Genomic DNA, 57,671 nt, shown 5'->3' with positions numbered 1-57,671 from the left:
TGTCATGGCTAATAATGGTAATGTTTTAGGTATTTCACCACGTAATTTGGCAGAAGATGCTATTGATGCTGATAAAATCACGAAGTTCATTGAAGTAGCATCGATGACTGAGCGAAAACAGCTACTGATTGATAATTCAGATGTTTTTGTTGCTTTACCAGGGGGACTTGGTACGTTGGAAGAAATTGCACAAGTCATTAGCTGGGCCAAGCTGGGGTTGCACCATAAATCACTGATTTTATACAACATCAATGGTTTTTATGATTATTTTGAAAATTGGTTGAATCAAATGGTTAACGATCATTTTGTGAACATTGATGACATGAAATGGGTACATGTTGTTAATAATCTTGATGAAGTGATGACCATGATTGACAGCATGTGAGGGATAAAATGAAAAATTCAGATCTATTGAGTGAATTTGTAAGTGTGTATATGTCAGCACTTAAAAATCTAGAAAAATTAATTTCACAACCAGCTAATCCGTATGGCGCTTCATTTGAACAATGGTTAATCATGGCGGCTGTTTCCCAAAGCGAGGAACCTTTGACTATGACTGAGATTGCTAAAGATCGTGGTGTAACAAAGGGAGCAATTGCCCGGCAACTAAAACCGTTATTTGACCGTGGGTATTTAGCACAAGAAAAAGACCCAGATGACAGGCGACGTGTGTTGCTAGTCCTAACACCTAAAGGCGCTGAGGTTGAAGCAATTATTGCACAAAGTGTTCGCCAACGTTTCAATAAGTGGCTAGATATTTTTGGTATATCTGAAGGAAAAGAATTCTTAAAAACGTTACGTCGCTTGGATGCATTGATTGTGCAACCGGAGCTCAATAACAAAAAAGATTGAAAATAGCCTGAAAATGTGGTAAAATTTTTACTTGTTTGAAGTCTGTACTATTAAGAGTGGATTTCTGTTATAATAATTATATTACTGAATAAAGAGGATACTAATCATGGCAATCGGCATGAATGACTTAAAGACGGGTTTGACAATCGAATATTCAAACTCAATTTGGCGCGTTTTGGACTTTCAACACGTTAAGCCTGGAAAGGGTGGTGCCTTTGTGCGTTCAAAGTTGAAGAACTTGCGTACAGGTGCGGTTAACGAAGTTACATTCCGACCAGGGGATAAGTTTGAACAAGCAGACATCACAACACGTCCAATGTCATATTTATACGCTGAAAATGACGGTCGTGTGTTTATGGATGTTGAATCTTACGAACAGGTTAATATTCCTGATGAACATTTGACTAATGCTTTGAAGTTTTTGCTTGAAGGTATGGAAGTTAAGATTACAATGTACGGCAACGAAATTTTGGGTGCTGAATTGCCATCTACTGTTCAATTGAAGGTTACTGAAACACAACCGGGCATCAAGGGTGCAACCGCTACTGGTTCAGGTAAACCTGCAACAGTTGAGACTGGCGCTACAATCACGGTGCCTGACTTCGTTAACGAAGGTGAAACAATTATTGTTAATACTGAAGACGGTTCATATAAGGGCCGCGCGTGATTACAGTTTGGCATGAATGAGTTGGCTTTTGACAACATTGAATTTTTAAATCAAAAAGCAGTCATTACGATCAAGTGCCACTGTACACGGTAACCCTGAAAGTTCCCTTGTGGAACTTTTTATTTTAAAAAGATTGTCGAGGAGTCACTATGGCCAGAGAAATCAAGCAAGGTAAAACGGCAAACAAAAATTTATTGTTAGCAACAAAAAGTGAAGTGTTCGGTACGACACAAGTAACACCCGAAGTTGTTGAAATTATTGCGCAAATTGCGGCTCAGGAAGTGAGTGGCGTTTATTCGATGCGTGGTAAATTATCTGATCGCTTTACAAGCGTTTTTGGTTCTAATGCGCGTGGTAAAGGTGTTGAATTACAACAAACAACTGATGGATTAGTGATTGATGCTTATGTATTCGTACAATATGGTGTGGCGGTGCCTAAAGTTGCTCTAAATATTCAGAACGCCATCAAATCACAAATTGCATCTATGACGGATTTGCATGTTGAAAAAATCAACGTTCATGTCAGTGGTATTGTACCTGAAAAGGCTGACAGTACAATTGATCCTAATAACTTATTTGGTGACGAGGTAACAAATTAATGGCAAGTTTAACGCGACATGAGTCTCGCCAAGCCGCATTTCAAATTCTTTTTGCACTTGAAAAAGATCCGCAAGACAGCAAAATTGATGATTTATATGACATTGTTTTGAATGGTAAAACATTTGATGATTATTTGCCAAGATTAATTAATGGTGTGTTGGGATCAAAAAATGACTTAGATGAGCAAATTTCGGCTCATTTAGCTGATGGTTGGGCAATTAACCGAATCAACAAAGCTGATCTCGTCATACTACGTTTAGCTATTTATGAGCTCGTTTCAATCAAAGCAACACCCTATAAGGTTGCCATCGATGAGGCAGTGGAATTAACTAAAACATTCGCAGATGATGATGATCGTAAGTTTGTTAATGGTGTACTAAAAAACTTTGCACCAACTAATTAAACCGCAAAAAGCGGTTTTTTTATTGACGTAGAACCATGATATACTTAGTATTAGCTTAAATAATAATTTGGAGGCCAAAATGGCAATTTATGATCCAACCAAGACACCGGCAGATAGTTACGATACACATACACATTTAAATGATGACAAATTATATCATGATGTGGACGCCTATATTGGACGAGCAAACGAATTTCGAGTAATGGAAATGAATATTGTGGGTTATGATGCGATTGCGAATCAACGTGCTTTGTCAATTGCTCAGTCTCATGAGAATATATACGCCGTTTTAGGATTTCAACCAGAAGATACAGATGGCTTTGACGAGACAGCAGCCACTACGTTGGCGGAGCAGTTGCAACAGGACAAAGTCGTGGGTGTTGGTGAGACAGGCTTAGATTATTATTGGGAAAGTACTTCTCATGAAACTCAGAAAGAAGCTTTTTTGACGCATTTGGCATTAGCAAAAAAATATGATTTACCTGTTATCATTCATAATCGAGATGCGTTTGAGGATGTTTATCAAATTCTAAAAGCGTCTGGTGTCACAAAAGGTGTGATGCATAGCTTTTCAGGCACACCAGAACAGGCGCTAGCTTTTGTTGATCTGGGAATGTCAATTTCGTTTAGTGGTGTTGTTAGCTTTAAAAAAGCTCAAGAAGTACGAGACGCCGCAAAGGTTGTACCATTAGACTGTATTTTAGTTGAAACTGATGCACCTTATTTGGCGCCTACGCCTTATCGTGGCAAAACTAATGAACCGGCTTTTGTGAAGTATGTCATTGATAGTCTAGCAGAAACGTTAGACATGTCGCCAAAGGATTTATCTGATGTAACGCGTCAAAATGCGCATCGCCTGTTTTTAAATCATGATTGATAGACAGCATATTAATGAAGTTATTATTGTCGAAGGACGGTCTGACACACAAAACATTGCTCGTGCGGTGATTGCTGATACGATTGAAACTGGCGGGAGTGCCGTTGATCAAGATGTAATTGATAGAGCAAAATTAGCTGCTAAACAACGCGGTGTCATTATTTTTACTGATCCTGATTTCAATGGGCAGCGAATCCGTAATATCATAACAAAAGCTATTCCGACCGCTAAACAAGCATACATCACTCAAGATCAAGCGCGCGCGAGTCATGATAATCCTCACAAATCATTAGGCATTGAACATGCTAGCCCAGACACAATTATAAATGCTTTACGACATTTAATGACACCACGTGTGACTGTATCAAGTGATATTGATCAATCATTTTTGTTGCAACAAGGCCTTTTAAGTGGATCAAATGCGCGTGAACGTCGGGCTGTGGTAGGTGAAAAGCTACACATTGGTTATACAAATGGCAAACAGTTGATTAAACGTTTAAATGCTTTTGGTATCAAACGTACACAAGTCGAAGAAGCGTTGAAAGGACAAATGCAAAGTGGGAAAAACAATTGATATTGCTAATCCAACAAGAACACAAGCAATTTTAAATGAATATGGATTAAGGGCTAAGAAAAAGTTTGGCCAAAATTTTTTGACTGATCTAAATGTATTGCATGGTATTGTGGCAGCCTCTGAAATTACAGCTGAAGACCATGTGATTGAAATTGGGCCCGGTATTGGGGCCCTAACAGAACAGTTAGCAAAATCAGCCAAAAAAGTGGTTGCATTTGAAATCGATCCTCAAATGGTAGCAGTTCTTTCGGATACGTTGTCGCCATATCAGAATATTCACGTCATTGAAAATGACATTTTAAAGGTTAATTTAAAGCAGGTGATCACAGAAGAATTTGGTGAAAATGCCAACGTTAAAATTGTTGCGAATTTGCCATATTATATTACGACTCCAATCTTGATGCAGCTACTGCGGGCAGATATCGCTTGGGATAACATCGTTGTTATGATGCAGCGTGAGGTTGCTGATCGTTTGAATGCTCAGGTGGGAACAAAAGAATATGGGGTTTTAACTTTGACCATACAATATTTTGCGACTGCACAATTAGCAATTAAAGTACCAGCAACATCATTTAATCCTGCGCCGAATGTTGACAGTGCAGTCGTTAAGCTGACACCTTTGACACCTGATGTATCTGTTGAGCAACCCAATCAACTTTTTGGCGTTATCAAGGGCACTTTTTCGCATAGACGCAAGAGTTTGTGGAATAATTTATTGCAAACGTACGGGAAAGAGGCCGAAATAAAATCCAAATTAGAAAAGGCCTTGCAAGAAGCCAACATTGAACCTTCAATCAGGGCGGAACGACTGAATTTAGCTGATTTCACGGACTTGTATTTGGCATTACGAACGCAAAAATTAGTGAAATAGCCGAATATTTATACTAAAAAACGCTGAAATATTCAGTTATACTTGCTTAAAAGGTTTATTTGTAGTATAATAAAATCAGCTTTTACACGAAAGGTGGTATAAAAATGCCAAGTAGTTTGCAAGAGATCAAGGTTCAACTAGATTCACATGTTGGACAAGAAGTAACCGTAGTTGCCCAAGCAGGTCGCAAAAAGATTACGGAACGTTCAGGCATTTTAAGGTCAACATTTCCATCACTATTCGTTGTTGAATTAGATGAGGATGCTAATTTTGAGCGTGCTTCGTATAGCTATACAGACATATTAACAAAAAATATCGACATTACATTTGCTGATTAATTGCCCAATTGTGGGCTTTTTTTGTATCAACAAGTGTTTTTGTCTGTTTTAAATCGTGTTATCATGATATAGTACGTCCAAAAAATTACAGGTTGTCAGCAGATGATCGGCATCTGCAATATGAAATAAAACACTATGAACAAACAAGTTATTTATGCTATTTTAACGATCCTCCTAATTCCAATCGGGATTTTTTTAGTGTTTGTTAACATGGCTGGTGAAACGAGCGTCCCTGACAGCAAACCTGTTGTCATTGCTACTGATAACATTGCTTATCAACAGATTGCAGCGGCTATTGCTGGTAAGCATGGTAAAACGGAACTTATTTCAAATGTTACTGATCAAGCGCAAAAAATAAAATTTAAAAAGTCTGAGTTGATTATCACTGATACGCATGAAAGTCAGTTGCTAACGCGTGCCAAACAATGGGGGGTGTCCGCAAGATTAGTGATTGCAAGCGACTATATTACTGACGGTAAAAACTATCGCAATGTTTATTTGAGTCCCCAAACAACTTTGAACATGGCGACTAAAATTACGGATCAACTGAGTGATATGGATCCCCGCAATCGTAATAGTTATGTCGCCAATAAACAAAGTCTTTTGAAAAAAACGGCTAAATTAACATCAGTATTTCAAAATTTGAAAAAAAGTAAAAATGTCACCTATTTAGCTACTAATCAATCGCAAGAATTAATGATGACACAATTGGGCTATCAATCAGCAAGTAACGATGTTGACAAACTTGATGATGATGCTATGACAGCATTAGAGAAAAAAATGAGTGACCAAAAAATTGATTTTGTGTTGACGGCAACGCAAGATCAGACGAATCATGATAAACAATTAATCGCAGCAGCAAAAAAAGATAATGTACCCGTTGTAACATTTAACCAAGTTTTACCGCAAAACGCTTACATTTGGTCTTGGCAATTATCACAATTACGACTAATACAAAAGGCGCTTGCACAATGAATGCAATTATAGAGACACACCAACTAACAATCCGTTATGGCGATAAGGCCATTGCGTCTGAAATAAGCGTTGATGTACCGGCAGGCAGTTTTTACGCCATTTTGGGTGAAAACGGGGCTGGCAAAACAACATTTGTTAAAACGATACTTGGACAACATCATAATTATGTTGGCAATTTGAAGGTTAATACGAAATCCATTGGCTTTGTACCGCAGTTTAGAGATATTTCGCGAGACTATCCGCTCAGTGTTGCGGAATTTGTTGGTCTGGCTTTTAATAGTGGCTGGCATTTATTTAATAATCGCTCAGAAAAAGTAGCTATTCATAAAGCACTGCAAAAAATGGATTTAGTTAATATTGCTGATCAACGACTGGGTTTGATATCTGGTGGGCAAAGACAAAGAGCATTTGTCGCTCAAGCACTAGTTAAGCAACCAGAATTACTGATTTTAGATGAATCAACAGCCAGTTTAGACCATGAACACAAGCGACAATTGCTGACAGCAATTGTACGGTTACAAAAAGAAACCGGGTTGACGGTTTTATTCATCACACATGAGTTGACCTTAGTTTCTGATTTTTCCGATGGTTTTTTGATGTTTGATGCTGGAAACGTAACGCAGGGAAATGCCCAAGAATTAAAAAAACTAACGGTTGATATGACAGTTACGCATCCTGAAAATGAGGTTCATTATGTTTGAATATAGTTTTATGCAGAATGCTTTTGTCGCTGGTACCATTGTTAGTATTGTTGCTGGCGTTATTGGTACGTTTGTGGTTGCCCGAAACTACGCTTTTTTAACCCATTCCCTCAGTGAAATTGGCTTTGCCGGTGCTGCTTTTGGTCTATGGATTGGATGGCCGGCTTTACTTGGTATGATGGTCGCAACAGTTGCCTCGTCAGTCGCTATTGGTGTATTGGAGTCAACATATACTAAACGTGACAATGTGACCAGCGCTATCTCTGCGTTAGCCATTGGTTTGGGGATTTTGTTTCTAGCATTAGGGCACACATCATCGAGCGCGGCAACGGGTATTTTATTTGGGTCAGTTTTGGGTATCAGTCATCATGATTTGTATCTGCTTTTGGTGCTGGCCGCAGTCGTTTTGGTCACATTATTGTTTAATTATCGGATTCTACGGCAGTTGTCTTTTGACGAGCAGGGGATGTTTATGCAAACACAACGACAACAAGGGGTACGTTACGTATTTCTTGTCATGATTGCCTTGTCTGTCAGCATTTCATCCCAATTAGTGGGCTCATTATTAATATTTGTTCTGGTTACGCTGCCAGCTGCTAGTGCTAAATATTATGCCACCACTACTGTACAATTAATGGGAATGGCAATTATTTTTGCGTTGTTTGGAACTTGGGTTGGCTTGAGTGTTGCCTATCTAACTGAATTGCCAACCAGTTTTTTTATCGCAATTATTGAAGTTTTGATTTATTTAGGCTCTGTATGGCAGTTTAAACGAAAGGCTTAATTTCCGAACTATTACTAGAAAATAATGCTATAATTAGAGGTAATTGTTAATAAAAATCAAGGAGGAAACGGACTAGTCTAGTGCTTGAGTCCGTCACATACTATGAAAACACGTCGCTCAGATCGTTTGGTCGATATGGCGCGCTACATGCTTGAGCGCCCACGCAAGTTAATTTCACTATCTTACTTTGCTAAACGCTATGAATCAGCTAAGTCGTCTATTTCAGAAGATTTATCAATTCTTAAACGGACTTTCCAAGAGCGTGGAACTGGTTTACTTGAAACAGTTCCTGGTGCTGCCGGTGGGGCACGATTTGTGCCTTCCATGTCTGAAGCAGAAGCCAAAACATTTATTGAAGAAATAAGACAATTAGTCAATGACGAAACACGTGTTTTGCCTGGCGGATATGTTTATTTGTCAGATTTATTGGGAAGACCAGACATATTACGTCAAGCTGGCCGATTGATTGCAACACAGTACCTTCGAGATGATATTGATGCCGTTATGACAGCGGCTACAAAGGGTGTTCCATTAGCCCAAGCAGTTGCTGAACAGCTTAATGTACCTTTTGTGATTGTTCGTGATGATGCCAAAGTCACAGAGGGGCCAACGGTTTCTGTTAATTATTTGACAGGTTCCTCAAAGCGGGTTGAGAAAATGGAATTGTCCCGTCGCTCACTCCGAACAGGATCACGTGTTTTGGTGGTTGATGATTTCATGAAAGCCGGTGGGACAATTCAAGGTATGCAGACACTGGTCGGTGAATTTGATGGAACAGTCGTTGGGACAGCTGTTTTTGCTGAAGGTCGCTCGACGACACGATTGTTGGATCATTTCACGTCTTTGCTGCATGTTGATACTAATCTCAAAAATGGCGATCCAATTTTAGTAACAGCGGGCAATTATTTAGAAGAAATCTATAATCATAAGGATTAATGTAAACATGAGTAAAGACGAGATTAACGTACTAATATTAGCTGCTGGGCAAGGTTCACGCATGAAATCGACGACGCCAAAAGTGTTGCATCGTGTGGCTGGCCAAGCAATGATTGACTGGGTACTGGCGTCTGTTTCAACACTGCATGTTAGTCAATTAATTACAGTGATTGGTGTTGGTGCAAAACGCGTGCAAGAACATGTTGGTGATCGCAGTAAATTTGTTTCACAAATGGTTCAACTTGGTACAGGTCACGCAGTACAACAAGCACAATCAGAATTAAAAGACAGTGATGGTGTGACATTAATTATGTCAGGTGATACACCAATGTTTCGTCCCGAAACACTTTCAGAATTGGTGGCTGAACATCAGAACAGCAATAATGCTGTGACTGTATTGACCGCAATTGCTGATGATCCTACTGGTTATGGTCGAATCGTGCGCGGTGATGATGATACTGTTATTAAAATTGTTGAACAAAAAGATGCCAGTGTGACCGAACGACACATTAAAGAAATAAATACTGGTGTTTATGTTTTTGATAATCAATTGTTGTTTGATGCTTTGTCAAAAGTTGAAAATAACAATGCCCAAGGGGAATACTATTTACCAGATACACTAGATATTTTGAGACATGATGGTCAGCAAATCGGGGCCCATACGTTACATGATTTTACAGAGTCATTGGGTGTGAATGACCGCGTGGCATTGGCTACTGCAAATCAAATTATGCATGGTCGCATTAATCATGAGTTAATGGTTTCAGGTGTTGAATTGATTGATCCTACCAGTACTTACATTGATAAAACAGTGAAAATTGCTGCAGATACGGTGATAGAGGGTGGCGTCACAATCCTAGGAGACACTGTTATTGGAGCGGGCAATTTAATTACCCAAGGATCACGAATTGAAAATAGTCTTATTGGTGACAACAATGTCATTACTGCATCTCATTTGGAATCAGCGCAATTGGCAAATGGTGTTACCGTTGGACCATACGCTCACTTAAGACCACAAACTGACTTGGCTGACAATGTTCATATAGGTAACTTTGTTGAAGTGAAAGATGCTAAACTAGGTCGCGACACAAAATCTGGTCACTTGACCTATATTGGTAATGCAACAGTTGGCGAAGACGTCAACATTGGTGCGGGGTCAATTTTTGTTAACTATGATGGTGTCAATAAGTTTTATTCAACAGTTGGAAATCATGCATTTATTGGATCAAACACAAAAATAGTAGCGCCTGTTGCGATAGCCGATGAAGCAATTACGGCGGCAGGTTCAACAGTCACAGAAGATGTCCCAAAACATGCGATGGCTATTGCGCGTGAAAGGCAGACGAATAAAGCTGATTTTTGGGCACGCATGCCACATAAACAGTAAAAAAAGAGCTCATGAGCTCTTTTTTGTTTGAAATAATCGTTTGGCAGTCAATAGCCAGGCAACTATGGCGAGTGTCAATGAAAAATACAGGCTGTTGTGCATCGCAGTCATAAATAAGGATGGATGCTGTGAATCGTATGTCGTGACACGATGACCAGCTTGTTGTGACATCAAAAGGAATAAAATTGTTGTGGCAAAAATGTTACCAAACACAAAGGCGACATTACGTCCCAATGCATTGATTGATCCAGCAATGCCCAAATATTGTTTGTTAACACTGGCCATAACCAAGGCACTATTCGGTGATTGAAAAATACCTGCGCTCATACCAGTTAGCAGTAATATGGTAACGATTAACCAAATGGGTGTTGCTTGTCCGAAAATTAGAAAGCCTATTTGAGAAACTATCAACCCTGAAATACCAATTAAAGTAATGATTTCTTTGTTATAACGATCAGAGAGAATACCTGAAATGGGTGCAAAAACAAACATTGATGCGGGTATACTCATCATTATGATGCCAGCCATTCCCGCAGACCAGCCTCGAAAATTTTGTAAATAAAATGGTGTCAAAATATTGACGTACGCGTTGACTGTGAAAAACATGGCACTTAGAAGGACGCTAACGCCAAAGGTATGATTATCAAAAATATGTAGATTGAGTAGCGGTGAAGGACTGCGCTTTTCTTGCCAAATAAAACTAGCAAAGGTTAAGCCACTGAGCAAAAGTAAAAGCCAAACTAAGACATGATGCCAACCTATACTTTGACCGCTGTTCATACCTAAAAAGAACAATAGCATAGTCATAAGTAGTTGACATGCACCTAACCAATCAACTTCACGGAGTGTGCCTAATGGCTTTTCCTTTGGAAGATAGCGATCACCTACCCAAAATGCTATGGCACCAATAGGGACGTTAATCCAAAAAATATATGACCAGTTAGCTATCGACAAGATGAGACCACCAATTGCTGGGCCAGCAATCGAACCTAAGGAAACGAACATTGCAATAATTGACATAGCGCGGGCGCGTTGATTTGGCGGGAAAAGAGTCGATGTGATACCAAAAGAATTACTCATGGTCATCGAAGCGCCAATCGCTTGAAAACTACGTGCAAATAGTAAAAAAGGTAATCCTAAATTAATGCCAGATAATAAAGAACCTATTGTAAAAATCATCATACCGTAACGAAAAACGGTTGTTTTACCTAATAGATCACCAAGCCGTCCAAATAAAACAATTAGACCAGAAATAATCACTAAATATATAGTGACAACCCATGTAGCTTGACTTAGAGGAATGGCTAATTCACGCGCAATCGTTGGTAATGCAACATTGACGATCGAACCGTCTAATGTTGACATAAAAGTAAATAGACCAATCGATACAAGTGCGGGTATTTTTTGTTTTTCAAACATTGATACTTTTCTCCCAAGAATGTTAACTGAAAATGATTTTTAATCAGCAAAGTGAGTAGGTATGGTAATATTATACATGAGGAAATTTTATGCAAATAACAGGTGAACGTGCGTTGGCTAATATTGCTGATGCAGCATTTTATAACAAATCAATAACTGTCGAGGATGGACAAACTGTGCCAATTGATGCGCTCATGAGCGAATTAGCCCAGCATGTAACCGACGAAAACTTTATGCAAGTTACGCTTAATATCAATGGTGGTATTGAGTCGGATGGGACCACACTAAGTCTTGAAACAAATGTTATCAACTTACCACTACGTTATCAAAATCAGTTACGAAAAATGATTTTGCCAGACAGTGAATCACTTGGTGTTAATCTATACATGATTGCTGAAAATCCATTTGTTAGTCAATCAAAATTGAAAATTGCGTTAGTGAGTTCGGTTGCTACTTACGAAGATGATACTGACAGTGCACAGGCAAAGATTGCAAGTTGGTTTGATGAACAGTTAGCACATATTGTCTCGGAGCAAGCATCCGCAGAAACAAAAGCCCAAGCTAATATTGAAATATAAACGGTGTCAGTCCACTATGGCGACTTCGGCCACAACTCGTCCGATATTTTCTGTTTGATTGTAAGTAAAGTCGAGAATGTGATCGGCAACATTAAATTTGACACTAATCAGTTGCCCAAGGCTGTATGTCTCAATCACATAAGCAGCTAATGCTTTTTTGTCTTTCAAATCAGCATTTGCAACGAACAAATCATCTAAACTAGTGTTTTTAGGTGCAATGTTAGGGTGGATGAAATGTTGCGTTATTTTAGTTATTTTTATCATGCTTATAAGTATAACGATTTCATAACTAACTGTAAATATCGCATCATTAAGGGCTTAAGATGATCATATTAAGTTGACTATTGTCGACATATTTGTTATCATTAATTTATGCGATGAGTCGAAGCGCTTGAAAAATTAGCGCCGAAAGCGGTCTGCCGTGTTAAGTCACAAATCTCGTATAGATGCAGATGATGAGTGTGTTGTGGAACTATCTCATCTCACCATGACTAACAGTGTTAACACTGAGGTGACGCGACTTTATTATTAGTGTGACAACTAGTAATCGCCCGTCAGAGCGCATCTGGCATGCCAAACTAAACAACTAGCCTTTAGGTTAGTTGTTTTTTTATGCAGTTTTTCAGGTATAATGAGTGTATATAATCATTATGAGCGATTGAGAGGCACCATGTCAGAAATAAATAATAAGTATTTAACAGTATCAGCGCTTTCTGCGTATTTAAAACGCAAATTTGATGCGGATCCTTATCTCGCAAAAGTCTATGTTACAGGTGAAATTTCCAATATGGGGCGACGGCGTGGCCCGCATCTCTATTTTTCTATTAAAGATTCAGAGGGTAACGCTGTTATTAGCGCTTCGATGTTTGGTTATCAGAAACGAATCAAATTTCAACCTGAAGAGGGCATGAAAATTAATGCTGTGGGTCGCGTGGAATTGTACGAACCACGTGGTTCGTATTCATTAATTTTGGAGTCGATGTCACCAGACGGTGTGGGAGAATTATTTTTAGCCTATGAACAATTGAAGAAACGATTGCAGGCAGAAGGATTATTTGATTTACCTAAAAAAAATATTCCGTTATTTCCTAAAAAAATAGCAGTTGTCACATCACCAACCGGTGCAGTTATTGAAGATATTGCCCGTACGGTACAACGTCGATTTCCAACGGCACAAGTTATTTTATTTCCGGCAGTAGTGCAGGGCGACAAAGCTGCGCCAACAATTATTCGGCAGCTCAACAGAATTGATGATATGGCATTTGACACTATTATTGTGGGTCGTGGTGGTGGTTCTATTGAGGATTTGTGGGCCTTTAATGATGAACAGCTAGCACGTACCATTGCCGCACTCAAAACACCGGTAATTAGTTCTGTTGGACATGAGACAGATAATACACTGGCTGACTTTGTGGCAGATCGCCGTGCCGCAACACCAACAGCGGCAGCGGAACTGGCTACACCTATTACGCTTGCTCAGATACAATCCCGATTGCAAGAATTGCAAGTCCGACAGTTAACAAGAATCCAACAAATTATTGCCACCCAAAAACAACGTTTAAACAGAATGACCGAGCATGTCATTTTTAAACAACCAGATCGATTATACACGGGTTACAATCAACGCGTGGATCAAGCAGCGAGGTTATTAGTGCAGCTTACGCATCAACGATTAATCAATGCGCAACACGACTACACGACGCTTGTACAACGACAACAGCAATTACAACAGCATTTATTGCAACCGTCCCAAGAACAGTTGCAACTATTGGGGACTAAGTTGGATCTTGTTAGCCCATTAAAAATTTTAACGCGCGGTTATGCAATTGTGACCAAAAATGAACAAGTGGTTCGTAGTGTAAACGTTTTAAATAAAGATGATGAAATCAATGTGCGCTTTGCTGACGGGAACGCAGTTGCAAATATTACAGGAGTAAAACATGAGTGAACAATTGACATTTGAAGAAAAATTACAACAATTAGAAACCATCGTAAGTCAACTAGAAAAAGGGGATCGACCGCTGGAAACAGCGTTGGTTGATTTTCAAACGGGTGTTGGTCTGGTTAAAGATCTACAAAAAACACTAAAAGATGCTGAGGAAACATTAGCTAAAGTAATGGATGATAATGGTGAATTATCGGATTTGGAATTAACAAATGACTAATTTAAAGGAATTTCAAAATGAATGGCTGCCAAAAATTAATGCGCAACTGGAAAACGATTTATCTCAAGTTAGCTCAGATGATGATTTGGTTGCCATGATGAAATATGCTGTATTGAATGGTGGCAAACGTTTGAGACCATTACTAAGCTTGATGGTTTTAGAGAGTTTTGAACAATTGATAACACCTAGCCAACTCAAAATTGCTACGGCAGTGGAATGGATTCACTCTTATTCATTAGTACATGATGATCTACCGGCAATGGACAATGACCTGCTAAGGCGAGGCAAACCTAGTGTACATGCCTTATATGGTGAGGCAAATGCCATTTTAGTTGGGGATGCTTTGTTAACTGGTGCTTTCAATGTTATTCCCCAGGCATTGACGGTGTCCGGAGCGCCAGCGTCGGAATCGATTGTATTAATCACACAGTATTTATCGCAAGCCGCAGGGGCAAACGGTATGGTGCTTGGACAAATACATGACATGGAGAATCACGATGGTGCCGAGAGTGGTATTGATCAAGAAAACCTGTTATCTTTAGTTTATCAACCTAAAACTGCTGCTTTACTGCGTTACGCAGCGCAAACAGGCGCTCTTTTGGTTAAAGACAGTGGAAATAGCAAAAATTTTCATACTGATTTGATAACACAAATAGCTGACTTTGGCGACAATCTGGGGATAGCCTTTCAAATTCAGGATGATCTAGACGACTATCAGCAGGATGAAACAGAATCTGTCAATGCGTTACCACATCTAGTTGGCGTGACGACTGCTGAGCGGATGCGCGATGATTATTTGAATGATGCCTATAAAATTTTGAATGACATTAAATTGAATGACCAGCGTTTTCATCCAGAGTTGTTATCAGAATTAATCACTTTTATTGGAGATAAATCATGAGTGTTGATAAAGAACGTGTCGATGTATTGCTAGTCCAACAGGGTCTTTTCGAATCACGTGAACAAGCAAAACGCGCTGTTATGGCTGGTGAAATTCTTGGCGAAAATGAGGAGCGTTTAGATAAGGCGGGCCAAAAAATACCGGTAACAACCGAACTACATTTCAAGGGTGAAAAGTTAAAGTATGTATCCCGTGGTGGTTTAAAACTGGAAAAAGCTTTGAACACTTACGATTTATCTGTACAAGATAAAATTGTCTTAGACATTGGTTCATCAACTGGTGGTTTTACGGATGTCTCGTTGCAAAATGGTGCTAAATTAGTTTATGCTTTAGATGTTGGGACCAATCAGTTGGTATGGAAATTGCGTCGAGATGCGCGCGTTAAAGTCATGGAGAATACTAATTTTCGTTACGCCAAACTGACTGATTTTACGTTTGGACAACCAGATTTTGCTACAATCGACGTTTCATTTATTTCTCTGGGGCTCATTTTACCGCCACTTGCTGACATTATTGCGAAGAACGGGCAGGTTGTCGCGCTGATCAAACCGCAATTTGAGGCTGGACGTGAACATGTTGGTAAAAATGGTATTATCAAGGACTCATCAGTTCACCGCGAAGTGTTGCAGCAGACAATTACCATGATGGTGCGTGAAGGCTTTTCAGTTGAACACTTGACTTTTTCACCAATTAAAGGTGGACAGGGAAACATTGAATTTTTGGCTGTGTTGCAACGCGTAGAAGAACCAAAAATCGCTGATGATATTGATATTGATCAATTGCTGATATCAACTTACCAACAGCTAAATCACACAGGAGATGCCAATGAATAAAAAAGCTCGCCAAAAAGCATTGGTTCAACTCATTCAAGAACATGCTGTCGGTCGTCAAGAGGATATTGTTGCACATTTTGAAACATTAGGAGAAATGGTCACTCAAGCGACTATTTCGCGCGATATAAATGAATTAGGATTGATTAAAGTGCCAAATTCACATGGTGGATTTTTATATCATTTGCCGAAACAAGATGATCGACCACATTTGCAACGATTACGTCGTATATTACAACAAGCCTTTTTGAGCCAAAGTGCGCAACGGGGTATGGTCATGATAAAAGTGCAACCTGGCAATGGTCAGTTGGTAGCAAACTTATTTGAGCAGGTTCAGTTTCCAGAAATATTTGGGACACTAAGCGATGACGGTTCTGTACTCGTATTATTAAAGGACGGGGTGCCATCAATCCAAGTTACCAGCATGGTTCAAAAATTATTAGAAAAATAGTAGAAAGGAAATGTATCTGCGATACCAATTAACTTATGCTAGAAGATCTTATTATTGAAAATTTTGCTATTATAGAAAAAATTGAATTACAGTTTGAGACAGGTATGAGTGTTTTGACCGGTGAGACTGGCGCCGGAAAATCAATTATTATTGATGCCTTGTCGATGCTAACCGGTGGTCGAGCAAGTTCTGAGATGGTGCGGCATGGGAGCAAAAAGGCCACCTTACAAGCTGTCTTCAGCTTGCCAAAAAATGAACAGCTTTATAAATTATTGACAGAAGCTGGCATTGATTTTGATGATAATGAATTAATTATTTATCGCGAATTAACGCAAAATGGTCGCAGCACAATTCGCGTTAACAGTGTTCTTGTTAACTTAAAAACATTGGCAATGATTGGCAGCTTCTTAGTTGACATTCAAGGTCAAAATGACACACAACAGTTGCTCAATCAAGATGAACATTTGCCATTATTGGATGCATTTGGCGGCGAAAAATTGTCTCAAGTACGTTCAGATTACGGTCGTACTTTTCAGGACTTTAGGGCAATTACGGCACGTATTCGGAAATTACAATCCTCGCGACGAGAAATTACCCAACGACTTGATTTATTAAAATTTCAACAAGATGAACTTCAAGAAGCTGACCTTCAACCTGACGAGGAAAATCAATTACTTGATGCAAGGGGCAAATTAAATAATTTCAAAAAAATAGCTGATCATTTACAGAATGTTCAAACTGCGCTTAACGATGAACAAGGTGGTGCAGTTGATTTGTTGGCTGAAGCAATGCAGCAATTACAGGATATTTCAGCCTATGATACGGTTTATGCAGAACTATCTCAAACTATTTCAGACGCTTATTATACTGCACAGGAAGTTGCACGAGATGTGGCGGAACAATTTAATGATTTAACTTATGATGAATCAGAATTAATTCGTATAGATGATCGTTTGCAGTTGATTCACACACTTGAACGTAAATACGGCGCCACTGTCAGTGATGTGCTAGCATTTCAGGCTAAAATTAAACAAGAACTAAGTGTTGTGAACGATGATAGTTACAATGTGGAACAATTGCAGATTAAACAAAATGATTTGCGACAGATTTTAAGACAGAAGGCAATCAAACTTCACGAAGTTCGTCAGCAAACAGCCCGCCGGCTTGAGCATGATGTTAACCAACAGTTACAAGATTTATTAATGAACGGGGCAGAATTTGCCGTCCATTTTGAGCCGATTGAAGGTTTTATTGCCTCTGGGAGTGACAAGGTTGCTTTTTATGTTCAAACCAACAAGGGCGAAGGCATGGCACCATTGGTCAAAATTGCGTCCGGTGGTGAAGCTGCGCGTTTAATGCTGGCGTTGAAAACGACGTTTACCAAACAACAACGAATTGTTTCGATTGTATTTGACGAAGCTGATACCGGTGTTTCTGGTCGCGTGGCACAAGCCATTGCAAAAAAAATGCAAACAATTGCCAAAGGATCACAAGTATTAGCAATTACTCATTTGCCACAGGTTGCGGCGGCTGCAACTCACCATTTTTTGATTGCAAAAACAACCGAAAAAGATCGCACACTTACTCAAGTCACACCGCTTGATGAAACAGGACGTATACATGCCATTGCAATGATGTTATCGGGAGATAATGTTACCGATACTGCTCTGGCTAATGCGCGTGATTTACGAGAGAAAATCTCAAATTGATTTTGGTAATTGTCGTAAAAATTTACGATAACATACCAAAAAGAGACCATCATGTTTGATTTATTCATCAAACATGATGGTCTCTTTGAATAGCTTTTAACTAGCAATAATGAGAAGAAATGCAATGAAAATGACTGCTAAAATGTACATTAGAGGATGAACTTTCTTAGCACGACCAGTTGCGATCATTGTAATAGGGTATAAGATAAATCCTAGTGCAATACCATCTGAAATCGAATAAGTTAGTGGCATGCCAATGACAATCAGAAATGCTGGTGCAGCAATCGCTAAGTCTTCCCAATCAATTTCTCTGAGGTTTTCAGCCATTAATACACCAACAACAACTAATGCTGGTGCAGTTACTTGTGAAGTGACAACAGAAAGTAATGGCGAAAATAGTAATGCAAACAAGAATAAGATACCTGTAAATACAGATGTTAAACCTGAACGACCACCCACGGCAATTCCGGCTGATGACTCAACATAAGCTGAGGTAGGTGAAGTCCCAATGACTGCACCTACCGTCATACCGACGGCATCTGCCATCAAAGCCCGACCAACGCGAGGCATTTTGTTATTTTTCATAAAACCAGCTTGTGTTGCTAAACCAATCATTGTACCGGCTGTGTCGAAAAATGTCACGAGTAGAAAAGTGATGACGACTGTAATTAACTGAATTGAATTGATATCACCAATATGCATGACACCTTCACCAAAAGTTGGTGCCAAAGATGGTGCTGGTGAAATAATAGCGGACGGTAATTTGATTAAGCCGGTTAAAATACCCGCAATCGAAGTTAAAATCATACCAAAGAAAATTGCTGCCGGTGTTTTACGGCTCATCAAGACAAAAGTGACGATAATGCCAAAAATTGATAACAACGATGTTGGTGCCGTTAAATGACCTAAAGCAACCATAGTATCTTTGTTGGCAACGATTAATCCAGCGTCGTGTAAACCGATAAAAGCAATGAATAGCCCAATCCCAGATGCAATCGCTAGCTTTAAGTTTTTTGGAATAATATTAATAATTTTTTCGCGAATCTTGAATAATGTCAAAATTACAAAGATGATTGCTGCAACAAAGACACCTGCCATTGCAGTTTGCCATTTAATACCCATACCAATCACAACTGAATAAGCAAAGAATGCATTGACACCCAATCCTGGTGCTATTGCAATTGGGTAAAGTGCAACAATGCCCATGAAAATTGTGGCTACGGCTGAAGCAATGGCAGTGGCTGTGAAAACTGCACCCTTGTCCATGCCAGCAGCCCCCAAAACAGTAGGGTTGACGAATAAAATATAGGCCATAGACGCAAAGGTAGTGAGACCAGCAATGAATTCAGTACGAAAGTTCGTATTGAGCTCCTCGAACTTGAAATAATGTGCAATCGTTGACATGATTGCCTCCCAAATAATTAGTTACGTAAAACGTACTGTATTATTCTAGCAGCCATTAGCGCACAATTAAAGGCTAAAAAACAATAAATTAATAAAAAATAACGAACGTTATAATTTTAAAATTAATGAAAACGCTTTTAAAACGAACTTTACTGATTTATTGTTCGGCTATACTGACGCTTGTTTGTTGCTTCAAATTTTTAACGATTTTGCGATAGGCTGGAATCATAACGACCAACGATCCGGCCCAAGCCAAAACATTGGCGAGACTAGCACCAAAGAAGCCAAAGGGTCCTACAAGAACAACGGCAGCTACTGTGCGCATAATTAACTCCGCAATCCCGGCATAGGTTGGTGTTTTGGCATCGTTTAGACCCTGTAATACATAACGGATAATAAACAGAGCCGATAAGATGTAATAAAAGGCACCATTTGCCCAGAAATATTGTTGTGCTAGGTTCAGAACTTCATGTTGCCCCGAACCAACAAATAGCATTACTGCGAGATCACCAAATAGAATTTCAATAATACCCATGAAAAGACCAAATCCCATACTCATAAATAGAGCCTGTTTGACCCCAACTAAAATACGGTCAAATTGTTTAGCCCCGTAATTCTGAGCTGCAAAAGTTGCCATTGTAATACCAAAAGACATCAGTGGCAGCGTGGCTACTTGATCAATTCGTTGTGCAGCAGTTGTTGCGGCGACAGCATCTGTTCCCAAAGTATTGAGAGCCCCTTGTAGTACAAGGGCGCCGATTGCAATGATGGAACTTTGAAAGCCCATAGGTAATCCCGCATGAAGATGAATACGAATGTCTTTGCTATCCCATTTGAGATCTGAGCGTGACACTTGTAGTAGTGGTGAGTACTTGTAGATATGCCAAAAACTAAAAACAGTAGAAATTAATTGCGCTAAAACAGTCGCTAAGGCTGCACCACCGACACCTAATTTAAGCCCCAAAATAAACCACAATTCTAAAATAATGTTGGCAACCATGCCAATTATTAGGTAGATGAGTGGAGAACGTGAATCACCAACAGCGCGCAATGCGTTGGCAGTAACGTTATACCCCATTGTGGCAAAAATACCTGCTAAAATAATAGCAATAAAAATAAAAGCTTGGTTTAAGATTTCTGCTGGGGTTTGCATCAACTTGAGCAAAGGATAAACAATCACCAAACTAGCAATTGTAACCACAATCGTTGTAATAGCTGAAACGAGTAAAGTGGATGCCATACTTTGTCGCACACCAGCGATGTCACGAGCACCATAGCGTTGTGCTGTAATAATGGATAAGCCAGCTGTGAATCCTTGCACAAATCCTAAGATTAAAAACATGATTGAACCAGTAGCACCAACGGCGGCTAATGCTTTGACACCAAGTGTCTGACCGACAATCAGCGTGTCAGAAAAATTATAGAGTTGTTGAAACAGATTCCCAATAACCAAAGGAATTGTAAAAAATAAAATTTGTTTAGCAGGTGAGCCCTGTGTTAGATCTCTCATCCTAAATCACTCCAAAAATTGATATATGTTCTGAATATCTATTCTAACGGAATCATGCTGTATTAGCTAGCATTTTGCACGCTGTTTTTGAAATTTTTAAAAGTGTTTATTTCGTACTATGACTAGAGATAATATCAAAGTTTGAGATTCGTAATATATGGATTGCTGTCTAGCGACGTCAACTCAAAAACGTTATAATATAGAAAGTGTAAAAAAAGGAGTTCAGGATGGTAGCTAAATTGGTGCTGGTACGTCACGGAGAATCAACGGCTAATCGTGATAATGAATTTACCGGTTGGACAGATGTACCACTAACTGCAAAAGGCAAAACTCAGGCACATCAAGTGGGTCAGGTTTTGTCACGTTATCAATTGACATTTGATAATGTATATACTTCTTATTTACAGCGTGCAATTATTACAGCTTATATCATCATGGATGAAATGCAGCAGGCGTGGGTACCAATTAATAAAACTTGGCGTTTGAATGAACGCCATTATGGCGCCTTACGTGGGCTTAACAAAGACGATGCGCGTGAAAAGTACGGTGTTAATCAGGTTGCTTTATGGCGGCGAAGCTATACGGCTGTTCCGCCACTATTAGAAAAAGTTCGTCCGAATCGCCGTTATCCAATAAATATTGAACCACGCGGTGAAAGTTTAAAAATGGCTAGTGACCGCTTAATTCCTTACTGGACTTCCGCAATATTGCCACAACTTAAAAATGGTGAAAATGTGTTGATGGTAGCGCATGGTAGTACTTTACGAGCTCTGATTAAATATATTGAAGACATTAGTGACGACGATATTGATGGCTTAGAAATTGGCAATGGCGAGCCAATATTGTATGAATATGATACGAATTTTAGTGAAAGGCATTATCTCAAATGAAAACAACGACATGGAAACGAATTAAAAAGTATACAGAACTACAAGGAACATCGGGACAAGAACACGAAATTAGAAAGGCGTTTCGAGCAGAATTGACACCATTGGTTGATGAAGTAGCACAGGAAGGTTTGGGGGGCATATACGGTGTTAAAAATGGTGATGGTCCACGGGTTATGTTTGCAGCTCATTTAGATGAAGTCGGATTTATTGTAACTGAAATCCTACCTTCCGGTGCTTTAAAGGTTGCTGCTGTCGGTGGCTGGAATCCAGCAGTAATTAGTTCACAGCGCTTTACGTTATTTACTAGCAAAGGACAATACCCAGTTGTTTCTAGTTCAGTATCACCACATCTGTTGCGGGGTAGTGCTAATGGACCGCAATTGCCAACTGTTGATGATATTTTGTTTGATGCTGGCTTTGTTGATAACAATGAGGCGTTGGCATTTGGTGTGCGTCCCGGTGATTTTGTTGTACCTCGTGTTGAGACGGTTATGGCTGCAAATCAGAAACGTGTGATGTCAAAGTCATGGGATAATCGTTTTGGTGTTGTGACGGTTTTGGAGGCCTTAGAAGACTTACAAAATGTTAAAACACCAAACACATTAATTATGGGCGCAGATGTACAAGAAGAAGTTGGCCTACGAGGCGCACATGGTGCGGTTAATTTAATGAAGCCAGACATTTTCTTTGCAGTTGATTCTAGTGCTGCTGACGATGTAGCAGGTTCAACGGGCCATCAAGGTGTTCTAGATCAAGGTACTTTGTTGCGTGTATTTGATCCAACAGTGGTTATGCCACTACGCTTAAAAGAATTTTTGCTATCTACTGCTGAAGATCATCACATTCCTTATCAGTATTTTGTTTCCAAGGGCGGAACAGATGCGGCGGCTGCTCAGAGTGAATTAAATGGTGTACCTTCAGTTGCTTTGGGTGTTGCCTCACGATATATTCACACACATCAAACAGTATGGTCAATTAAAGATTTTGAGGCAGCCAAAGCATTTGTTATTGCAATAGCTCAAAGCTTGGATGACACTAACATGAAGACAATTATGGGCGATTGATGTTTAAAAAATTAAGACAATTAGATTATTGGATTGCTGTCCCGTTTGGTATTTTGAGTGCGCTAGGTGTCGTGATGGTTTTTTCGGCGAGCTTAACTAACTCGGCAATGCTTAATTTTTATAAGCAATTAGTTTTTGTTATTATTGGCTGGATTGGTGCGTTTACATTATTTCATCTTAATCTTAATAATTGGCGTAGACCACAGTGGCTTAAAATACTGATGTATGGCATTATTGCATTACTTGTCATTGCCCGTATCATGCCAGCAGTCAATGGTGCGCATGGTTGGATTCCGTTAGGGTTTATGACATTGCAACCTGCTGAATTTTTGAAACTGATTTTAATTTTGTATTGTGCCCATATTCTGACACGAGTGCCTTGGCAGGCAGGGGTGAAAATTTCACGCCAACCACTTGCCCAAATGAAAATATGGGGGCCACCTGTGTTATCTTTGTTTTTGTTGTTGATTATGCCGGATAATGGTAATATGCTAATTGCGATTGGTATCGTTTTTGTAATGGTATTGGCGTCTGGTGTTTCAAGAAAAATAATGGTTATCTGGTTTATTGGCATCAGTGCACTATTTGCTTTGCTACAGCCCATTATTAACCTGGTTAATAAAGTATTTCACCTCACAGGTAGTACACATTATAGTATTTTACGTTTGATTAATTTTGTGAATCCTTGGGCTGATCCGGATCAGAGCCGGCAGCTTTTGTATGGTTATTATGCTATCGCTCATGGGGGATTATTTGGTGTGGGATTGGGTAATTCTCTTATTAAACCTTACTTACCTGAGTCAAACACTGACTTTATTATGGCTGTGATGACTGAAGAATTGGGAGCTGTTGTAACCGTTATTGTATTGATGCTAATTCTAATTTTGGTAACGCGACTGATTCTCCTAGGTATTCGCCAGAAAAATCAGTATCAGCGGCTAATTTTGTATGGTGTGGCGATGTTGTTGTTTGTCCAAGCATTCGTCAACTTGGGCGGTGTGATTGGCGTTTTGCCAATCACTGGGGTGGTTTTTCCTTTCATTTCTGGTGGTGGATCATCTTATATTGCCTTTAGTGCAGCTATCGGACTCACACTCAATATTGCTGCTCATCAGAAAAAAGCAGTTGACATCCATCCAAACGATGTAGTTGCTAGAAAGGATTATCAATGACATTTCAAATACAAGAGCGACGAGCCGTTTATGTCTATTTAAGTCATGTCCGCCATGCACAACAGCTTAAAAAGTTTGGCCAAATTACATATATTTCGAGAAAAATGTCTTTGGTCGGACTTTATTTGAATGAAGAAAATGTTGGTGAAGTTGTCAGTAAGTTACAACAATACAAATTTGTGAAGCGTGTTGTTACCTCGCCACGGCCAGATATTGACCCTGAATTAGGTGATATGCATGATGATATTTTCTTTGAAAATTATGATGAAGGGGGAATCACGGACGATACACAGCCAGTTCGTGACTGATAAATTATGCGAGTCATTTCAGGTAATTTTCGTGGTACGCGTTTAGAGGCAGTTAGTGGTGATAAAACTAGACCCACAACAGACAAAGTTAAAGAGGCAATGTTTAGCATGTTGATGCCCTACCTAGATGAGGGGGAGGTGCTAGATTTGTATGGCGGTACTGGTGGATTAAGTATTGAGGCAGTTTCGCGTGGCATGACGCATGCAACATTAGTTGACCGCCAGTTTCAGGCCATCAAAGTCATGACTGAAAACGTCAAAAAGACACACCATGAAAATCAATTCACAATTTTAAAAGCGCCAGCTCAACAAGCGCTGTCAAAATTTGCTACTGAAAATAAACAATTTGATTTAGTTTTTTTGGATCCGCCTTATGCCAAAGAAACGATTGCGTCTGATATGGCAAAAATGGTTGAGATGGGATTACTTAATACGGGTGCCGTTATTTTAGCTGAAAGCAATGATGCGGCCAACTTGCCAGAAGCAGATAAAAAGTTTAGAATTATTCAACAAAAGCATTATGGTATTACCGTCGTGACAATCTATCAATATGAGGGATAAGATATGAGTATCGCATTGTTTCCAGGTAGTTTTGATCCATTAACGAATGGACATTTGAACATCATTACACGGGCAAGTTATTTATTTGAAAAAGTGGTCGTAGGGGTTGGCAATAACACTAGTAAGTCAGCCTTGTTCACGCCAGCAGAAAAACAGGCCTTGATCACTGAGGCTGTCAGAGATTTACCCAATGTTGAAGTGGCTATTATGTCAGGATTGACGGTACAATTTATGGCTGAAATTGGTGCTAAATATATTGTCCGTGGTTTGCGTAATGGTAAAGATTTTGAGTATGAGCGTGACATTGCAGGGGTTAATAGTGCTCTAGCTGACGTTGAAACAGTGCTGTTGTTAGCCAAACCAGAAAACCAAAATATATCCAGCTCGATGGTCAAAGAGATTGGGAGTATGGGTGCCGAAAATATGGCAAAATTTGTGCCACCTGTTGTTGTGGCAGCTTTGAAGGAGCGACTGAATGCGCAAAAAGAATAAAATAATTGTTGCCGTCGTTTCTGTTCTAGTTTTAGCTGGTATTGTTGCTGGTGTGTGGCCATTGAACGGTTATATAGAGTCACCAGGTGAAGCAGATGATTTGTCTCGTTTTGTGACCATTGATGGCAAGAAAGATACAGCCAAAGGACAATATAGAATTACGTCAGTATTCTTGACTCAAGCCAATGGTTTCAAATTTTTACAAACCAAAATCAATCCACATTTGTCATATGCGAGTGAAGCAGATGTGACGGGCGGTGAGTCTTCTGCTACTTTCAGTAAAGTTCAGGACTTTTATATGCAAAGTGCAATAGCTAATGCTGAACAGGTTGCATTCAATAAGGCAAGTAAGCCCATTACTACTAAATACCGTGGTATATATGTGTTGAGCGTTTCAAAGACTTCGCATTTTAAAAAAACGATCAAAGTTGGTGACACGATTACGGCAATTGATGGTCACCATTATGAAAATTCAGATGGTTTTATTAAGTATTTGGCTAATAAGAAAAAAGGCACAACCGTCACGGTTTCATATACCCGTGATGGTAAAAGCGGTCAAGCAGAAGGCACTACGATTAAGCTGCCTGGAACCAAGACACCTGAATATCCTAACGGACGAGCCGGGATTGGTATTGTCTTAACTGACAATGTAGCTGTGACAACCACGCCTAAAGTGAGTGTTGATCCTGGTCAAATCGGTGGCCCATCTGGCGGTCTTATGTTCACACTACAAATTTATGATCAACTGACCGGCGATAAGTTGGCGAATGGACGTAACATTTCTGGTACTGGTACAATGAACGCTAATGGTTATGTCGGCGAAATTGGTGGTATTGATAAGAAAATTATGGCTGCTAAGGCAGCAGGATCAACTGTTTTCTTTGCACCATACATTAAACCTACTAAGGAATTGTTGAAATATGAAGAGCAGCACAAAACAAATTACATGTTAGCACGTGATACGGCCAAAAAGTATGCACCCAATCTAAAAGTTATTCCGGTTCAAACATTTGATGATGCTGTCAATTATCTTAAATCAGGTAAAATTATTAAAACCACTGACAGTACTAAATAAAGACTTAGTGTTCTTGGATATTCCAACTTCACTAAGCTTTTTTATTTTGATTTCGTACTATAAGTATGAGGTGAAAAATGTTAGATATATTTGAGGTAATTAAGACAAAAACAACCTTGGTTAAACCAATAGGTGTCGGTATTATTATTATGGTAATCGGAACAGTTTATTTACTATGGCCCGGACACGAACAGTCTGAGAAAGGTATTCAGAGTTTCAGTAGTACTCAAACATCTCAGTCAATACCGAAGTCTGAGAGCCAAGTTAAATCGACTAGCAAACAAACATCAGCAGTTATTATGGTAGATGTCAAAGGTGCAGTTAATAAACCAGGTGTTTATCAAGTTGATACATCTGATAGAGTCCAAAGTGCTATTTTAAAGGCTGGCGGGCAGCGCACTGAAGCGGATATGACCCAAGTGAATTTGGCACAGAGGTTAACTGATGGACAGGTCTTGTATGTTCCTATTAAGGGTGAGCAAGTACCAACAAATTTTGCCAATGAGACAGTGGCTTCAAGTCAAACCAAAACAACTATCAATCTTAATACTGCTACTAAAGAAGAACTTCAAAACTTGGAAGGAATTGGTGAAAAAAAAGCTGATCAGATTCTTGATTATCGTCAGGAACATGGTGGATTTAAATCGATTGAAGAGCTTAAATCAATTTCTGGTATTGGTACAAAACGTTTTGAAGCAATTAAAGAGCAACTGGCAATCTAATGCAAAATGCGAAGTTGTTATTATTTTCGCTTTTAGTGGCTTCTCTTGGTGGCGTTATCTATAGACCATGTCTGTCAAGTTGGATAATGTTATTAGGTACGTTGATTCTAATTTTATGGCAACGTCATTTACGTTTTTTTCTAATGGTTATTGTTTTAATAACGCCATTCATGATTTATTTTTTTCATGATGCTAGGAATTTGAAAAACCAAGCAGAGATACCCGACCAAAAAAATGTGCAAATAACAGGTGTGATTTTTCCGGATAACGTCAGCATTGACGGCGATAATTTGAGTTCGACTGCTACATTAGACAGTGGTGAGGCTGTTAAATTGTACTGGACGCTTCCTAATAAACAAAGCAAAGAAGAATGGCTCAAGCAGGACCATGTTTTGACGTTTAGCGCCACTGGGGAGCTTACGCGCATTCGATCAGCCACGAACTTTAATCAATTTGATTCGCAAGAATTCTATGAAACGAAAAATATGACACACCAATTAACTGTGACGACTTGGCAGGTTGAAAATATGGTGTCACATGATATATTAAATGGCATACGATATCAGCTTCATGCTTGGCATAGTCGGGCAATACATGATACCGAGTCGCTACCTAAACCACTTCGCGAATATGCGCAGGCCTTGATTTTGGGCGTGACACCACAAGCATTATATGGCGATAATCCTGGTGTACAGACATTAGGATTAATTCACTTGTTTAGTGTTTCTGGCTTTCACGTGTCCTTTTTAATCATGATGATAATGGCTTTAGCAAAACGACTATGGATTACTAAAGAAATTACGATTGTACTTTTATCAGGTCTTTTAATAATTTATTTTGTTTTTGCTGGGGAACCAGCGATTTTGATCCGTGCCATTGTTGCTGGTGAACTAATATTATGGCAAGATTTGCACCATCATAGATTTAAATCGTACGATATTTGGGCAATTAGTTTATTAATTAGTTTGATATACTCACCGCAAATATTATTAACTTTGGGTGGACAACTGTCGTTTTTACTCACGTTCTGTTTATCTTTTGCAAAAAAATTATCTTTTTGGCGTACTAATCTTTTAATGAGTATCATCAGTTTTCCATTAATTGTTCAACAGCAATTCACCTGGCACATTTTACAAACAGTTGTAAATATTTTTGCTGTTCCTGTTTTTGGAACAATTATTGTGCCATTAGTCATGTTAGGATATTTTGGACAGCGCTTTCCAATAATTGTTGATAGTGCTAATGCAATCATTCATTTTTTTGCAGCATTGATCGATTGGTTGGCCGTTTTGCCTGGCAATATTGTTATTGGTAAAATACCGGAATTATGTACAACCTTGCTAATTGTGTTTGGATTTTGCATGTTCTGTCGAGAAAAAATAATTGTTTCTCGTGCGCGACTAATTTGGCTCTTGCTATTGGCATCGACGATACTCATTATCAAGCGACCGCTCACGGGTGAATTTACGACATTTGATATTGGTCAAGGTGATGCAGCCCTAATTCGAACACCTCTTAATCATACAGTAACGGTTGTCGATACCGGGGGCCAAGTAACATTTGGGGAGAAACAATCTTGGCAAGTCAAACAATATGAAAGATCAAAAGGTGAGACTGTGATTGTTAATTATCTGCATAGTTTAGGAATTGATACGATTGATCATTTGATATTAACACATCATGATCAAGATCATATTGGAAATGCTAAAGAAATATTACGTTTTATGCACGTCAAAAAAATATTGATGCCTGCGGGTATGAGATCACAGCAAAGTTTTAAAGCCCAAATTTTACCTTATCTAAAGAAAACAGAAGTATTTGAGGTCACTGAATCAAACCAAGTGAATGATTTACCCTTGCACATATATCACCCGTTAACGGTTGGACAAGCTGGCAATGAAGACTCAATCGCATTATATGGCGTTTTGGGTGGCATGAGAGTTTTGACAGCTGGGGATTTAGACCGGGCGGGGGAGCGATTGCTTGCGGAAAGACATCCTGAAATGAGGGTTGATTTGGTCAAACTAGGACATCATGGCTCTAGAACAGCTACCGATCCAATAACCTTTTCCAAATGGCGACCAAGTATTGGCATTATTTCTGCTGGTAGAAATAATCATTATCATCATCCACATCAGGAAACTTTAGAGACAGTTCAAAAAAACCAAATGTCGGTTTTTAATACGCAAATACATGGTATGATTAAATATGTTTATAGAGGTAAAAATGGATATTTTAAGGTGAAATTACCGCATGAATTTTAAGCAGTTACAACAACAAATTGATAATAATGCTATGGCAAATTTTTATGTTGTCACTGGTGAAGAAGAGATTCTGTTACGCAGGACAGTTGCTGCGTTTAAACAATTGGTAGCACTTGAAGATCGCGATATGAATTATTCACAATTTAATCTCGCTGACCAACCGCTTGATATGGTGATTAATGACGCGATGTCAGCCCCTTTTTTTGGTGAACGTCGTGTTATTGTAGTAAACAAACCACTGTTTTTGACGGCAACGGGCAAAATATCTGACCATGATAGTGATTTATTATTGCAACTCCTTGAAAAGCCGCTGTCTGAGAACATTGTTGTTTTTTTTGCAAATGATATTAAATTGGATAAACGAAAAAAACTAACAAAATTAGTACTGAAAATGTCTGAAGTAGTTGAATTACCATCCTTAGATGAACGGCAATCAAAACAAGCAATCGTGTCTGAATTGGCGCAGCGTGATTACCAGATTACACCCGATGCACTTAGTGAACTGGTCATGCGGACCAATGCACATTATTCGAACATGCAAAACGAATTACCTAAACTAATTGCGTATGCTAATAAAACTAAAATAATTGATTTAGAGGGAGTCATCAACCTTGTGCCAAATACTTTGACAGCAACGGCTTTTACATTGGTTGAGGCTGTTATAAAAAATCATTCAAAGGCAGCTGTAACAATATATCGTGAATTGATAGACAATAATGAAATTCCTTTGCGTATCAATGCTGTACTAATGGGACAATTTCGACTATTATTGCAGGTCGCGGGTTTGTCTGGTAATGATGCAACAATTGCCTCACAACTCAAAGTACACCCTTATCGCGTCAAATTAGCAAAGCAAATCTTAAAAAATCATCAATTAACAACTATACGTTCCGGTTATTTAGGTATGCTAAATATGGAAAGACTCTTGAAGTCCACACAACAAGACCCAGAAATCTTGTTTGAACGTTTTGTGTTGAACTAAGCATAAAGATTGTACTAAATAAGCTGAAAGAACAAGTGTTCCCGTGATAAAATATAATCATGGCAGAATTCTTGACAACAATTGATAAACGCAAAATATTACATGTTGATTTGGATGCATTTTATGCACAAATTGAAATGAGAGATCAGCCAGAATTACGTTCTAAGCCTTTAATTATTGCAAGGGATCCAACTCAAAATAACGGACATGGGGTGGTTGCTACTGCTAATTATGTTGCGCGTCAGCTGGGCATTCATTCTGCGATGAGTGCTTTTGAAGCAAAACGGTTGGCACCCAATGGCATATTTCTCTCGCCAAACTTTTCCAAATATAAAGTTGTTTCCGCACAAATTCATGATATTTTTCGTCGGTTTACTACTAAAGTTGAACCTGTGGCTTTTGATGAGGCTTACTTGGATGTAACAGAAAATATTTTAAGTGGTGCAACTTTGGCTGCTGAAATAAGGCACCAGATATTAAAAGAAACACAACTAACGAGTTCTATTGGGGTTTCTCACAATAAGTTATTAGCCAAATTAGGATCAGAATATAATAAACCTAATGGCGTCACTGTGATTGATCATGAGAACCAACTTCAGTTTTTAGATTACTTACCAATAAGTGCTTTTCGCGGAGTCGGTAAAAAGACAAAAGAAAAGTTTGATGAATTGGGTATTGAAAATGGTTTAGATTTACGTCAGATGTCACAAGAAACACTCAAAACTGAGTTTGGAAAAATGGGCGAACATTTGTATTGGCAAGCTCGCGGTGTTCATTTTGGTGCAGTTGAGTGGCAAAGACAGCGACAGTCGATTGGTAAAGAAGAAACGTTTGACCATGCATTGCATGACAACAATGCCGTTCAAATTGAATTCAAAAAGCTAGTGAATAGCTTAATTATGAGTTTGAAACGACAAAAACTGATTGGACGTACTTTAAATATCAAAATTAGGGATGATCAATTTAACACAATAACACGTGCGATTACACAAGATGCCCCTTGGCAATTGAATGAAGCGACACTGGTGATGGCTTCACAAGCAACGTTTGACGATAATATTGGTACCGAATTTTCAGTGCGTTTGCTAGGCGTTTCAATGAGTAATCTACAATCTGCGACTTTTGAGGAAATGTCGCTATTTTAATGATACAATTGTAGGAAATAGTATTTGAGAAAGAATAGACATGGCACGTATTGAAGAGCAAATATTAGAACAAATTAAACGTTATGAAACCATTATTATCCATCGACATCAGCGACCTGATCCAGATGCCTTTGGCTCGCAATTAGGCCTAAAAGCGATACTGAAAGCTAGTTTTCCTGAAAAAAATATTTATGCTGTTGGGAAGTCTGTGCCAGGATTGGCTTGGATGAGTGAGACCGAATCCTTTATGGATTCAGTTTCTGATGCAACCTATAATAAGGCTTTGGTGATCGTAACGGATACAGCAAATGCACCGCGAGTTGATGATCAGCGTTGGTCTAATGGTTTAGAAATTATCAAAATCGATCACCATCCAAATGATGATCAGTATGGCGATTGGCAATGGGTTAAAGAGGGTCATTCTGCTACAAGTACGATGATTTATGAGTTTTACGAGTTGCTGAAGGGCCAAGGGCTTGTGATGACACAAGAGGCAGCCCGATTGTTGTATATTGGTATTGTTGGTGACACTGGTCGCTTTATGTACGGCATGGATTCTGAAACGTTCCGCGTTGTATCCGAGTTATTTAAATATCATTTTGACTATGAGACTGTTCATCATCACATGGAGACGATTTCCGAAAATGCGGCCAAGTTGTCTGGTTATGTATTACAAAATTTGACCATTTTGCCTTCAGGTTTCGCTTATATTGTCATGACCAAAGACTTGGTTAAAAAATTTAATTTGCAAGAATCAGGGACAGCATTCGTTGTGCCACTGCCTTCAAAAATTGACTGTGTGAAAGCGTGGGCAATTTTTGAAGAACAAGATGAAGGTAATTTCCGTGTACGTTTACGGTCCAAAACCATTGTGATTAATCAAATTGCAAATCAATTTGATGGTGGTGGGCATCCAATGGCTTCGGGCGCATGGGCACAAGATAAGAATGATATTGCGCGACTAGTGAAAATTGTGGATAGTGCACTTATAGAAAAGTATGGTGTAGAAAAGGAAGATTGATGGCTGAAAAAGCAAACCAATTTGGACAATTTAATTTAAAACCCGAAATTATTACAGCATTAAGTGCGATTGGGTTTTATGAACCAACCCCGGTTCAGGCGAAGTTAATACCTGATGTTTTGCAAGGACGTGATGTAGTTGGGCAATCACAAACAGGTTCGGGTAAAACCCATACTTTTTTGATTCCAATTCTCAACGCATTGGAACAGAAAAAAAATTATGTTCAAGCTGTTATTACGACGCCTTCGCGTGAATTAGCAGCTCAAATTACACTTGCAGCTAAACTATTTGCTGAACAGTTCAACCCAAATATTACTATTTCTGAATTTGTGGGTGGCACTGATAAGCAACGACAAATCAAGCATTTAGAACATCAACAGCCACAAATTGTGATTGGTACACCAGGCCGAATTAAAGACTTGGTTGAATCAGGTGCTTTGAAATTACATGCAGTCCGTACATTAGTTGTGGATGAAGCCGACATGACGCTTGATATGGGATTTTTGAGTGAAGTTGATTATATTGCAGGCGCAATGCCAGAGTCATTGCAAACACTTGTTTTTAGTGCGACAATGCCGGAAAAGCTCAAACCATTTTTAAAAAAATACCTCGACAATCCGCATTTTGAAGCTATTCCAGTCTCAACAGTGATTGCTGATACAATCGATAATTGGTTATTAGCGACGAAATCAAAAGACAAAAATGATGTCTTATTACAGGTTCTCACGATAGGCAATCCCTATTTGGCATTAGTGTTTGCAAATACAAAAGAGCGTGCAAAGGAAATTGCAAGTTATTTGCGTGGTCACGGTTTGAAAATAGCTGAAATACATGGTGATGTTGAGCCACGTGAACGCCGCCGTGTGATGAAAGCAATTCAAAACCTAGAATATCAGTACGTGGTAGCTACTGATTTGGCGGCTCGAGGTATTGATATTGAAGGGGTATCTCATGTTATTAATGATGATATTCCAGATGAGCTAGAATTTTTTGTTCATCGCGTCGGCCGTACCGGGCGAAATGGATTGCCTGGCTTGGCGATTACACTATATGGTCCGGATGAAGAAGATGAAGTGGCTGAACTGGAGTCACTGGGCATTGATTTTAAAGCAAAACAAATTAAAGACAATGAAATTGTTGATGTGAAAGATCGTCGGGCTCGTAAGCAACGTGTTGCAACCACTAAGAAACTGGATCCAACCATGGTTGGTATGGTCAAGAAAAAGAAAAAAATAGTTAAACCTGGTTATAAAAGGCGCATCAAAAATGCAATCAAACGTCAAGATCAAATGGATCGGCGTATTGCGCAGCGTCAAGAAATGCGTGCAACACGTAAAGCAAATAAAAAACGTGGGGAAACACGTTAGACACAAAAAAGACATGACATTGAATAATGTCATGTCTTTTTTTGACTGGTCGTTAATTACTTAACGTACTTAGCTAGACGTGACTTTTCACGTGAAGCCTTGTTCTTCTTAATCAAACCTTTTGAGTAGGCGTGATCAATTGCTGAAGAAGCAGCCTTATATAATTCTGCCAAATTATCTGCTCCGGCAACTGAAGCTTTTTCAAACTTTTTAACAGCTGTACGGTAAGCACTGATTTGGGGTTCGTTACGATCATGTTGCTTTTTCGTAAGACGAACACGTTGAATTGCTGATTCAATAACAGGCATATGTCTTTTCTCCTTAAATTTGATACGAGGCTTTCAAGTAATCCGAAGATTAACGACGCAAGCCTAAGCGTTGGATTAATTCACGATAACGTTGAATATCAGTATTGCGGAGGTAACGTAATAAGTTACGACGGCTACCAATTTTCTTCATCAAACCACGTTGTGAGTGGAAATCATGTTTGTGAGCTGCCATGTGTACGTTCAACTCGTTAATATCAGCAGTCAAAACTGCGATTTGTACTTCTGCTGAACCTGTATCGCCTTCGTGGCGGGCATATTCCTTAATGATTTCGTTCTTACGTTCTTGTGTAAGGGCCATAATCATATCCACCTTTCTAAAATGTCACCAAAAACTGTGTAAAACGACGGTGAGACGTCAAACAAAGTATTTGGTCGTGTTGTTTATACAACGTATTCAATTATACATGAAATGTCTTGAAATGCAAGGGCAATGACCTGATAGAGTGTGGTAAAATAATACAGTATATAAATTTGGAAGGAACTATCTCACACATGGCTGAAACAGCAATAACACGTGACGAAGTTGCTCATGTTGCCGGTCTAGCAAAATTAGCGTTTAACGACGCAGAACTAGATCAATTTACAACACAATTGAGTGACATTTTAAATATTTTTGATACCTTGAGCGAAGTTGATACGGTTAATGTCGATCCAACTTATTCTGTAACCGAGACAGTCAATCACTTACGAGATGATGTCGCAGATAATTGGGGACAAAAGCAAGAACTATTGGATAATGCGCCTTTGGCAGCAGCTGGATTAATTAAAGTGCCAGCAATTCTAGATGGCGAGGGTGAGTAAATATGACATTTAATTATTTTGAGCATGATTTAGCATCATTGCATGATCAGTTGGTTAATAAAGAAATCACGGCAACGGAGTTGACCGAAGCCACGCTTGATAATATTGCCGCTACAGATGAACAATTACAAGCATTTATTTCAACCAACCCTGATGAAGCGCTAGCACAAGCAAAATTGATTGATGAAAAAGGCAATTTTGACAATGTGTTGACAGGCATTCCAGTTGGGTTAAAAGATAACTTGGCTACCAAGAGTATTCAAACAACGGGGGCCTCTCATATTTTGGAAGGCTTTAAACCAATCTATAATGCCACAGTGGTTGAAAAGTTATCCAATAGTGGTGCTGTTTCAGTCGGTAAAACTAATATGGATGAGTTTGCGATGGGTGGTTCAACGGAAACTTCTTATTACAAGAAAACAACGAATGCATGGGACCATAGTAAGGTGCCTGGTGGGTCATCAGGTGGTTCTGCATCTGCTGTTGCGGGTGGACAAGTGCCATTTGCATTAGGCTCAGACACTGGTGGTTCCATTCGCCAGCCAGCTGCCTTTAATGGTATTGTTGGCATGAAACCAACTTATGGTCGCGTATCACGTTGGGGATTGTTCGCAATGGCATCATCGTTGGACCAAATTGGTCCTTTCACACGGACAGTTCAGGACAATGCTGCTGTTTTGAGTGCAATTGCTGGTTTTGATGCGCACGATTCAACAGCATCTCAGCGTGAAGTACCTGACTTTTCGAAGAAATTGACGGGTGATGTTAAGGGCTTGAAAATTGCTGTACCAAAAGAATATTTTGGAGAAGGTATTGATCCTAAAGTGGCACAGCAAGTTAAGGCTGCCATCGCTCAATTGGAAGCTTTAGGTGCTACGGTGGATGAAGTCAGCCTACCACACACAAAATATGGTGTCGCAGCCTATTATATTATTATGTCTTCAGAAGCTTCATCCAACTTACAACGATATGATGGCGTACGCTATGGTTTCCGAGCTGATGATGTCAAGAACTTGGAAGATTTATATATTAAAACACGTTCAGAAGGATTTGGGGATGAGGTAAAGCGTCGTATCATGTTAGGAACTTTCTCTCTATCAGCTGGTGCTTATGATGCCTTCTTCAAAAAAGCTGCCAAGATTAGAACGTTATTAATTGAAGATTTTAACAAAGTCTTTGAAAAGTATGATGTAATCGTTGGACCAACTGCACCAACTGTTGCCTATGGATTAGGTGAAGAAGTCGATGATCCAACAGCTATGTATTTGGCAGATGTATTAACCATTCCGGTGAATTTGGCAGGATTACCAGGATTGTCAGTGAACGCTGGTTTTGTTGATGGACTCCCAGTTGGTTTGCAAATCATTGGTAAACCTTTTGATGAACAAACTGTTTATCAAACTGGTTATGCTTACGAGCAAGCAAGTCGCTTGTTTGATCAGCAGCCTGACATTGCGACAAAGTATTAAAAAGGAGGGGCACACAAATGGGAACTGGAAATTTTGAAACAACAATTGGACTTGAAGTCCACGTTGAAATGCAAACAAACTCTAAGCTGTTGTCACCCTCACCGGTACATTATGGTGATGAGCCTAATGAAAATACGAACGTGATTGATTTTGGCTATCCAGGTGTTTTGCCTGTTGCCAATAAAGGCGCGCTGGAATACGGTATGCGTGTGGCACTGGCGTTAAACGCAACTGTTTCACCATTTATTCGTTGGGACCGTAAGAACTATTTCTACCCTGATAATCCTAAGGCTTATCAGACAACACAGTCACAAACCCCCATTGGTACAAATGGTTATTTGGATGTGGCTTTGGAAGATGGTACAGTCAAACGTGTTCGCATTAAAGAAATGCACGTTGAAGAAGATGCTGGAAAAAACACGCACGGTAGCGACGGCTATTCATATGTTGATTTGAATCGTCAAGGGACACCGTTGATTGAAATTGTGTCTGAGCCAGATATTGCCTCACCAGAAGAAGCATATGCTTACCTTGAACAATTACGTCAAGCCGTTTTGTTCACTGGCGTGTCTGAAGCCAAAATGCAAGAAGGGCAAATGCGTGCCGATGTCAATATCTCAATTCGACCATACGGATCAGATACTTACGGAACCAAGGTTGAAATGAAAAATATCAACTCGTTTAACTATGTTCGTAATGCATTGATATTTGAAGAAAAGCGTCAAGCCGAAGTGCTCCGCGCTGGTGGTGAAATTCGTCAGGAAACACGACGATATGATGAGCCCACAAAGTCAACGATTTTAATGCGTGTCAAAGAAGGCGCTGATGATTACCGCTATTTTCCAGAACCTGATTTGTCACCAGTGGTTATCGATCAAACATGGATTGATGAAGTTGCAGCAAGCTTACCCAAGTCAGCTGGTGAGCGCCGCGACCACTATGTGAACGACCTTGGTATTGAGCCGTATGATGCTGAAGTGTTAACGCAGACACTGGCTATGGCTAATTTTTATGATGATACAATTGCCGCTGGTGCTGATGCTAAACGTGCAGCGAATTATTTGATTGGTGATGTCAATGCTTATATGAACAAACATCAAGTAGAATTGCAAGATACAGAGCTGACCCCAGAACATTTGGCGGGCATGGTGAAGTTGATTGAAGATGGTACAATTTCAACCAAACAAGCCAAACAAGTTTTTGAAGCGATCATGACGGGTGAAGAGCCTGAAGCATTCGCAAAAGCGCATGGCTTAGTTCAACTAAGCGATCCCGCTGTACTGTTAGCTTGGATTACTGAAGTGTTGGATAACAATCCACAATCAATCGAAGACTTTAAGGGTGGAAAAGATCGTGCTACGGGTTATTTGATCGGTCAATTGATGAAAATGTCAAAGGGACAGGCTAACCCAGGTGTTTTGAACAAGTTATTGTTGGCAGAATTAAACAAACGCTAAACCAACTGTTAATTTAGTGAAGCAAATTCATTGCTTCATGTACATATATTTCTCAGAAAGGAAACATGCGACTGACGTTACTAGGTCGGTTAACATGCTTAACTATGAAACGAGCAAGAATCATCTATAATCCGACTTCTGGTCGAGAAGCAATTAAACGTGAAATGTTAGATATTTTATCTGTATATGAAAAAGCTGGTTACGAAACATCTGCTTTTGCGACAACACCTGAGCCAATGAGTGCGGCTAAAGAAGCTAAACGAGCTGCAGAAGAAGGCTTTGATTTGATTGTTGCTGCTGGTGGAGACGGTACGATTAACGAGGTTGTTAATGGCTTGTCGCCCTTGAAGCAACGCCCTATGATGGCTGTCATTCCAGCGGGAACAACTAATGATTATGCGCGAGCTTTAAAATTACCTCGTGACGAACCACTAGAAGCCGCCAAGGTTATTTTACAAAATGAGACCATTAAAATGGATATTGGTCAAATTGATAAAGATGACAAAACCAAATATTTCATGAATATTGCGGCACTAGGGACCATTAGTGAAGTGACTTATGCAGTGCCATCATTGATGAAATCTTTGTATGGATATCTTGCTTATTTGGTCAAAGGTGCAGAATTGTTGACTCGGATCAAACCGGTTAATGCGACGGTGCAATATGACGACGGTGAATATTCCGGTAGTATTTCTATGATTTTTTTGGCATTGACCAATTCGGTCGGTGGATTTGAATCAATTGTACCTGATGCACAACTCGATGATGGTCGGTTCACATTGCTCATTATTAAAGAATCAAATTTGGGACAAATACTACAAATGGTTGCCCAAATGATTAATGGTGGTAAGCATATTAACAACCCAAATTTGATTTATAAAAAGACAAATAAAGTTGAAATTTTGCCACTAAATAATGCCCAAATGAAAGTCAATATTGATGGTGAATATGGTGGAGATGCACCGATGGTATTTACTGATTTGCAGCAACATATCGAGTTTGTGGCTAATCGTTCAGGCATGTCTGAGACAGTTGTTAGTGATGCTAAACGCAAGTTTGTTGAAGCTGCGGAAAAATTAGAAAATTGACTGTCTATCAACTTTGATTTTGTTGTAATTTCATTATAAGTGCGTATCAAAAGACGCGAGAAAGTAGTTATTATCATGGCGAAAGCTAATCGAGTTTATCCAAAAAAAGTACCAGTTAGTAAGAACCAAGAAGTTGAAGCTGAAGTAATTGATATTACTTATCAAGGTATGGGCGTCATCAAAATTGATAGTTTTCCAATTTTTGTTGTTGATGCGATTCCTGGAGAGACCCTCCGTGTTGTTGTGACAAAAGTTCTGAAGAATTATGCATTTGGACGTGTTATCAATCGTGTAACTGTTTCGCCAGATCGTGTGTCCGACGTTGATCAAGTTGCAATTACAACAGGAATTGCGCCATTAGCCAATTTAAAGTATGATGCGCAACTTAAGTTTAAACAGCGTCAAATTGAACAATTATTTAAAAAGGTTAACCTGTCAGTCAACGTTGCGCCAACTATTGGCATGACGAATCCTACGGCTTATCGTAATAAGGCCCAGGTTCCGGTGCAAATGATTAATGGTCAACTGACAACCGGATTTTATCGTCGAGGCTCCCATAAGCTTGTACCAGTTGATAATTTTTACATTCAAGATTCAAAAGTGGATGAAGCAGTTCGTGTAACACGAGACATTTTGCGAGACTACAATTTGTCTGCTTATGATGAACAAACCAAAAAAGGGGTTGTCCGACATATTATGGCTCGCCGTGGTTACTATTCACATGAGCTGATGGTTGTTATTGTCACCAATACCAAACGTCTACCTGAAGCAGAAGAGATTGCTGACAAATTACGAGCAAAGTTACCAGAACTAAAGAGCTTTATTCACAATATTAATAACCACGATACTAATGTAATTATGGGTGATTGGAATGAAACAATCTGGGGCGCGGATGATATTCACGATCAGTTAATGGGTAAAGATTTTGTGATTGGACCAAATTCATTTTATCAAGTGAACCCACAGACAACATCTGTACTTTATACATTAGCTGCAAAAAAAGCTGGATTGAAATCTACAGATACAGTAGTTGATGCATACTCTGGTATTGGAACCATTACTTTATCAGTTGCTGATCAGGTGAAAAAAGTTTATGGTGTTGAAGTCATTGAAGGCGCTGTTGCTGACGCAGAAAAGAATGCACAAAATAATCATATTGGTAATGTAGAGTTTGTGTTGGCCGATGCACCAGACCAAATGGTAAAATGGGCAAATGAAGGATTAAAACCCAACGTTGTGTTTGTTGATCCACCACGAAAAGGGCTAACTTCTGAGTTGATTGAAGCAGTTAGTACAATGGCACCAGAGACTTTTGTTTATATCAGTTGTAATCCAGCTACTTTAGCGCGTGATGCTGTCGAAATTTTAGCAAATGGTTACGTGATTGATGGCGACATTCAACCACTCGACCAATTTCCACAGACCACTCATATTGAGAGTGTCACTGTCTTTAAGCGCGGTGTAAAATCATAATTTGACAAGACAAGTCAATCGTTCACGTGGCATCATTTGGTGTATGTGAGCGTTTTTATTAGCAAGTTGTAAAATATCGTATGGTAAAATTATAGTTATGAAAAGAGGCATTGATTATGGGCAAAACCGCTGATACACCGATGATGGTGCAGTATCATGAAATCAAAAAGCAATATCCTGACGCATTCGTTTTTTATCGTTTGGGAGATTTTTACGAGTTGTTTGAAGATGACGCTGTTTTGGGTGCAAAATTATTAGAATTAACGTTAACGGCACGTAATAAAAATGCTGAAAACCCAGTGCCGATGGCTGGCATTCCCCACCACGCGGCACAAAATTATATTGATATTCTAGTTGATCAAGGCTATAAAGTCGCCATTGTTGAACAAATGGAAGATCCAGCCGTTGCACAAGGTATGGTAAAACGTGATGTTGTTCAACTGATAACACCTGGTACAAAGATGCTTGGTGGGGCAGGAAATGATAAGCAAAATAATTATTTAGCAGCAATTTTACCAGATGATCAGCGGTTCAGTCTCAGTTACATTGATTTATCAACCGGTGAATTAAAAGTAACAACGATTAAGCGTTTTGAAGATGTGATAGATGAGTTGCGTTCTCTTGAAGTCAAAGAAGTGGTGCTATTAAAAAATGACGAGCCAACAATTGCCCAACAAATTGCTAATCAATTAGGTGAAGAGGGACTAGTTGTCTCAACTCAGGAATCAGCTGAAGCTAATGCTACTGTTAGCTTTTTAACCAAGGGATTAGCCAACGCAAGTGAAGCAAGTGTTACAGCGCTTTTATTGAACTACTTATTTGATACGCAACGACGCAATCTTGAACATATTGTCCCCGCTGAGAGTTATGAGCGTCTTGCCTACCTTAAATTCAATCAAGATACCCGTACGAATCTGGATTTGGTCGAAAATGCTAGAACCCATAAAAAATCTGGTTCATTATTAGGTTTAATTGATGAAACCAAAACGGCAATGGGTGGACGCTTATTAAAACAATGGTTATTGAAACCATTACGCGATATTGATGACATTAACCATCGATTAGATGTTGTTTCGGCCTTTCAAAATGCTTTTTTTGTGCGCGGTGCACTACAAGACCATTTAAAATCAGTTTATGATTTGGAACGATTGGCGGCGCGTGCAGCTATGGGAACGATGAATCCACGCGAATTAGTGCAGTTGAAACGATCATTATCTGCTATTCCGGGGATGAAATCAGTTTTGGCTGAGGGTGATAGTATCTTGAGCTCGGCCGGTGGTGAATTAGATGCGATGGCTGATTTAGCTGGTTTAATTGATGAAGCAATTGTTGATGATCCGCCAGTTAGTGTGCGTGAGGGTGATCTGATTAACACTGGTTTCGATAGTAAAATTGACGATTATCGTCGTGTTTTAACAGAAAACCAACAATGGTTAGCACAGTTAGAAACGGATGAACGTGCTGCAACAGGCATCAACACATTAAAAGTGAAATACAATAAAAACTTTGGCTTTTTCATTGAAGTGTCACGAGCCAACGTTGCTAAGTTACCTGAAGGACGCTATGAACGGCGTCAAACCTTGACGAACGCAGAACGCTTTGTCACACCTGAATTAAAAGAACACGAAAGCCTGATTAACGAAGCTCAGCTTAAGCGAACGGAACGTGAATACGAATTGTTTGTTACAGTGCGAGAGCGGGTCAAGGCTAACATCAATCGCCTTCAGACCTTAGCACGCCAAGTGGCGCGTTTAGATGTGTTAGCAAGTTTAGCAGATGTAGCGGACAGCCATCGTTTTGTTAGACCAACGTTTACGAATGACAATGTCATTGATATCAAACAAGGCCGTCATCCTGTCGTCGAATCGTTATTAGCCACTGGTGAGTTTGTTGCCAACGATGTTTTGCTTGATCAAGATACCAGTATGCAGTTAATTACAGGACCAAATATGGCCGGAAAATCAACGTACATGAGAGAATTGGCGTTGATTGTGATGTTAGCACAAATGGGAAGTTTCGTCCCCGCTGACAGCGCTGTGTTGCCAGTGTTTGATCAAATTTTTACCCGAATCGGGGCAAACGATGATATGGCAATGGGTCAGTCAACATTCATGGTGGAAATGGCTGAAGCCAATTTGGCGTTGCAAGAAGCCACTGCGCATTCCTTGATTTTATTTGATGAGTTAGGTCGTGGGACGGCTACTTACGATGGCATGGCACTTGCGCAAGCAATTATTGAATATTTGGATGCCCATGTCCACGCCAAAACACTTTTTTCCACTCACTATCATGAACTAACGGCACTAGCCAATCAACATGCAAGTATCGTTAATGTTCATGTTGGCGCGGTTGAGGATGAAGCAGGTAAGCTTCATTTTCTACATCAAATTCAAGCGGGACCAGCTGACAAATCATATGGTATTCACGTGGCAGCCTTGGCTGGATTGCCAGAAACATTAATTGCAAATGCTACCAACATTTTGAGCGGATTAGAGCAAGGCAGCATAACCAGTCAACCTACCAGTGAAACACCTGCGAGTCAGCAAGTAGCGTTGTTTAATGTGGACGCGGTAGATCAGAACACTGAAAAGTTGTTAGCAAAATTAGATCAGATTACAATTGCCACAATGACGCCCTTGGACGCACTGAATTTGTTAGCAGATTTGAAGAAATTGAGGTCATAAATTATGACACGTATACATGAATTATCTAATCTTTTAGCCAACCAAATTGCAGCGGGTGAAGTGATTGAGAGACCGGCTAGTGTTGTCAAAGAGCTGGTTGAAAATGCCATAGATGCGGGTGCCACTCAAATTGAAATTTTAGTTGAAGATGCCGGTGAATCAATGATTCGCGTCGTTGATAATGGTGATGGCATTGACCCTGAAGATGTGCCACTGGCATTTACCAGACATGCAACAAGTAAAATTAACGATCGCCATGATTTATTTAATATCATGTCGCTGGGATTTCGAGGTGAAGCCTTACCATCAATTGCCGCAATTGCAGACGTTACATTGAATACAACCACTGCCGCTTCAAACACCGGGCTCATGTATCATATCAAGGGCGGGAAGCAAGTGTCAGCAACACCTGCTAATGGACGTCGCGGAACGGTGGTAACGGTTAAAGATTTGTTTTACAACACGCCAGCGCGTTTGAAATATCTCAAACGCCCACAAACAGAATTAGCGCGTATTGCAGACATTATGAATCGTATTGCTTTGTCTTATGCTAATATTGCTTTCACTGTGACAGCCGATGGTCGGAATTTGTTGCAAACGACTGGTAATGGTAACCAGCAACAAGTGGTAGCTGCTATTTATGGTCGTGATGTTGCGCAAAAAATGGTTGAAATTGGTGGTGAAGATGATGATTTCAACGTGACTGGCTTCATTTCATTACCAGAATTGACACGAGGATCACGAGATTATTTAACCATTTTAATAAATGGTCGATTCATTAAAAATTTTGCAGTTTCGAATGCTGTTATTCGTGGCTATGGTTCTAAATTGATGGTTGGTCGTTTTCCAATGGGTGTAGTAAATGTCAGCACTAGTCCGTTGTTGATTGATGTCAATGTTCACCCTCAAAAGTCTGAGGTACGATTATCAAAAGAGACTGAATTGGCTGATTTAATTATCAAAACGATTAAAGACAGATTGGCCGATGAAAATTTAATTCCCGATGCCTATGAAAATTTGTACGGTAAACCTCAGGAGACTCATCAGCCAGCGCCCAAAGCTAAACAACTAGCACCGTGGACGTCAAGTGAAAAGCCACCGATAGTTGCGCCAGCAAAAATAGATGATGAAGCGGTTGTTGCCATAAGGGACAAACGTCAATTAACGGATTCAGCAGTAAAGTCTTTTGCCGAGAAGTATCAACATGAAGAGGGAATATTAGTTTTTGACAGTGAACCAGTCAACCAGATTGCCGAAGAGATGCCGAGCTATCACGCCCAGATGATTGCTGATCAACAAATCCTTGATGTCGCGCCCAAAAGCCAGAGTGGTTTTCCAGAATTAGATTATATTGGACAAATGCACGGTACATTTCTATTTGCTCAAAGTAGTGAAGGGTTGTATCTTATTGATCAACATGCTGCTCAAGAGCGTGTTAAATATGAATATTATCGAGAAGAAATTGGGCTTGTGGGGCAGGATAAGCAACGTTTGTTAGTACCAATTACGATTACATATTCGGCAGCAGATATGTTGAAAATTGCTGATCATGAAACCGATTTAGAACAGGTTGGATTACATCTAGAACCTTTTGGGGCAACAACAGTGATTATTCGTGAACATCCCACATGGTTTGTCAAAGGTCAAGAAGAAGATACGATCAAAGAAATGGTAGACTGGATTTTAAGGGACGGTCATTTAACCGTTGCAGAATTTCGTGAACGCACAGCTATTATGATGAGTTGTAAACGTTCCATTCGTGCTAACATGCACCTGAGTGATCTGCAGGCTCGTACGCTTTTGCAATCATTAACGCAGACAGAGAACCCTTATAATTGCCCGCACGGACGTCCGGTATTGACAAGTTTCACATTAAATGAAATGGAAAAGATGTTTAAGCGCATTCAAGACGCGCATGAAGCTTGGGAAGAATATGATAATCATCCTTACTAATTTGGAGAAATGATGAATAACAACGATATTATTATTCGATTGCGCTACGCACTTAATATTAAAAATGCTGATATGATCACGATTTTTGATTTGGGCGGTGTCACAATTGATGAGCAACAATTACATGATTTGTTAACCAAACAGACACCAGAAGCTAAGCGAGATGAAAAAGTTTCAATCACAATGTTGGAATCTTTTATGAATGGTTTAATCATTTCACAGCGTGGTCATAAAATTGGTGCTGATTTGAAGCCGATACCACCGACGTTTGATATGACCAATGATGAGCGTATTAATAATGTGGTCATTAAAAAACTGAAAATTGCAATGGGTTACACTAGCGATGATTTAATGAGCTTTATGAAGACGGCGGGCATTACTATTTCTAAAAGTGAATTAAGTGCCATATTGCGACGACCAGATCATCGTAATTACAAGCCGGCTGGTGATCGCTATTTGCGTAATTTGTTGAAAGGCATGGCAATGACCTATCGCCCTGAGGATGTTAAACGTACTGCACGAAAACATTGACTTGTAACCGCTTTCTTTATTAGGTAAAATAGAAGTACAAGCTAATCAAAGGAGCTCGCGATGACTGAACGAACATTTATGATGATTAAACCAGATGGTGTGAAACGTGCTAAAATTGGTGAAATTATTAAGCGAATTGAGAATAAAGGTTACCATATTACCAAAATGAAAATGGTATTGCCGGATGAAACTTTGTTAGCACAACACTATGCTGAACATGTTGGCAAATCATTTTATCCATCTTTATTGCGTTACATGACCTCTGGACCGGTTATTGCAATGGTGGGTGAAGGCACGAACATAGTTGCTGGTTGGCGTACACTTATGGGCACGACTAACCCAACTAAGGCAGCCCCGGGTACGATTCGTGGTGATTTGGGTCGTGAATGGGATGTTGAAGCGATGATGAACATTGTTCATGGTTCAGATTCAGTTGAAGCGGCCGAGCGTGAAATTGCGCTATGGTTTGATGAAGATTAGCTAAAGTATTGTCAATAAAGGAGAAAAAGCATGGCAGAAGACGAAAAGTTTCAAAATACTACCGATAAACTGATTGGCAAAGCCAAAGAGCTTGAAGGTCGGTTGACAGGTGATAAAGAACGTGAAGTTGAAGGAAAGACACAGTCACTGAAAGGGCAAGCCAAAGACGATGTTCAAAAAGTACGTGATACGGCGCATGACGCTGTTGACGCTGCTAAAGGCTTCGTTAAGGGTATTAAAGGGGATAGTGACGATAAAGACGCCCAGTAATCAAAAGCAAATCACTTGTGATGAGTGATTTTTTTTTATGCATCAACTAATTAAAGTTATCAATTTCGTAAAAATGATTGAAGAATATGCTAAACAAATGCCGCCTACCATCGTAGAATGTCTTAAAGTTTGGTAAAATGGTATATATAGCCATTGGAGACGAAAAAACATGCATTTTGAGCAAATAGAAATATTAGAACAACAATCTTTGGCACCCTACGCGTATACGCAAGCCGGAGGCGTTGTTGATTACCTCGCAATTCCAAAATCACAAAATGATTTAAAAAAGTTACTCATTTGGGCAAAAAATAAAGCAATGACTGTGCAAGTGTTTGGACGACTATCAAATTTAGTGGTTCGAGATGGTGGCCTACGTGGATTAACTATTCTATTGCACGATCTGCATGATGTGCAAGTTAGTGATCATGTGCTTATTGCAGATGCTGGTGCGGATCTTATTTGGGTTGCTGAGCAAGCGCTCGAACATGGGCTGACTGGCCTCGAATGGGGCGCAGGAATACCGGGCACTGTTGGTGGTGCAGTATTTATGAACGCTGGTGCGTATGGTGGGCAAACTGATATGGTCGTAAGTTCAGTAGATGCCTTGTTACCTAGTGGCGAAATAAAGACATTTAGTAATGAAGCGCTTGACTTTGATTATCGGCACTCGATCTTTCAAGATAATCATGGTATTATCTTGCGAGCAACATTTACGTTGCAGGCGGGAAATCCTGAAATGATTAAAGCTCGTATGGATGAGAATAACTTTAAGCGTGCGAATAAGCAACCCCTAAATTATCCATCCAATGGTTCGGTGTTCAAACGACCAACTGGTTATTTTGCTGGAAAGCTCATCATGGATTCCGGTTTGCAAGGTGTCAGAGTTGGTGGGGTTGAAGTGTCACAGAAACACGCGGGATTTATGGTCAATGTGGCGCATGGTACAGGCAACGACTACGAGGATTTGATCAAGCTTGTCCAGCAAACAGTTCAAGATAAATATGGTGTGACATTGGAAGCAGAAGTTAGAATTATGGGAGAAAGATAACACATGGCAATATTAGAATTAATCGTTATATTAATTATTGCTGTTACGGTTTCAAATGTTATCTCTCATTTTATTCCCGAAATCCCAGTTAGTTTGTTCCAAATTGTGATTGGGTTATTTTTGGCCTTTGCATTTGGTATTTATGTTGATGTTGATTCGCATTGGTTTATGTTGTTATTTATTGCGCCATTGCTATTTAATGATGCTTGGCGCTTCCCAAAACGGGAATTATGGGAATTACGTGGTCCAATTTTAGGTAATGCCATCATATTAGTTCTATTGACTACGCTAGTAGGTGGTTTCTTCATTCATTTATTAATTCCACAGTTTCCTAAATCGGTTGCATTGGCACTAGCGGCAGTTGTATCACCAACTGACCCAGTTGCTGTGCAAGCTATTGCTAGGCGTGTCAAATTACCAGCTAACGTGATGCATGTCGTTTCTGGGGAAAGCTTAATCAATGATGCCAGCGGTCTGGTGAGTTTCAATACTGCCATTAAAGCAACCGTTGCAGGTACTTTTTTGATTGGTAGTGCGATTGGTAACTTTTTCTGGATGACCATTGTTGGCCTGATTGTTGGCTTGGTGATTGGTAGTTTTGTCAGTTGGTTACGAGATTCATTTGATCGCGCTGGTTTAAATGATGTGGTTTTTCACACTGTTGTGACATTGGTAATGCCTTTTATTATTTATTGGATTGCGGAAGGCGTGTTTCATTCATCTGGGGTTATTGCTGTTGTAGCTGGTGGTGTCTTGTCCAAAATTTTAAGCGACCAGCATATTAATGCGCGGTCCCCAGAAATTAGTGTGGTAGCCGTTCGAACATGGGAAATTTTTGTTTATTTACTAAATGGCACAATCTTTGTGTTACTAGGAATTGAATTACCAGCGGCTATGACTAGTATTTTTCGTAGCACCCAAATACATACCGGTATGGCAATTTTTTACGGTGTTACTGTCTGGTTTATTGTGTTTGCTATCAGGACGGTTTGGGCGTACGGAACGCAAATTACTTACCATTTACAACATAGAGAACGACGTGTTTCATTTCGAACAGCTGTCACGTCTGGCTTGACGGGCGTGCGTGGCGCCGTTACGATGGCAGCGGTGTTGACAGTGCCGTCCGTTATTGATGACGGTAGTGCGTTTCCACAACGTAATTTACTCATTTTCGTGGCAGCAGTTGTTGTGATTATGAGTTTGTTAGTCGCCACTGTGATGCTACCGATTGTGACTAAAGAGCGGGCAACTCATGATTTTACGCAACCCGAAATTGCTGAAGTTGAGCCAACTGCACCAAAAAAGAGTAAAGTTGATTTAACAGAAGCACAGGCTCGTATTTTCGCGATTCAAATTGGTATACAAGTGTTACGTGAACAACAAAATGATGATAACCGTACTATCGTTTACGAGCTGATTGGTCGCAAGCAACAAACCGTGGCGCAAATCAGGCGTCAACTTGATAAAAAAAATCCATCACAAAATGTTGAAAACGACCGAGAATTACGCTTTGTGGCTTTAGAGGCACAGCGTGATCGTTTGCGGCAGTTATTGGCAGATGAAATGATTTCTGTGCTTACTTATTCCGCGCAGACAAGACGGTTAGATCGTCTGGAAAATCTAATTAATTCTGACCAACATTATCACATTTCAACGCAATGGTTATTGATTCTGATTAGACGTGGACTACGAAGCATTAGGATTTGGCTTTCGGATGAGTCAACTGATAAATTTAGACAAGAAACATCACTAGCCATCACAGAAACTTCTAAAGCAGCAATTAAGGCGCTATCGGAATATATGGAAAAGTATAACGGTGATACCGTTTCACATCGAATGGAACGACAGGCTGCTTATAATTTAATTGTTGGTTATCGTAATCGTATTGAAAACGAAAAGCATGATGACACGCCTGAACAGCGCGATTTGGATGACAAAAATCGTATGGAACTTGAAGTTAAAGCATTAAATGTTCAACGTGAAACTATCCAACAGCTTTATGAACAAGGTAGAATTACGCGACAAGCAGGTATTAACATTCGTCAATTTATTAACTATGCTGAAACAGCAGCTTTAGCAGGAAGGGATGAAGAGTAACAACCATGGATATTTTATCTTATTTTACTTTGAATAATCTGATGCATCTTGTGGATATTGCCATCATTTGGTTTCTGCTCTATAAAGTAATTCAATTTGTTGAAGGCACGCGCGCGTTACAAATTTTATTTGGCGTTGGTGTCGTTATTTTAATTAAAGTTGTGAGTTGGTACATTGGCTTGACGACTTTGTCTTGGCTGATGGATCAGCTCATTACATGGGCCCCAATTGCGCTGGTCGTTATTTTCCAGCAAGAAATTCGACGGGGACTTGAAACTTTAGGTCGCCGTTTAACATGGCGTCGCCAGCATATTGATAATGCTAAGGAACAGCAGCTTATCAAGAGCCTTGACGAAGCCTTGCAGTACATGTCAAAGCGCCGTATTGGTGCACTAATCACGATTAAACGCGACACGAGTTTAGATGAATACATTAAAACTGGTATTAAGTTAGATGCTTACATTACTAGTCAACTCTTGATTAATACATTTATTCCTAACACACCGTTGCACGATGGGGCGGTGATCATTGATGATGACCGTGTTGCTGTCGCAGCAGCATATCTGCCACTTTCAGAAAGTACACGTATTCCAAAAGAATTGGGAACGCGACATCGTGCTGCCGTTGGTATTAGTGAGGCAAGTGATGCGATTACAGTCGTTGTTTCTGAAGAGACTGGTGAAATTTCCATTACACAAGATGGCGATCTATTGCGACACATGGCGCGTGATGCCTACATGAATTTCTTTGAACGCCAGTTTATTGCACCAGTTAACGAGGCTGCCGCAAAACACTGGTGGCAAAGGAGTGGTAGGGGGTTAGCAAAATGAAAATGATTGGTCATTCAAAAACTGTTAACTTAGTGGTCTCTCTGGTCATGGCGATTCTTTTATCAGCCTATGTCTTGAGTACCCGTTCTACAACAACGAATGGTAGTGGCTCAGGTAATTTTTCAACACTAGTCCCTGAAAAAAGAGCAACCTTGAGTGTTCCCCTTAATTTGCAATTTAATTCTGATAAATACGTTGTTGTAGGTGCCCCATCAAGCGTGAAGGTTGGTATTGAAGGTTCTATAGCGCTGGTGGCAGCCGCTCAAAATCGTAACGATATCCAAGCTAGCGCTGATTTAAGAGGTTTGGGCGTTGGCAAACACACTGCCAAATTAGCACTTCGCGGTGTGAACGCTTCTCTAACATCAACTGTGACACCCCAAACAATTACTGTTACAATCGCACGACGTAAAACGGCTACCGTTCCAGTCAAAGTAACCTATGATCATACTAAAATTGCAACGGGTTATGCAGTTAGCGGCACCTCAGTGGATCCCAAGTCGGTCAAAATTTCAGGACCTAAGGCTAATGTCGAGGCAGTGACATCAATTGAAGCTGCTATCTCACTAGATAATAATACGAAGAGTACTGTTAATAAGTCTGTCAAACTTGTTGCACGTGATAAAAATGGTGCAGCAGTGGAAGTCAATATTGATGGCAATTCTGCTAATGTGACTTTAAATGTGGGACCTGAGGACAGTAAAAAATTGTCTCTTTCAGCCACCCTCAAAAATGCCAATGGGGCTAACTATACAGTTACTTTTGATCCAAAAACTGTGACAGCATATGGCGCATCTGATATACTGAATTCGATTAGCTCGTTATCCGTTCCGGTCGATGTGGCTAATATTACGAGCAAGACGACTGTGTCAGTGGACTTACCAGATCAAACAGGTATTGATCATTATAGCGTGACAAAGGTACAGGCAACGGTGACACCCGCTACTGATAGCAGCACATCATCAAGTAGTAGTTCAAGCTCTTCTGCTGACTCTTCAAGTACTTCCTCATCTAGCAGTAGTTCTAGTGAAAGTAGCAGTCAGAGTAGTTCATCATCATCACAAAAATAAAGGACGATAAATTATGTCAGATATTAAATTAAAATATTTTGGAACAGACGGTGTTCGTGGCGTTGCTAATCAAAGCTTAACACCAGAATTAGCTTTTCGTTTGGGTCGAACAGGCGGTGCAATTTTAACAAAACATGCACAAAACTCTGATAAGCGACCAGTAGTTATTGTTGGTCGTGATACACGTATTTCCGGTGAAATGTTACAACAAGCGATTGTGGCAGGATTTTTATCAGTAGGTATTGATGTTTTGCGTTTGGGTGTTATTACAACACCGGCAGTTGCCTTTTTAGTTGAAAATTTGGAAGCAGACGCGGGTGTTCAAATTACCGCTTCGCATAATCCCGCTGCTGATAATGGGATTAAGTTTTTTGGTAATGACGGTTTTAAATTGTCTGATGAACTTGAATATGAAATTGAACAGTTACTTGATGCCCCTGAAGACAACTTACCACGTCCAAGTGCTGATGGTATTGGAATTGCTAACAATTATCCTGAGGGCGTACAAAAGTATTTGGAGTTCTTGCAAAAGACAATTCCAACCAACCTAGAAGGGATGCGTGTTGCTTTGGATGGCGCTAATGGCGCAACTAGTGGCTTATTGGCGAGATTATTTGCTGATTTGGGAACTGATTTCATTACATTGGGTACCGAACCAAATGGTATTAATATTAATGATGGCGTTGGCTCAACTCATCCAGAAGCATTAGCTGAATTGGTCAAAGGTAGTGAAGTTGATGCAGGATTAGCTTTTGATGGTGATGGTGATCGCTTGATTGCCGTAACAGAAGATGGCGAAATTGTTGATGGTGATAAAATCATGTTTATCACAGGAAAGTTTTTAAATGAACAAGGCCGGCTTAAGCATAACACAGTTGTGTCAACTGTAATGAGCAATATTGGCTTTTATAAAGCCTTAGCCGAAAATGATATGCAAAGCGTCAAAACAGCTGTTGGTGATCGTTATGTTATGGCTGAAATGATGGCTAATGATTATAACCTTGGCGGAGAACAATCAGGTCATATTATTTTCAGAGATTGGGCTACGACTGGTGACGGTTTGCTGACAGCCTTGCAGCTGCTTTACGTGATGCACGAAACCGGTAAAAAGCTTTCTGAACTAGCTGCTGAAGTTTCAATTTATCCGCAGAAATTAGTGAATGTCAAAGTTGCTGATAAATTTGCTTTGCAACATGATGCTGATGTTGTCGCAAAAATTGCTGAAGTAGAAACAAAGATGTCTGGTGATGGTCGTGTCTTAGTGAGGCCTTCAGGAACTGAACCACTACTGCGTGTGATGGTCGAAGCGGCGACACCAGAATTGGTCGAGCAATATACATCAGAAATTGTTGACGTTGTACGTGAAAAAGCTGAAATTTAAGGCAGATAAAGTTTTTATCACATGATATTTTTTGACGACTGTAATTTATCAAAATATACAGTCGTTTTTTGATATAATAGACTGTATACTATGCTTTAAAAGGACGAGAACGTGTCACAAGACAGTTTTAAAAAACATATATTAACGCAATATGGTATTCGTTTTAATGACGAAACACTATTAACTGAAGCGCTGACTCAGCGCAATTATCTTAATGAACACCCTGATGACAAAGGACATGACTACCAAAGATTGGAATTTTTAGGTGATTCTGTCATGCAAGTGACTGTTGCAGAATATCTATTCAAACGCTATCCAAATTGGCATGAAGGTCAATTAACCGAGATGCGGATTGCAATGGTGCAAACACGATCTTTTGCGCATTTTGCCCGTTTAGTTCATTTAAATGAAGGTATTCGGTTGGGCAAAGGTGAAGAAATGAGCGGCGCGCGCGATCGCGATTCATTACTAGAAGACATCTGGGAAGCCTTTATTGGGGCCTTATACTTAGATCAAGGGCCAAAAGAAGTGAACCAATTTCTTGATAAAACATTGTTCGCAGCGATTGATACTGATTTTTTTGACAGATTCATTGACTTTAAAAGTCGATTGCAAGAACGTTTGCAAGTAAAGGGAACAGTTGATATTGCTTATCGCACAGAAAAGGAAGAACAGTTAGCAGATAATACACAATTATTTGAGGCAAGTGTATCTGTTGATGATAAAGAATTAGCGCGCGGGACTGGGAAGTCAATTAAAGATGCTGAAAAAGCAGCGGCGCGAACTGCCTTAAAATTATTGGAAGATAATGTCAGCCTATGAAATTGAAATCACTTGAGATTAGCGGATTTAAGTCATTCGCCGACAAAACAATGATTGAATTTATGCCAGGGATGACTGGTATTGTTGGTCCAAATGGATCAGGAAAATCAAACATTATTGAAGCAATTCGCTGGGTAATGGGAGAACAAAGTGCTAAAGATTTGCGTGGGACAAAAATGTCCGACGTTATTTTTGGTGGCACCAATAAACGTGGCGCACTCAACCGTGCAGAAGTAGCCATTACATTTGATAACAGTGATCATTATGTTAATTCGGATTTTAGTGAAATTCGTGTGACACGTAAATTGTACAGAAGTGGCGAAAGTGTTTATCAAATTAATGGTGTTGAAAGCCGCTTGCGAGATATTCACGATTTATTTATGGATACCGGACTAGGACGAGAAAGCTTTTCAATTATTTCTCAAGGTCGCGTGGAAAGTATTTTTAATGCTAAACCAGAAGACCGCCGTGGCATTATTGAAGAAGTAGCTGGTGTATATAAATATAAACAAAATAAAGAAAAAGCACAGAAAGAGTTATCACAAACGAGCGATAATTTGTCCCGTGTTGCTGATATTATTCACGAAATTGAAGATAGAATTGAACCTTTGGCTGAACAATCCGCCCAAGCTACTGATTATTTATCTCAAAAAGAGCGGTTTGACACTTTAGATAAGGCGCGTTTAGCTTTAACAATACATGCTGTTGATGTACAAGCTGAGCAAGTCAAGGAAAAATATACAGATCAACAGAAACAAGTTGCAACTGCCAAAGCCACCTTGTCACAAATTAACGATATGTTATCGCAAAAAAGGCAGGAACGTGTCAGTCAGCAGTTGAAACGCGATCAACTTCAAAATGATATTTTAAAATTGACGCAAATTCATGAGCGCATGGTTGGTGCACAAAACTTGAGTCAACAACAAACGACTACTTTGGAGCGTGATATTGACGAGGCGACACGGTCAACTGCTGCGGTAAATGAGAAAATATTAGCGTTATCGTCGCAAATTGCGCCACTACAACAGCAAGAATCAGAACTAAAACAACAAAAATCAATACTAAAACAAAAGCTGACACAGTTTGATGATATGACACAATCAGAACTCAAGTCTCAACTGCAAGCCGACATCGAGAAAAATCGTCATGCTTATATTCAAATAATGCAAGATATTGCAGCGTTGCACAATGCTAAAGTGAATGACGATAAGCAATTGGCTCAAATAACAAGTCGTTATCAGACTCTATCTGAGCGATTAAAAAACGAGACGGGCATCATGTCACAAGCACAGCAAGAAGTGGCTAATTACCAGCCAAATGATGCGGCACAACAGGATGTCTTGGCACTAAAACAAGATGTTGCAAAAAGGCAAGAACAGTTTGATCATGCTGCAAAGGCGTATAAACAAGCTGAAACAAATTGGTACAATACATTAAATGATCTTAATAAAGTTCGTAGTCAACATGATGCTTTAACAGCGATGGATGATTATGCAGGATTTTACCAGGGTGTTCGGGCCTTAATGAAACCCCAAGTAAGAAATCAATTTGTGGGTATCAAAGGTGTCGTAGCAGAATTATTGACGGTACCTGCAGCTTATACATTAGCTATCGAAACGGTATTGGGAGGAATCTTACAGCAAATTATTGTAGATCAAACCAGTACAGCCAAGTCAGTTATTGCTTACTTGACAAAAAATCGAGCTGGTCGTGTGACAATTTTGCCAATTGATACAATAAAGCCACGTCATTTAAATGGTTTAGAACAGGCGCGCAGGATGGCTGGTTTTATTGGAATCGCTGCCGATTTAGTGACTATGCCTGAAGAAATGACGGCCATTAAGGCAAATATTTTGGGACATATTGTGGTTGCTAAAGACTTGAACAGCGCCACTGAAATTGCAAAAGCTAATCAATATCGCTTTCGTATTGTGACTCTTGATGGACAACTAATCAATGCCGGCGGTTCAATGACAGGTGGCGCAACACAAAAGAGAGGCGCAACGATTTTGAGTCGCCAGACTGAAATTGCAACGCTTACTCAGAAAATAACTGATTTAGCAGAACAATCAAAATCACAAGAGCTTGAATTGCAGGCGCAACGACGCGATGGCGAAAACATTAGAGAGTCTCTGGTTGAAGCGCAAACAAAGCTAAAATCTGCCAATGATGATGTCCAAAAAGTTGACTATGAATTGCAACACAAGCAAGACACATTGCAACAGCAAAAACGCGTTGTTCAGGCGCTTGAATTTGAGCTAAAGGACATTGAGTCGCAGCAAGAGGAGTTAGCGACACAACTACAGCGTTGTGAGTTAGAATTAGATGAAAAGCAAGCACAAAAACGGGCACAAGAACTTGAATATCAAGAATTATCTCGAGCTTTGGAATCGGCTTCTAACAAGGCGCAAATCCATAATGAAGATAAAGTTGCTATCCAGACAGAATATGTCACTTTAACCGGTAAGTTAGAAACAGTGACAAGTCAACTCGCTATTCTGAGAAACCAACAACAGGAGTTAGAATCTCAAGCTGCAGGTCTTACTGTTAAACGCAATGATTTACAAGAAAAATTAACGGCAACACAAAATGACATCGCGACAGAACAACAAGTTTCAGAAACGGTTGAAAAACTTGCAAAAGTCCAAAAAGAACATGATGATACTAGCCAACAGCTAACAATTATCACTGATAATTTATCTGTTTTGGAAACACAGTTTGCCAAACAACAAGAAACGCTACGATCGGTGATGGCATTAGAAAGTGATCTTGCGGCACAACAAGCTAGGCTCACGACACAAAATGAGAATTTATTGGCACAACTAGAATCACAGTATGATATTAGTGATAGTCAAGGCCTTTATCAGCAATTAGCTGATTTGAATCTAGAAACAGTCACGGATCAACTGAAACTTATCAAGCGTAGCTTGGATGAAATTGGTAATGTTAATATTGGTGCCATTGAAGAATATGAAGCGGTTAAGCAACGTTTTGATTTTTTAACACAGCAGCGTGATGATTTGTTATCTGCAAAAGATAATCTGCTACAAACAATTGATGAGATGGATGAAGAAGTTCAAATTCGCTTCAAACACACATTTGACGCTGTTGCACAACATTTTGGTCGCATTTTCACCCAAATGTTTGGCGGTGGTCGTGCAGAAATTAAGTTGACAGACCCAGAGCATCTCTTAACGACGGGCATTGATATTACGGCACAACCACCAGGCAAAAAGTTCCAACAAATGAGTTTGTTGTCTGGTGGTGAAAAGGCGTTGACAGCTATTACGTTATTATTTGCCATTTTACAAGTCCGTCCAGTGCCGTTTGTAGTACTTGATGAGGCCGAAGCAGCGTTAGATGAAGCAAACGTGGCGAGGTTTGCGCGTTATTTGCACGAATTTTCTGGTGAAACACAATTTATTGTCATTACGCATCGAAAAGGTACAATGATGAATGCCAACTTATTATATGGTGTGACAATGCAAGAAGCTGGTGTATCGAAAATGGTGGCTGTTGATTTGGATAATATGGCTGAAACGGCTTCCTAAATATGGCGTGATAAGATGATTACCAGCAATGAATAAAGGAGAAACAAATGGGATTATTTGATATTTTCCGTAAAAAGAAGAATAACGTTGAGCCCGAATCAACGACTAATTCAGAAAGTTTGTCAGAATCGCAATCTGAAACTTTATCACAATCAAACAGCGAAACAACGACGAGTAGTGCTTTAACACAACCGGTTATGGAGCAAGTTGGTTTAGTTGATGAACACGAAGCTGATGAATGGTCAAAAGCTCTTGACAAAAAGAGTGAAGCGATTCATGATCTGCCAGAATCAGAATCAGAATCAGAATCAGAATCAGAATCAGAATCAGAATCAGAATCAG

57 protein-coding genes and 1 pseudogene (1 of these 58 running past the window's edge) are annotated in these 57,671 nt (G+C 39.6%); 52 read left to right on the top strand and 6 right to left on the bottom strand.

The features are described 5' to 3' along the window. The 14 genes from IAE53_RS09525 to glmU all read left to right on the top strand — a co-directional run. Positions 1-385: the 3' portion of a TIGR00730 family Rossman fold protein gene (locus tag IAE53_RS09525; protein WP_148424176.1), read on the top strand. The gene continues 161 nt to the left of window position 1, outside the view; only the last 385 of its 546 coding nucleotides appear in the window; the start codon falls outside the window, past its left edge; the stop codon is at positions 383-385. A gap of 8 nt (positions 386-393) precedes the next feature. Next, complete coding sequence (locus tag IAE53_RS09520) at positions 394-852, top strand: MarR family winged helix-turn-helix transcriptional regulator (RefSeq protein WP_148424177.1); 459 nt, start codon at positions 394-396, stop codon at positions 850-852. A 106-nt stretch (positions 853-958) separates the two neighbouring features. Continuing rightward, positions 959-1,519 carry an elongation factor P gene (gene efp, locus IAE53_RS09515; protein WP_036068044.1) on the top strand — a complete coding sequence of 187 codons (561 nt, stop codon included), beginning with the start codon at positions 959-961 and terminating at the stop codon, positions 1,517-1,519. A gap of 149 nt (positions 1,520-1,668) precedes the next feature. Then, a complete protein-coding gene (locus tag IAE53_RS09510; RefSeq protein WP_148424178.1) occupies positions 1,669-2,118 on the top strand; it encodes an Asp23/Gls24 family envelope stress response protein in 450 nt (149 codons plus the stop codon). Next, complete coding sequence (nusB, locus tag IAE53_RS09505; RefSeq protein WP_010275609.1) at positions 2,118-2,522, top strand: transcription antitermination factor NusB; 405 nt, start codon at positions 2,118-2,120, stop codon at positions 2,520-2,522. The genes IAE53_RS09510 and nusB overlap by 1 nt, the downstream gene beginning before the upstream one ends. A 79-nt stretch (positions 2,523-2,601) precedes the next feature. After that, on the top strand, positions 2,602-3,399 hold the full coding sequence (locus IAE53_RS09500) for a TatD family hydrolase (protein ID WP_200136384.1): 798 nt from the start codon (positions 2,602-2,604) through the stop codon (positions 3,397-3,399). Then, positions 3,392-3,973: a ribonuclease M5 gene (gene rnmV, locus IAE53_RS09495; protein ID WP_200136385.1), complete on the top strand. Its 582-nt coding sequence runs from the start codon at positions 3,392-3,394 to the stop codon at positions 3,971-3,973. The genes IAE53_RS09500 and rnmV overlap by 8 nt, the downstream gene beginning before the upstream one ends. Then, positions 3,957-4,844 (top strand): 16S rRNA (adenine(1518)-N(6)/adenine(1519)-N(6))-dimethyltransferase RsmA, encoded by an 888-nt coding sequence (gene rsmA / locus IAE53_RS09490; protein ID WP_148424181.1) that lies wholly within the window; start codon positions 3,957-3,959, stop codon positions 4,842-4,844. Before rnmV ends, rsmA begins: the two co-directional genes overlap by 17 nt. Before the next feature lie 104 nt (positions 4,845-4,948). Further along, positions 4,949-5,182: a Veg family protein gene (locus IAE53_RS09485; RefSeq protein WP_010275621.1), complete on the top strand. Its 234-nt coding sequence runs from the start codon at positions 4,949-4,951 to the stop codon at positions 5,180-5,182. A gap of 135 nt (positions 5,183-5,317) precedes the next feature. Then, entirely contained in the window at positions 5,318-6,157 is an 840-nt protein-coding gene (locus IAE53_RS09480) for a metal ABC transporter solute-binding protein, Zn/Mn family (protein WP_148424182.1), read from the top strand. Then, positions 6,154-6,858, top strand: coding sequence for an ATP-binding cassette domain-containing protein (locus IAE53_RS09475; RefSeq protein ID WP_200136386.1), 705 nt, complete (start codon positions 6,154-6,156; stop codon positions 6,856-6,858). The genes IAE53_RS09480 and IAE53_RS09475 overlap by 4 nt, the downstream gene beginning before the upstream one ends. Continuing rightward, the gene (locus IAE53_RS09470) at positions 6,851-7,642 is read left to right on the top strand and encodes a metal ABC transporter permease (RefSeq protein ID WP_200136387.1); all 792 of its coding nucleotides are present in this window, start codon (positions 6,851-6,853) and stop codon (positions 7,640-7,642) included. The genes IAE53_RS09475 and IAE53_RS09470 overlap by 8 nt, the downstream gene beginning before the upstream one ends. 102 nt (positions 7,643-7,744) lie before the next feature. Beyond that, entirely contained in the window at positions 7,745-8,578 is an 834-nt protein-coding gene (gene purR / locus IAE53_RS09465; protein WP_148424185.1) for a pur operon repressor, read from the top strand. 7 nt (positions 8,579-8,585) lie between these two features. Continuing rightward, a complete protein-coding gene (gene glmU / locus IAE53_RS09460; protein ID WP_200136388.1) occupies positions 8,586-9,965 on the top strand; it encodes a bifunctional UDP-N-acetylglucosamine diphosphorylase/glucosamine-1-phosphate N-acetyltransferase GlmU in 1,380 nt (459 codons plus the stop codon). 9 nt (positions 9,966-9,974) lie between these two features. On the opposite strand, the gene IAE53_RS09455 is transcribed toward glmU, so the two are convergent. Continuing rightward, positions 9,975-11,384: an MFS transporter gene (locus IAE53_RS09455; protein WP_200136389.1), complete on the bottom strand. Its 1,410-nt coding sequence runs from the start codon at positions 11,382-11,384 to the stop codon at positions 9,975-9,977. An 89-nt stretch (positions 11,385-11,473) separates the two neighbouring features. Between IAE53_RS09455 and IAE53_RS09450 the strand changes: the two genes are divergently transcribed. Next, the gene (locus IAE53_RS09450; RefSeq protein ID WP_200136390.1) at positions 11,474-11,962 is read left to right on the top strand and encodes a hypothetical protein; all 489 of its coding nucleotides are present in this window, start codon (positions 11,474-11,476) and stop codon (positions 11,960-11,962) included. Between the two features lie 6 nt (positions 11,963-11,968). On the opposite strand, the gene IAE53_RS09445 is transcribed toward IAE53_RS09450, so the two are convergent. Beyond that, the gene (locus IAE53_RS09445) at positions 11,969-12,226 is read right to left on the bottom strand and encodes a hypothetical protein (RefSeq protein ID WP_148424189.1); all 258 of its coding nucleotides are present in this window, start codon (positions 12,224-12,226) and stop codon (positions 11,969-11,971) included. A 406-nt stretch (positions 12,227-12,632) separates the two neighbouring features. Here IAE53_RS09445 and xseA point away from each other — a divergent pair, with 406 nt between their 5' ends. Genes xseA through recN form a run of 6 tightly spaced genes read left to right on the top strand, consistent with a single transcriptional unit; the run spans position 12,633 to position 18,018 of the window. Beyond that, positions 12,633-13,910, top strand: coding sequence for an exodeoxyribonuclease VII large subunit (gene xseA / locus IAE53_RS09440; RefSeq protein WP_148424190.1), 1,278 nt, complete (start codon positions 12,633-12,635; stop codon positions 13,908-13,910). Next, the gene (locus IAE53_RS09435) at positions 13,903-14,127 is read left to right on the top strand and encodes an exodeoxyribonuclease VII small subunit (RefSeq protein ID WP_010275647.1); all 225 of its coding nucleotides are present in this window, start codon (positions 13,903-13,905) and stop codon (positions 14,125-14,127) included. The genes xseA and IAE53_RS09435 overlap by 8 nt, the downstream gene beginning before the upstream one ends. Further along, the gene (locus IAE53_RS09430; RefSeq protein ID WP_188353038.1) at positions 14,120-15,028 is read left to right on the top strand and encodes a polyprenyl synthetase family protein; all 909 of its coding nucleotides are present in this window, start codon (positions 14,120-14,122) and stop codon (positions 15,026-15,028) included. The genes IAE53_RS09435 and IAE53_RS09430 overlap by 8 nt, the downstream gene beginning before the upstream one ends. Then, positions 15,025-15,861 carry a TlyA family RNA methyltransferase gene (locus tag IAE53_RS09425; RefSeq protein ID WP_010275655.1) on the top strand — a complete coding sequence of 279 codons (837 nt, stop codon included), beginning with the start codon at positions 15,025-15,027 and terminating at the stop codon, positions 15,859-15,861. Before IAE53_RS09430 ends, IAE53_RS09425 begins: the two co-directional genes overlap by 4 nt. Beyond that, positions 15,854-16,309 (top strand): arginine repressor, encoded by a 456-nt coding sequence (locus IAE53_RS09420; RefSeq protein WP_010275659.1) that lies wholly within the window; start codon positions 15,854-15,856, stop codon positions 16,307-16,309. Before IAE53_RS09425 ends, IAE53_RS09420 begins: the two co-directional genes overlap by 8 nt. A gap of 35 nt (positions 16,310-16,344) precedes the next feature. Beyond that, entirely contained in the window at positions 16,345-18,018 is a 1,674-nt protein-coding gene (recN, locus tag IAE53_RS09415; RefSeq protein ID WP_188353036.1) for a DNA repair protein RecN, read from the top strand. A 96-nt stretch (positions 18,019-18,114) separates the two neighbouring features. On the opposite strand, the gene IAE53_RS09410 is transcribed toward recN, so the two are convergent. Together IAE53_RS09410 and IAE53_RS09405 are read right to left on the bottom strand one after the other, a co-directional pair. Then, complete coding sequence (locus IAE53_RS09410) at positions 18,115-19,422, bottom strand: NCS2 family permease (RefSeq protein WP_148424194.1); 1,308 nt, start codon at positions 19,420-19,422, stop codon at positions 18,115-18,117. 157 nt (positions 19,423-19,579) lie between these two features. Then, positions 19,580-20,932 (bottom strand): MATE family efflux transporter, encoded by a 1,353-nt coding sequence (locus tag IAE53_RS09405; RefSeq protein WP_148424195.1) that lies wholly within the window; start codon positions 20,930-20,932, stop codon positions 19,580-19,582. A 227-nt stretch (positions 20,933-21,159) separates the two neighbouring features. Here IAE53_RS09405 and IAE53_RS09400 point away from each other — a divergent pair, with 227 nt between their 5' ends. From IAE53_RS09400 to IAE53_RS09340, 13 genes are all read left to right on the top strand, one after another. Continuing rightward, the gene (locus IAE53_RS09400) at positions 21,160-21,822 is read left to right on the top strand and encodes a 2,3-diphosphoglycerate-dependent phosphoglycerate mutase (protein ID WP_148424196.1); all 663 of its coding nucleotides are present in this window, start codon (positions 21,160-21,162) and stop codon (positions 21,820-21,822) included. Continuing rightward, the gene (gene pepA, locus IAE53_RS09395) at positions 21,819-22,886 is read left to right on the top strand and encodes a glutamyl aminopeptidase (RefSeq protein ID WP_200136391.1); all 1,068 of its coding nucleotides are present in this window, start codon (positions 21,819-21,821) and stop codon (positions 22,884-22,886) included. Before IAE53_RS09400 ends, pepA begins: the two co-directional genes overlap by 4 nt. Next, positions 22,886-24,058: an FtsW/RodA/SpoVE family cell cycle protein gene (locus IAE53_RS09390; RefSeq protein ID WP_010275680.1), complete on the top strand. Its 1,173-nt coding sequence runs from the start codon at positions 22,886-22,888 to the stop codon at positions 24,056-24,058. The genes pepA and IAE53_RS09390 overlap by 1 nt, the downstream gene beginning before the upstream one ends. Further along, positions 24,055-24,366, top strand: coding sequence for a YlbG family protein (locus IAE53_RS09385; protein ID WP_148424198.1), 312 nt, complete (start codon positions 24,055-24,057; stop codon positions 24,364-24,366). Before IAE53_RS09390 ends, IAE53_RS09385 begins: the two co-directional genes overlap by 4 nt. A 6-nt stretch (positions 24,367-24,372) precedes the next feature. After that, positions 24,373-24,927: a 16S rRNA (guanine(966)-N(2))-methyltransferase RsmD gene (rsmD, locus tag IAE53_RS09380; protein WP_139967353.1), complete on the top strand. Its 555-nt coding sequence runs from the start codon at positions 24,373-24,375 to the stop codon at positions 24,925-24,927. Positions 24,928-24,930: 3 nt separating this feature from the next. Next, the gene (gene coaD / locus IAE53_RS09375) at positions 24,931-25,419 is read left to right on the top strand and encodes a pantetheine-phosphate adenylyltransferase (protein WP_010275689.1); all 489 of its coding nucleotides are present in this window, start codon (positions 24,931-24,933) and stop codon (positions 25,417-25,419) included. Beyond that, the gene (locus tag IAE53_RS09370; protein ID WP_010275692.1) at positions 25,403-26,494 is read left to right on the top strand and encodes a SepM family pheromone-processing serine protease; all 1,092 of its coding nucleotides are present in this window, start codon (positions 25,403-25,405) and stop codon (positions 26,492-26,494) included. Before coaD ends, IAE53_RS09370 begins: the two co-directional genes overlap by 17 nt. Before the next feature lie 77 nt (positions 26,495-26,571). Further along, complete coding sequence (locus IAE53_RS09365; RefSeq protein ID WP_148424199.1) at positions 26,572-27,216, top strand: helix-hairpin-helix domain-containing protein; 645 nt, start codon at positions 26,572-26,574, stop codon at positions 27,214-27,216. Then, positions 27,216-29,480, top strand: a complete 2,265-nt coding sequence (locus IAE53_RS09360; RefSeq protein WP_200136392.1) for a DNA internalization-related competence protein ComEC/Rec2 — start codon at positions 27,216-27,218, stop codon at positions 29,478-29,480. Before IAE53_RS09365 ends, IAE53_RS09360 begins: the two co-directional genes overlap by 1 nt. Next, positions 29,470-30,462 (top strand): DNA polymerase III subunit delta, encoded by a 993-nt coding sequence (gene holA / locus IAE53_RS09355; RefSeq protein ID WP_148424200.1) that lies wholly within the window; start codon positions 29,470-29,472, stop codon positions 30,460-30,462. The genes IAE53_RS09360 and holA overlap by 11 nt, the downstream gene beginning before the upstream one ends. Positions 30,463-30,521: 59 nt before the next feature. Beyond that, the gene (gene dinB / locus IAE53_RS09350; protein WP_148424201.1) at positions 30,522-31,607 is read left to right on the top strand and encodes a DNA polymerase IV; all 1,086 of its coding nucleotides are present in this window, start codon (positions 30,522-30,524) and stop codon (positions 31,605-31,607) included. Between the two features lie 40 nt (positions 31,608-31,647). Then, a complete protein-coding gene (locus tag IAE53_RS09345) occupies positions 31,648-32,628 on the top strand; it encodes a bifunctional oligoribonuclease/PAP phosphatase NrnA (RefSeq protein WP_148424202.1) in 981 nt (326 codons plus the stop codon). Beyond that, positions 32,628-33,995: a DEAD/DEAH box helicase gene (locus IAE53_RS09340; RefSeq protein WP_148424203.1), complete on the top strand. Its 1,368-nt coding sequence runs from the start codon at positions 32,628-32,630 to the stop codon at positions 33,993-33,995. The genes IAE53_RS09345 and IAE53_RS09340 overlap by 1 nt, the downstream gene beginning before the upstream one ends. 56 nt (positions 33,996-34,051) lie before the next feature. Here IAE53_RS09340 and rpsT read toward each other — a convergent pair whose 3' ends face one another. Then, positions 34,052-34,303 (bottom strand): 30S ribosomal protein S20, encoded by a 252-nt coding sequence (gene rpsT / locus IAE53_RS09335; protein ID WP_004910538.1) that lies wholly within the window; start codon positions 34,301-34,303, stop codon positions 34,052-34,054. A gap of 49 nt (positions 34,304-34,352) precedes the next feature. Further along, a complete protein-coding gene (gene rpsO, locus IAE53_RS09330) occupies positions 34,353-34,622 on the bottom strand; it encodes a 30S ribosomal protein S15 (protein WP_004902545.1) in 270 nt (89 codons plus the stop codon). Between the two features lie 194 nt (positions 34,623-34,816). On the opposite strand from rpsO, the gene gatC reads away from it, so the two are divergent. The 18 genes and pseudogenes from gatC to IAE53_RS09240 form a co-directional block, all read left to right on the top strand. Continuing rightward, entirely contained in the window at positions 34,817-35,125 is a 309-nt protein-coding gene (gene gatC / locus IAE53_RS09325) for an Asp-tRNA(Asn)/Glu-tRNA(Gln) amidotransferase subunit GatC (protein ID WP_148424204.1), read from the top strand. Positions 35,126-35,127: 2 nt separating this feature from the next. Beyond that, on the top strand, positions 35,128-36,594 hold the full coding sequence (gatA, locus tag IAE53_RS09320; RefSeq protein WP_200136393.1) for an Asp-tRNA(Asn)/Glu-tRNA(Gln) amidotransferase subunit GatA: 1,467 nt from the start codon (positions 35,128-35,130) through the stop codon (positions 36,592-36,594). Between the two features lie 17 nt (positions 36,595-36,611). Next, a complete protein-coding gene (gene gatB / locus IAE53_RS09315) occupies positions 36,612-38,051 on the top strand; it encodes an Asp-tRNA(Asn)/Glu-tRNA(Gln) amidotransferase subunit GatB (RefSeq protein WP_200136394.1) in 1,440 nt (479 codons plus the stop codon). 104 nt (positions 38,052-38,155) lie between these two features. Beyond that, positions 38,156-39,139: a diacylglycerol kinase family lipid kinase gene (locus IAE53_RS09310; protein WP_004910532.1), complete on the top strand. Its 984-nt coding sequence runs from the start codon at positions 38,156-38,158 to the stop codon at positions 39,137-39,139. Positions 39,140-39,214: 75 nt separating this feature from the next. Next, a complete protein-coding gene (gene rlmD, locus IAE53_RS09305; RefSeq protein ID WP_200136395.1) occupies positions 39,215-40,612 on the top strand; it encodes a 23S rRNA (uracil(1939)-C(5))-methyltransferase RlmD in 1,398 nt (465 codons plus the stop codon). Between the two features lie 116 nt (positions 40,613-40,728). After that, the gene (gene mutS, locus IAE53_RS09300) at positions 40,729-43,296 is read left to right on the top strand and encodes a DNA mismatch repair protein MutS (protein WP_188353033.1); all 2,568 of its coding nucleotides are present in this window, start codon (positions 40,729-40,731) and stop codon (positions 43,294-43,296) included. Positions 43,297-43,299: 3 nt separating this feature from the next. Beyond that, complete coding sequence (gene mutL / locus IAE53_RS09295; protein ID WP_200136396.1) at positions 43,300-45,249, top strand: DNA mismatch repair endonuclease MutL; 1,950 nt, start codon at positions 43,300-43,302, stop codon at positions 45,247-45,249. Between the two features lie 12 nt (positions 45,250-45,261). Beyond that, positions 45,262-45,780 (top strand): DUF1456 family protein, encoded by a 519-nt coding sequence (locus tag IAE53_RS09290; protein WP_200136397.1) that lies wholly within the window; start codon positions 45,262-45,264, stop codon positions 45,778-45,780. Positions 45,781-45,840: 60 nt separating this feature from the next. After that, positions 45,841-46,260, top strand: coding sequence for a nucleoside-diphosphate kinase (gene ndk, locus IAE53_RS09285; RefSeq protein WP_010275790.1), 420 nt, complete (start codon positions 45,841-45,843; stop codon positions 46,258-46,260). A gap of 30 nt (positions 46,261-46,290) precedes the next feature. Next, positions 46,291-46,530: a CsbD family protein gene (locus IAE53_RS09280; RefSeq protein WP_139967366.1), complete on the top strand. Its 240-nt coding sequence runs from the start codon at positions 46,291-46,293 to the stop codon at positions 46,528-46,530. 169 nt (positions 46,531-46,699) lie between these two features. Further along, positions 46,700-47,578 (top strand): UDP-N-acetylmuramate dehydrogenase, encoded by an 879-nt coding sequence (gene murB / locus IAE53_RS09275; protein ID WP_148424210.1) that lies wholly within the window; start codon positions 46,700-46,702, stop codon positions 47,576-47,578. Positions 47,579-47,581: 3 nt separating this feature from the next. Then, entirely contained in the window at positions 47,582-49,675 is a 2,094-nt protein-coding gene (locus tag IAE53_RS09270; protein ID WP_148424211.1) for a Na+/H+ antiporter, read from the top strand. A 5-nt stretch (positions 49,676-49,680) separates the two neighbouring features. Further along, positions 49,681-50,505 carry a diadenylate cyclase CdaA gene (gene cdaA / locus IAE53_RS09265; RefSeq protein WP_004910513.1) on the top strand — a complete coding sequence of 275 codons (825 nt, stop codon included), beginning with the start codon at positions 49,681-49,683 and terminating at the stop codon, positions 50,503-50,505. Beyond that, complete coding sequence (locus tag IAE53_RS09260; protein ID WP_200136398.1) at positions 50,502-51,575, top strand: YbbR-like domain-containing protein; 1,074 nt, start codon at positions 50,502-50,504, stop codon at positions 51,573-51,575. The genes cdaA and IAE53_RS09260 overlap by 4 nt, the downstream gene beginning before the upstream one ends. A 13-nt stretch (positions 51,576-51,588) precedes the next feature. Next, positions 51,589-52,956 (top strand): phosphoglucosamine mutase, encoded by a 1,368-nt coding sequence (glmM, locus tag IAE53_RS09255; protein ID WP_139967370.1) that lies wholly within the window; start codon positions 51,589-51,591, stop codon positions 52,954-52,956. 111 nt (positions 52,957-53,067) lie between these two features. Then, on the top strand, positions 53,068-53,778 hold the full coding sequence (gene rnc, locus IAE53_RS09250; RefSeq protein WP_010275813.1) for a ribonuclease III: 711 nt from the start codon (positions 53,068-53,070) through the stop codon (positions 53,776-53,778). Beyond that, on the top strand, positions 53,775-57,329 hold the full coding sequence (gene smc, locus IAE53_RS09245) for a chromosome segregation protein SMC (RefSeq protein WP_200136399.1): 3,555 nt from the start codon (positions 53,775-53,777) through the stop codon (positions 57,327-57,329). The genes rnc and smc overlap by 4 nt, the downstream gene beginning before the upstream one ends. 47 nt (positions 57,330-57,376) lie before the next feature. Further along, a pseudogene (locus IAE53_RS09240) lies at positions 57,377-57,671 on the top strand (signal recognition particle-docking protein FtsY); the annotation flags it as partial.

It is taken from the genome of Leuconostoc sp. S50, assembly GCF_016624925.1.
GTDB lineage: Bacteria > Bacillota > Bacilli > Lactobacillales > Lactobacillaceae > Leuconostoc > Leuconostoc pseudomesenteroides.
The sequence above is the reverse complement of the archived record's forward strand: the minus strand, read 5'-3'. Positions and strand labels throughout refer to the sequence as shown.

What these genes read in the sequence shown, in the direction of transcription:
- IAE53_RS09520 (WP_148424177.1), top strand. Translation starts at nt 394, where the DNA reads ATGAAAAATTCAGATCTATTGAGTGAATTTGTAAGTGTGTATATGTCA.
- efp (WP_036068044.1), top strand. Translation starts at nt 959, where the DNA reads ATGGCAATCGGCATGAATGACTTAAAGACGGGTTTGACAATCGAATAT.
- IAE53_RS09510 (WP_148424178.1), top strand. Translation starts at nt 1,669, where the DNA reads ATGGCCAGAGAAATCAAGCAAGGTAAAACGGCAAACAAAAATTTATTG.
- nusB (WP_010275609.1), top strand. Translation starts at nt 2,118, where the DNA reads ATGGCAAGTTTAACGCGACATGAGTCTCGCCAAGCCGCATTTCAAATT.
- IAE53_RS09500 (WP_200136384.1), top strand. Translation starts at nt 2,602, where the DNA reads ATGGCAATTTATGATCCAACCAAGACACCGGCAGATAGTTACGATACA.
- rnmV (WP_200136385.1), top strand. Translation starts at nt 3,392, where the DNA reads ATGATTGATAGACAGCATATTAATGAAGTTATTATTGTCGAAGGACGG.
- IAE53_RS09485 (WP_010275621.1), top strand. Translation starts at nt 4,949, where the DNA reads ATGCCAAGTAGTTTGCAAGAGATCAAGGTTCAACTAGATTCACATGTT.
- IAE53_RS09480 (WP_148424182.1), top strand. Translation starts at nt 5,318, where the DNA reads ATGAACAAACAAGTTATTTATGCTATTTTAACGATCCTCCTAATTCCA.
- IAE53_RS09475 (WP_200136386.1), top strand. Translation starts at nt 6,154, where the DNA reads ATGAATGCAATTATAGAGACACACCAACTAACAATCCGTTATGGCGAT.
- IAE53_RS09470 (WP_200136387.1), top strand. Translation starts at nt 6,851, where the DNA reads ATGTTTGAATATAGTTTTATGCAGAATGCTTTTGTCGCTGGTACCATT.
- purR (WP_148424185.1), top strand. Translation starts at nt 7,745, where the DNA reads ATGAAAACACGTCGCTCAGATCGTTTGGTCGATATGGCGCGCTACATG.
- glmU (WP_200136388.1), top strand. Translation starts at nt 8,586, where the DNA reads ATGAGTAAAGACGAGATTAACGTACTAATATTAGCTGCTGGGCAAGGT.
- IAE53_RS09455 (WP_200136389.1), bottom strand. Translation starts at nt 11,384, where the DNA reads ATGTTTGAAAAACAAAAAATACCCGCACTTGTATCGATTGGTCTATTT.
- IAE53_RS09450 (WP_200136390.1), top strand. Translation starts at nt 11,474, where the DNA reads ATGCAAATAACAGGTGAACGTGCGTTGGCTAATATTGCTGATGCAGCA.
- IAE53_RS09445 (WP_148424189.1), bottom strand. Translation starts at nt 12,226, where the DNA reads ATGATAAAAATAACTAAAATAACGCAACATTTCATCCACCCTAACATT.
- xseA (WP_148424190.1), top strand. Translation starts at nt 12,633, where the DNA reads ATGTCAGAAATAAATAATAAGTATTTAACAGTATCAGCGCTTTCTGCG.
- IAE53_RS09435 (WP_010275647.1), top strand. Translation starts at nt 13,903, where the DNA reads ATGAGTGAACAATTGACATTTGAAGAAAAATTACAACAATTAGAAACC.
- IAE53_RS09430 (WP_188353038.1), top strand. Translation starts at nt 14,120, where the DNA reads ATGACTAATTTAAAGGAATTTCAAAATGAATGGCTGCCAAAAATTAAT.
- IAE53_RS09425 (WP_010275655.1), top strand. Translation starts at nt 15,025, where the DNA reads ATGAGTGTTGATAAAGAACGTGTCGATGTATTGCTAGTCCAACAGGGT.
- IAE53_RS09420 (WP_010275659.1), top strand. Translation starts at nt 15,854, where the DNA reads ATGAATAAAAAAGCTCGCCAAAAAGCATTGGTTCAACTCATTCAAGAA.
- recN (WP_188353036.1), top strand. Translation starts at nt 16,345, where the DNA reads ATGCTAGAAGATCTTATTATTGAAAATTTTGCTATTATAGAAAAAATT.
- IAE53_RS09410 (WP_148424194.1), bottom strand. Translation starts at nt 19,422, where the DNA reads ATGTCAACGATTGCACATTATTTCAAGTTCGAGGAGCTCAATACGAAC.
- IAE53_RS09405 (WP_148424195.1), bottom strand. Translation starts at nt 20,932, where the DNA reads ATGAGAGATCTAACACAGGGCTCACCTGCTAAACAAATTTTATTTTTT.
- IAE53_RS09400 (WP_148424196.1), top strand. Translation starts at nt 21,160, where the DNA reads ATGGTAGCTAAATTGGTGCTGGTACGTCACGGAGAATCAACGGCTAAT.
- pepA (WP_200136391.1), top strand. Translation starts at nt 21,819, where the DNA reads ATGAAAACAACGACATGGAAACGAATTAAAAAGTATACAGAACTACAA.
- IAE53_RS09390 (WP_010275680.1), top strand. Translation starts at nt 22,886, where the DNA reads ATGTTTAAAAAATTAAGACAATTAGATTATTGGATTGCTGTCCCGTTT.
- IAE53_RS09385 (WP_148424198.1), top strand. Translation starts at nt 24,055, where the DNA reads ATGACATTTCAAATACAAGAGCGACGAGCCGTTTATGTCTATTTAAGT.
- rsmD (WP_139967353.1), top strand. Translation starts at nt 24,373, where the DNA reads ATGCGAGTCATTTCAGGTAATTTTCGTGGTACGCGTTTAGAGGCAGTT.
- coaD (WP_010275689.1), top strand. Translation starts at nt 24,931, where the DNA reads ATGAGTATCGCATTGTTTCCAGGTAGTTTTGATCCATTAACGAATGGA.
- IAE53_RS09370 (WP_010275692.1), top strand. Translation starts at nt 25,403, where the DNA reads ATGCGCAAAAAGAATAAAATAATTGTTGCCGTCGTTTCTGTTCTAGTT.
- IAE53_RS09365 (WP_148424199.1), top strand. Translation starts at nt 26,572, where the DNA reads ATGTTAGATATATTTGAGGTAATTAAGACAAAAACAACCTTGGTTAAA.
- IAE53_RS09360 (WP_200136392.1), top strand. Translation starts at nt 27,216, where the DNA reads ATGCAAAATGCGAAGTTGTTATTATTTTCGCTTTTAGTGGCTTCTCTT.
- holA (WP_148424200.1), top strand. Translation starts at nt 29,470, where the DNA reads ATGAATTTTAAGCAGTTACAACAACAAATTGATAATAATGCTATGGCA.
- dinB (WP_148424201.1), top strand. Translation starts at nt 30,522, where the DNA reads ATGGCAGAATTCTTGACAACAATTGATAAACGCAAAATATTACATGTT.
- IAE53_RS09345 (WP_148424202.1), top strand. Translation starts at nt 31,648, where the DNA reads ATGGCACGTATTGAAGAGCAAATATTAGAACAAATTAAACGTTATGAA.
- IAE53_RS09340 (WP_148424203.1), top strand. Translation starts at nt 32,628, where the DNA reads ATGGCTGAAAAAGCAAACCAATTTGGACAATTTAATTTAAAACCCGAA.
- rpsT (WP_004910538.1), bottom strand. Translation starts at nt 34,303, where the DNA reads ATGCCTGTTATTGAATCAGCAATTCAACGTGTTCGTCTTACGAAAAAG.
- rpsO (WP_004902545.1), bottom strand. Translation starts at nt 34,622, where the DNA reads ATGGCCCTTACACAAGAACGTAAGAACGAAATCATTAAGGAATATGCC.
- gatC (WP_148424204.1), top strand. Translation starts at nt 34,817, where the DNA reads ATGGCTGAAACAGCAATAACACGTGACGAAGTTGCTCATGTTGCCGGT.
- gatA (WP_200136393.1), top strand. Translation starts at nt 35,128, where the DNA reads ATGACATTTAATTATTTTGAGCATGATTTAGCATCATTGCATGATCAG.
- gatB (WP_200136394.1), top strand. Translation starts at nt 36,612, where the DNA reads ATGGGAACTGGAAATTTTGAAACAACAATTGGACTTGAAGTCCACGTT.
- IAE53_RS09310 (WP_004910532.1), top strand. Translation starts at nt 38,156, where the DNA reads ATGAAACGAGCAAGAATCATCTATAATCCGACTTCTGGTCGAGAAGCA.
- rlmD (WP_200136395.1), top strand. Translation starts at nt 39,215, where the DNA reads ATGGCGAAAGCTAATCGAGTTTATCCAAAAAAAGTACCAGTTAGTAAG.
- mutS (WP_188353033.1), top strand. Translation starts at nt 40,729, where the DNA reads ATGGGCAAAACCGCTGATACACCGATGATGGTGCAGTATCATGAAATC.
- mutL (WP_200136396.1), top strand. Translation starts at nt 43,300, where the DNA reads ATGACACGTATACATGAATTATCTAATCTTTTAGCCAACCAAATTGCA.
- IAE53_RS09290 (WP_200136397.1), top strand. Translation starts at nt 45,262, where the DNA reads ATGAATAACAACGATATTATTATTCGATTGCGCTACGCACTTAATATT.
- ndk (WP_010275790.1), top strand. Translation starts at nt 45,841, where the DNA reads ATGACTGAACGAACATTTATGATGATTAAACCAGATGGTGTGAAACGT.
- IAE53_RS09280 (WP_139967366.1), top strand. Translation starts at nt 46,291, where the DNA reads ATGGCAGAAGACGAAAAGTTTCAAAATACTACCGATAAACTGATTGGC.
- murB (WP_148424210.1), top strand. Translation starts at nt 46,700, where the DNA reads ATGCATTTTGAGCAAATAGAAATATTAGAACAACAATCTTTGGCACCC.
- IAE53_RS09270 (WP_148424211.1), top strand. Translation starts at nt 47,582, where the DNA reads ATGGCAATATTAGAATTAATCGTTATATTAATTATTGCTGTTACGGTT.
- cdaA (WP_004910513.1), top strand. Translation starts at nt 49,681, where the DNA reads ATGGATATTTTATCTTATTTTACTTTGAATAATCTGATGCATCTTGTG.
- IAE53_RS09260 (WP_200136398.1), top strand. Translation starts at nt 50,502, where the DNA reads ATGAAAATGATTGGTCATTCAAAAACTGTTAACTTAGTGGTCTCTCTG.
- glmM (WP_139967370.1), top strand. Translation starts at nt 51,589, where the DNA reads ATGTCAGATATTAAATTAAAATATTTTGGAACAGACGGTGTTCGTGGC.
- smc (WP_200136399.1), top strand. Translation starts at nt 53,775, where the DNA reads ATGAAATTGAAATCACTTGAGATTAGCGGATTTAAGTCATTCGCCGAC.